Here is a 56,872-nt window from a genome sequence, read left to right as displayed (position 1 = left end):
TGGCGTCGCTTGCATCAAAGGTTACCTATCTGGACTAGTCCAGCCCCAGAACAGGGCAGTTGGAGCGTAGTGCAAGCCTAGGCACAGCCGATGAACATCCTGTGACAAAGCCCTGCGCGAGCCCCTGCCAGAACCGGGCCAAGCCTTGCGGTTCAGGGCCTGCGATCTGGTCTACGCTGTATCCCCAGAGCCGCCAGGCAGGCATGCCGGGCGCCTTCCTACATCAAACTGTCACGCAAGCCGCCTAACTTGGCGCAAGGTTTGCTGACCTAGACCACCCACGTCGGCACGCACGGTTCGCGCGACACCACTCGATTGCAAGGCATCCCCCACCCAAGGAGCTTCGGATGAAAAAGTTCTTCATGGCGTCACTGCTGGGCTCGGCCATCGCACTGTGTACCTCGGCCATGGCCGCGGACGATCTCAAGGCACTGGAAGACGCCGCCCGCAAGGAAGGCGCGGTCAACAGCGTGGGCATGCCGGATGCCTGGGCCAACTGGAAAGGCACCTGGGAAGACCTGGCCAGCAAGTACGGCCTCAAGCACATGGACACCGACATGAGTTCGGCCCAGGAAATCGCCAAGTTCGACGCCGAAAAAGACAACGCCAGCGCCGATATCGGTGACGTCGGCGCGGCGTTCGGCCCGATTGCCGTGAGCAAGGGCGTCAGCCAGCCGTACAAACCGAGCACCTGGGAGCAGGTGCCGGCATGGGCCAAGGACCAGGACGGCCACTGGGCGCTGGCCTATACCGGCACCATCGCCTTCATCATCAACAAGGACCTGGTCAAGGAAGGCGAGCGGCCGAAAACCTGGCACGACCTGGAAAAGGGCAAGTACAAGGTTGCCATCGGTGACGTCGGCACCGCCGCCCAGGCCGCCAATGGCGTGCTCGCCGCCGCCATCGCCTACAAGGGTGACGAGAGCAACATCGAGCCGGGCCTGCAGCTGTTCACCAAGCTGGCCCAGCAGAAGCGCCTGTCGCTGGCCAACCCGACCATCCAGACCCTCGAGAAGGGTGAGGTGGAAGTCGGCGTGGTGTGGGACTTCAACGGCTTGAGCTATCGCGACCAGATCGACCCCAAGCGCTTCGAAGTGCTGATCCCGGCGGACGGTTCGATCACCTCCGGCTACACCACCATCATCAACAAATACGCGAAAAACCCCAACGCGGCGAAGCTGACGCGTGAGTACATCTTCAGCGATGCCGGCCAGGTCAACCTGGCCAAGGGGCATGCCCGGCCGATCCGCGCCGAGCACCTGAAGCTGCCGGCGGACGTGCAGGCCAAGCTGCTGCCCAACGAGCAGTACGCACCGGCCCAGCCCATCAAGAACGCCGACGCCTGGGAGAAGACCTCCAAGGCCCTGCCGCAGAAGTGGCAGGAGCAGGTGATCATCGAGATGGAGTAAGGCCAAGGCGCTTCGGCGCCTGAACCGGCCCTTTCGCGGGTAAACCCGCTCCCACAGGCTCCGTGGTGATCCTGGTGGGAGCGGGTTTACCCGCGAAGAGGACCACACCGCAGTGACTGACCCACCTCCCGCGGAGCTCACATGCAACACAACGTCATCCTGGTCCTGCTCGACGGCCTCAACTACCAGGTCGCCCACCACGCGATGGGCCACCTGCACGCCTATGTCGAGGCCGACCGCGCCGCGCTGTACCGGGTCGAATGCGAGCTGCCGTCGCTGTCGCGGCCGCTGTACGAGTGCATCCTCACCGGCGTGCCGCCGATCGACAGCGGCATCGTCCATAACAACGTCAACCGCCTGTCCAACCAGCGCAGCGTGTTCCACTACGCCCGCGAGGCTGGCCTGGGCACCGCCGCAGCGGCCTATCACTGGATGAGCGAGCTGTACAACCGCTCGCCGTTCGACCCGCTGCGCGACCGCCACACCCATGCACCCAAGCTGCCGATCCAGCACGGCCTGTTCTACTACGCCGACCACTACCCCGACTCCCACCTGCTGGCCGACGCCGAATACCTGCGCCGCCGGCATGCACCGAACTTTCTCCTGGTGCACCCGATGAACATCGACGATGCCGGCCACCGCCACGGCCTCGACAGCAGCCAGTACCGCAACACCGCGCGCGGCGCCGACATCCTCCTCGCCGACTACCTGCCGCGCTGGCTCGAAGAGGGTTACCAGGTGCTGGTCACCGCCGACCACGGCATGAACCACGACCGCTCGCACAACGGCCTGCTGGCCGAGGAACGCGAGGTGCCGCTGTTCGTCTTCGGCAGTGCGTTCAGCCTCGACCCGGCCGCCAAGCCGCTGCAGACCGAGCTGTGCGGGACGATCTGTGAACTGCTCGGCGCCCGCCACGACAAGAGCGTGTGCCGGGAGCTGCTCAAGTGAGGGGCCGCTACCTGGCCCTGCTGTGCCTGCTGCCGTTCGCGGTGTTCTTCATCATCTTCCAGATCGCCCCGCTGACCTGGGTCGCGGTGCACAGCCTGCAAGGCGATGGCGGCTGGGGCCTGGACAACTTCAGCAAGGTGTTCGCCTCGAAGTTCTACCTGCAGGCCGTGCAGCGCAGCCTGGAGATCAGCTTCTGGTCGAGCCTGTTCGGCATCCTCATCGCCACCGTGGGCGCCTATTCGCTGCACCAGGTCGACTCGCGCCTGCGCGACTTCGTCGCCGCCTTCGCCAACATGACCAGCAACTTCTCCGGGGTGCCGCTGGCGTTCGCCTTCATCATCCTGCTCGGGTTCAACGGCGCCCTGACTCTGCTGCTCAAGCAGGTCGGCCTGCTCGAAGACTTCAGCATCTACTCCAAGAGCGGGTTGATCCTGGTCTACACCTACTTCCAGATCCCCTTGGCCGTGCTGCTGCTCTACCCGGCCTTCGACGCCCTGCGCGAAGACTGGCGCGAGTCGGCCGCGCTGCTCGGCGCCAATGCCTGGCAATACTGGCGGCACATCGGCCTGCCGGTGCTGACCCCGGCGCTGCTGGGCACCTTCGTCATCCTCCTGGCCAACGCCCTCGGCGCCTACGCCACGGTCTACGCGCTGACCACCGGCAACTTCAACGTGCTGCCGATCCGCATCGCGGCGCTGGTGTCTGGCGACATCACCCTTGACCCCAACCTCGCCAGTGCCCTGGCCATGCTGCTGGTCGGGCTGATGACCCTGGTCACCGTGGTCCATCAATGGCTGTTGAAGAGGAGCTACCATGCGCGCTGAACCTGGCAAGGGTGGCCTGTACCACCGGCTGGTGGTGTACCTGCTGTTCCTGATTCTGCTGCTGCCGCTGGCCGGCACCCTGCTCTACTCGATCTCCACCAGCTGGTCGGCGAGCCTGCTGCCCAGCGGCCTGACCTTGAAGTGGTACGTGGCGCTGTGGAGCGAGCCGCGCTTTCTCGCCGCGTTCGGCCAGTCGCTGCTGGTGTGCGTGGGCGCGTTGATACTGTCGGTGGTGCTGATCCTGCCGCTGCTGTTCGTCGTGCACTACCACTTCCCGCGGCTCGACGCGCTGATGAACGTCCTCATCCTGCTGCCCTTCGCGGTGCCGCCGGTGGTGTCCTCGGTGGGCCTGCTGCAGCTGTATGGCAGCGGGCCGATGGCGATGGTCGGCACGCCGTGGATCCTGATCGGCTGCTACTTCACGGTAGCCTTGCCGTTCATGTACCGGGCGATCACCAACAACCTGCAGGCGATCAACCTGCGTGACCTGATGGACGCCGCCCAGCTGCTTGGCGCGAGCACCTGGCAAGCGGCGATCCTGGTGGTCCTGCCGAACCTGCGCAAGGGCCTGATGGTGGCGCTGCTGCTGTCGTTCTCGTTCCTGTTCGGCGAGTTCGTGTTCGCCAACCTGCTGGTCGGTACCCGCTACGAGACCCTGCAGGTGTACCTGAACAACATGCGCAACAGCAGCGGCCACTTCAACAGCGCGCTGGTGATCTCGTACTTCGCCTTCGTGCTGCTGCTGACCTGGGTCGCCAACCGCCTGAACAAGGACAAAACCTGAGATGAGCTTCGTCAGCGTGCAGAAACTGCACAAGAGCTACGCCGGCAGCCCGGTGTTCCATGACATCGAGTGCCAGGTCGAACGTGGCGAGTTCGTTACCCTGCTCGGCCCTTCGGGCTGCGGCAAGTCGACCCTGCTGCGCTGTATTGCCGGGCTGACGCCGGTGGACAGCGGGCGGATCCTCCTCGACGGCCACGACCTGGTGCCGCTGAGCCCGCAGAAGCGCGGCATCGGCATGGTGTTCCAGAGCTATGCGCTGTTCCCCAACATGACCGTGCAACAGAACGTCGCCTTTGGCCTGCGCATGCAGAAGACCCCCGCCGACGAGAGCCTGGCGCGTGTGTGCGAAGTGCTCGACCTGGTCGAGCTGGGCAGCTTTGCCGGGCGTTACCCGCACCAGCTGTCGGGCGGCCAGTGCCAGCGTGTGGCGCTGGCCCGCTCGCTGGTGACGCGCCCACGCCTGCTGCTGCTCGACGAGCCGCTGTCGGCGCTGGATGCGCGTATCCGCAAGCACCTGCGCGAGCAGATTCGGGCGATTCAGCGTGAGCTGGGGCTGACCACCATCTTCGTCACCCACGACCAGGAAGAGGCGCTGACCATGTCGGACCGGATCTTCCTGATGAACCAGGGCCGGATCGTCCAGAGCGGCGACGCCGAAACCCTCTACACCGCACCGGTGGACCTGTTTGCCGCCGGCTTTATCGGCAACTACAACCTGCTCGACGCCGACAGCGCCAGCCGCCTGCTGCAGCGCCCGGTGAGCAGCCGCCTGGCGATCCGCCCGGAGTCGATCAGCCTGAGCCTGAACGGCGAGCTGGACGGCCAGGTGCGCAGCCACAGCCTGCTGGGCAACGTCATCCGCTACCGGGTCGAGGTGCGGGGGGTGGAGCTGGTGGTGGATGTGCTCAACCGCTCATCTGCCGATCTGCATCCGGACGGACAACGGGTATCCTTGTCGATCGACCCCTCGGCGCTACGCGAAGTGGCTTAGGAGATATGCGCAATGGCTTTGGCAATATTCGATCTGGACGAAACCCTGATTCACGGTGACTGCTCGTCGTTGTGGTGCGAGCAGATGGCACGGCTTGGCTGGGTCGATGGCAAGGCGTTCGTGCGCCGCGACCATGAGCTGATGGAGGCCTACGGCAAGGGCCATCTGCGCATGGAAGAGTACATGGCGTTCAGCCTCGAGCCGGTCGCCGGGCGTACCCTGGAAGAGGTCGAGCACCTGGTCGAGCCGTGGGTCGAGGAGGTGATCGAGCCGATCATTCTCGGTGACGCGTGCCGCTGTATTGCCGAGCACCGCAAGCAGGGGGACCGGATCCTGATCATCTCGGCGTCTGGCACGCACCTGGTGGGGCCGATTGCCGCGCGCTTGGGCGTGGATGAGTACCTGGCGATCGAGCTGGAGGCGGTGAACGGGGTGTACACCGGCAACACCCATGGCGTGCTGACCTACCGTGAAGGCAAGATCACGCGCTTGCTGGAATGGCTGGATCAGGAGCAGGAGAACCTGGAGGGGGCGAGTTTCTATTCGGACTCGCGCAATGACCTGCCGCTGTTGTTGAAGGTGGATCATCCGAAGGTGGTGAACCCGGATGCGGTGCTGCGCGAGCATGCGCAGACCAATGGCTGGCCGATCCTGAGCTGGTCTTGAGATCCTTGGGGCCGCTGCGCAGCCCTTTCGCGACACAAGGCCGCTCCCACAAGGGGTTGCGCCGCAATTGGATCTGACAGGGCACCTGTGGGAGCGGCCTTGTGTCGCGAAAGGGCCGCAAAGCGGCCCCGGGGATTTACGATCAGACCAGGGTGTCGTCGATCACCAGCACCAGCTTGCCCGACACCTGATTAGTCTCGAGCTCGGCATACGCCGCCTCGGCAAACGCCACCGGGTAGGTATCGACCAGCTGCGGCTTGAGCCGGCCTTCGCTGAACAGCGGCCAGACCTGCTGCCCCAACTCCTGCAACAGCTCAGCCTTGAACCCGTCATCGCGGTTGCGCAAGGTCGAACCCGTCACCTGCAAGCGCTTGCCCAGCACCAGGGCCAGGTCCAGCTCGACCTTGCGCCCGCCCATCAAACCGATGATCACCCACCGGCCATCGCGCGCCAGCAGCGTGAGGTTGAGCTGCGCGTAACTGGCGCCAACCGGGTCGAGGATGACATCGAACGGCCCCAGGCCATCCAGGTCGTCGAGGTTCTGGTTACGCACCACGCCACCCTCTGCCCCCAGGCCCTGGCAATAGCTCAGGCGCTCCGGCGAACCGACACTGACCCACACCGGGTTGCCGAACGCCTTGCACAGTTGGATCGCCGCCGAGCCCACGCCGCTGGCGCCCGCATGCACCAGGACCTTTTCACCGACCTTCAGGCCACCGAGCTGGAAGAGGTTTAGCCAGGCCGTGGCATACACCTCGGGGATCGCCGCCGCTTCGTGCAGGCTGAGGCCTTCGGGCACCGGCAGCACGTGCCGGGCATCCACCACCACTTCTTCAGCCATGCCGCCACCGGCCAGCAGCGCGCACACCCGATCACCCACGCGCCAGTCGGCACCGGGGCCGACCTCTTCGATCACCCCGGCGCATTCCAGGCCCAGGTAGGGGCTGGCACCGGGCGGCGGCGGGTACAGCCCCGCGCGCTGGAGCAGGTCAGCGCGGTTGAGTCCCGCGGCGGCCACGCGAATGCGTACCTGGCCGGCGTCACAGGTCGGGCGCTCGGCCTCGACCCACTCCACATGTCCTTCAACGCCTTGCAATGCCTTCACAGTGCCTCCATAGTTGAGTCATGACTGAGCCCGGGATCGCTGTGTCCCGGGCTTTTTGCAGTATTTTTCCGGCTCCTCGGAACCGGCGAACGGAATAGACGGCCTACTATGCGTGATCAATTGCCTTTACGTCGAATCAGCATGAAGCATTTCCTGCCCAGCACTGCCCTCGCCCTGCTCATCGGCGTCGGCAGCCTGACCCTGGGCGGCAATGCGACGGCCGCGAACAAGTGGGAGAGCCTGCAGCCCGACCGCGACGAGGTGGTTGCCAGCCTCAATGTGGTCGAGTTGCTCAAGCGCCACCACTACAGCAAGCCGCCGCTGGACGATGCCCGCTCGGTCATCATCTATGACAGCTACCTGAAGCTGCTGGACCCGTCGCGCAGTTACTTCACCGCCTCCGACATCGCCGAATTCGACAAGTGGAAGACCCAGTTCGACGACTTCCTCAAAAGTGGCAACCTCGACCCTGGCTTCACCATCTACAAGCGCTACCTGAACCGCGTCAAGTCGCGCCTGGACTTCGCCCTGGCCGAGCTGGGCAAGGGCGTCGACAAGATCGACTTCACCAGCAACGAGTCGCTGCTGGTCGACCGCAAGGACGCGCCATGGCTGAAGAACGAGGCCGAGCTCGACGACCTGTGGCGCAAACGCGTCAAGGATGAAGTGCTGCGCCAGAAGATCGCCGGCAAGGATCCCAAGCAGATCCAGGAAACCCTGACCAAGCGCTACAAGAACCAACTGTCGCGCTTGAACCAGACCCGTGCCGAAGACATCTTCCAGGCCTACATCAATACCTTTGCGCAGTCCTACGACCCGCACACCAACTACCTGTCGCCCGACAGCGCCGAAAACTTCGACATCAACATGAGCCTGTCGCTCGAAGGCATCGGTGCGGTGCTGCAAAGCGACAACGACCAGGTCAAGATCGTCCGCCTGGTGCCGGCAGGCCCTGCGGCCAAGACCAAGCAGGTCGCCCCGGCCGACAAGATCATCGGCGTCGCCCAGGGCAACGCGGAGATGGTCGACGTGGTCGGCTGGCGCCTGGACGAAGTGGTCAAGCTGATCCGTGGCAAGAAGGGTTCGGTGGTGCGCCTGGAGGTCATCCCGGCGAGCAACGCGCCAAACGACCAGACCAGCAAGATCGTCTCGATCACGCGCGAAGCGGTCAAGCTCGAGGAGCAGGCGGCGAAGAAGTCGGTGCTCAAGCTCAAGCAGGACGGCCGTGACTACAAGCTGGGGATCATCGAGATCCCGGCCTTCTACCTGGACTTCAAGGCCTACCGTGCCGGCGATCCGGAGTACAAGAGCACCACCCGCGACGTGAAGAAACTGCTCACCGAGCTGCAGAAAGAGAAAGTCGACGGCGTGGTCATCGACCTGCGCAACAACGGCGGCGGCTCGCTGCAGGAAGCCACCGAGCTGACCAGCCTGTTCATCGACAAGGGCCCGACCGTGCTGGTGCGCAACGCCGACGGCCGTGTCGACGTGCTTGAAGACGAGAACGTCGGTGCCTTCTACAAGGGCCCGATGGCGCTGTTGGTCAACCGCCTCTCGGCCTCTGCGTCGGAGATCTTCGCCGGTGCCATGCAGGATTACCACCGGGCGCTGATCATCGGTGGCCAGACCTTCGGCAAGGGCACCGTGCAGACCATCCAGCCGCTCAACCATGGCGAGCTGAAGCTGACCCTGGCGAAGTTCTACCGGGTTTCCGGGCAGAGCACCCAGCACCAGGGCGTGCTGCCGGACATCGACTACCCGTCGATCATCGACACCAAGGAAATTGGCGAAAGCGCGCTGCCCGAGGCCATGCCGTGGGACACCATCCGTGCGGTGATCAAGCCGGCGGCGGATCCGTTCAAGCCGTACCTGGCGGAGCTCAAGGCCCGGCATGACGCGCGCAGCGCCAAGGACGCGGAGTTTGCCTATATCCGTGACCGCCTGGCGTTGACCCAGAAGCTGATGAACGAGAAGACCGTCAGCCTCAACGAGCAGGAGCGCCGCGCCCGCCACGATGACATCGAGGGCAAGCAACTGGCCCTGGAGAACATCCGTCGCAAGGCCAAGGGTGAAGAGCCGCTCAAGGAGCTGAAGAAAGAAGACGAAGACGCGCTGCCGGTCGAGGATGAAGACACCAAGCCGGAAGATGACGCGTACCTGTCGGAAACCGGGCGTATCCTGCTCGACTACCTGAGCCTGGATTCGCGGGTGGCCAAGCACTAATCCGCGCGGTATGAAAAAGGGCTGATCGCGTAAGCGGTCAGCCCTTTTTTTTGCGGTGTCTGTACTGACACCTCACGCCTCTTCGGGATACCGGTACTCAAACACCCGCACCACCTCCGAAGCATGCCACGAAGCCGCCTCCATCCCATCCACCGGCCCCGAAAACCGCCCAAGCCGCTCCACACACTCAAAAAACCCCGTCCGCGGAAGACGACTCGCCCCCTGACTGATCACCAAAGAACTGCGCAGTGGCTGCTCAGCCCGCGCATCGAGCACCGCCAGGTACTCCAGCGCCGCAGTCAGCGTCTGCATCGCCGGCGTAGGGAACTGCAACCGCTCCAGCAACGCACGATACGTCAGCAGGTGACGCTGCCGCCGGGCCAGATCAAGCTCGTCAAGCAGGCCTTGCCATTGCTGACGGCTGATCCTCACCTGGCTCATGATGGCTCGCTCCAGCCTTTGATCCCCAGATGCCAGGCAAGGCTGCGCAATATCGGCGCACCCGGCTCGCGCTCGCCGGATTCGATCATGGCCAGGTACGCCGGGCTGATGCCCACGTTACGGGCCAGCACCTCAGGTGCCAGGCCCTTGGCTTCACGCAATTGCGCCAGCTCACTCAACGCCGGCAAGCTGACACTGGCGGCGGCGCTGTCGCTGGCGCCGGGCTCCACCTCGGCGGTGACGCTGGCAGGTGGCTGGCCCGCTGCCTTGAGCAGCGCCTGGTATTGCTCCCAGGGGACGACAGCGTATTCGGGCTGACCGTCCCGGCTGATGACCTGAATTCCCATCACTACCCCCTCACGTAGGACTACTGCATGTAATCCCTCGGCATAACCCTTATGCCAATTATATGACCAAGCGCGGGAGTCTGTGCAGGTCATCCACCCATCAAGGCGTGCGACGCTCCAGGCGCAAGGCTTCCGGGGTGTCTGGCAAGCGCTCGACCACCCGCAGGCGCTCGGGCGCCTGGCCATCGCGCCAGGCCTTGAAGCGGCCCAGCTCATCGGCCACGGTCTTCAACACCCAACCCAGCACGGCGATATCATCGAGAAAACCCACCCCCAGCAACCAGTCGGGGATGGCATCAAGCGGGCTGACGAAATACAGCAGGCCGGCGACGATGGTGACCAGCGCCCTGGGGCTGATGGCACGGTACTCGCCGCGCCACCAGGCCAGGCACAGCGCCTGCAGCAGACGCACGTCCTCACGCAGTTGGCCAAGCCGCGGGCCTTTGCGGGCCACGGCAAACAGCAGGGCCGGCAAGCGGCCACGGCTGAGCAAGCGCTCGGCCAGGGGCAGGAAGCGGGCGAAGTTCCAGGGTGCGCTCATGGGGCCTCCAGATCGGCTGAGGTTATCCACATTTATTGTGGATAACCTTGTGAACAGGGCTCAGTTTCCGTCGCGGGGTGCCCAGTGGGCAAGGGTCCCGCTCAGATCGGGCGTTTTTTACACAGTGGTTACCGTTGCGCAAACGTTTTGCGTCAGTCGCGGCCGCGCGGCGGGCTGTCCTTGTGCGACCGTGCGCACCGGCCGAGGTTCGCCCCGGCCGACCGCCGAATACGACAGCGCCCCGTCGAGACGGGGCGCTGGGCACAGCCTTGGCCTTACTGGGCCGGGGCTTCGGCTTGCGGCGCGTCGCCTTCGGCCTTGCTCGGATCCTTGATCGCCAGCAGCTCGAGGTCGAACACCAGGACCGAGTTGGCCGGGATCAGCGGGCTCGGGCTCTGAGCGCCGTAGGCCAGCTCAGCCGGGATGTACAGCTTGTACTTCTCGCCGACGTGCATCAGTTGCAGGCCTTCGACCCAACCTGGGATCACGCCGCTGACCGGCAGGTCGATCGGGCTGCCGCGCTCGACCGAGCTGTCGAACACCTTGCCATCGATCAGCTTGCCTTCGTAGTGAACGGTCACCACGTCGGAGGCTTTAGGCTGCGGGCCATCGGCCTTCTTCACGACTTCGTACTGCAGGCCCGAAGGGGTGGTGACCACGCCTTGTTTCTTGGCGTTTTCTTCCAGGAACTTCTTGCCAGCCGAAGCGGCTTCTTCGCTGGCCTTGGTCAGACGCTCCTCGGCACGCTTCTGCAGCGCGGTGAAGGCCTCGACCAGCTCTTCATCCTTCAGGCGTGGCTCTTTCTTGCTGACGGCGTCTTCGATGCCGAGGGCCACTGCTTTCGAATCAAGGTCTTCCATGCCTTCCTGAGCCAGGCTCTTGCCCATGTTCAGGCCGATACCGTAGGAAGCTTTCTGTGCCGGAGTTTTCAGCTCGGGGCTGCTGGCTTGTTGATCACAGCCAGCCAGTACCAGGCTTACCAGGGCAACCGCAGCCGCCAAACGATGTTGTTTCATGCTAGTTCCTTGTTCATGCGCCATAAGGGCAAATCAGGGTAAAGCCGCGAGCTTATCAGGCGGCCATTACCAATGGCTACCGGCATAAGAGCGGCTTGCAGGCCGGAAGTTCAGTGGGTGAAAGCTTCTTCATGCGTGCTTTACAGCCATTGGCCAGTATTGACCTGATAGCGCGGGTTTGCCCGGGTTTTGTGGCTAATTATTTCCAATCGGTTTTAGCGCCGCGATTCACGGATAAACGCCGTCCCGATACTGCCCCGCCACCTCGCGCAACACTTCGCACATCCACTGCGCTGGCAGGCTCTGCGGCAGCGCCGCGTTACGGCAGATGCCCACCGAGCCACCCGGCTCGCGCACGCCCAGGTCGAGCTCGACCACCTCGTCGCGGCCGAGGTCGATCAACACCGCATCGCGCGGCGCCACCCACACCGCATCGCTGCCCAGCAGGTAGCGCCGGCTGAGGGCCAGCGACAGGGTTTCCAGGCGCTGCGCCGGCATCTGGATGCCGCACTGCACGAACAGGCTGTCGGCATGCTGGCGAATGGTCGTACCGGGCGGCGGCAGCACCAGCGGATAGTCGCCGACGCGCCCACGCTCGACCGGCTGGCGGGCCAGCAGCGGATGCCCCGGGCGCACCACCAGGCTCATCGACTCGCTGTACAGGTGCTCGAACGACAAGCCCTGGATCTGCGGGCTGTCGGTCATGCGGCCGACCACCAGTTCGAGCTCGCCCAGGTGCAGTTGGCCGAGCAGTTGCGCGCTGACCCCGGTCGCCACGCTGATCACCAGCGCCTGGTGGCGCTGGTGCAGGCGGCAGAGCACCTCGGGCATGAGCAGGCCTTCGACCGTCGACAGCACGCCGATGCGCACCTGCGACGGCGCGCGGGCCTCGCCGCGCAAGGTGCTGACGCCGTCGCGCAGGGCCTGCACGCTGGGCCCGGCATAGCGCATGAACCGGGTGCCGGCCGGGGTCAGCTCGACGCCCAGGCGGGTGCGCTCGAACAGGCGGGTTTCGAGCAGTGCCTCGAGCTCCTTGAGGGTCTTGGAGATCGCCGGCTGGCTGATCGCCAGGACATCTGCGGCCCGGGCCAGGCTGCCCTGGCGGGCGATCTCGAGAAAGCACAGGAGGTGGCGGTACTTGATTCGGGTGTCGAGGTTCATGCGTCCAGAAGCGGCTTGGCCCGCGCTCAGCGTGGTTCAACCATCTTATAGCATCGCCACTTGCGGTGCGTCCGGATCACGCTGCTGGCGGCGGAACTGCCCCGGTGGCACGCCGTGGATCTGCCGGAAGCGCCGCGAGAAGTAGGCTTCGTCGGCGAAGCCACACAGCCGCGCCACCTCTCCCACCGGCCGGCTGCCATTGAGCAGGAAGTTGCGCGCCGCATGCATCCGGCGCTCGAGCACCAGTTCGCTGAAGCTCTTGCCGACCTCCTTGCGCAGCCAGTGGGTGAGGTAGCTGGGTGACAGGTAGGTGGCGGCCGCGACCTTTTGCAGGTTCAGGTCCGGGTCGTCGATGTGCCGGCGCAGGTAATCGCTCATGCGCCCCAGCGCGGCGCGCCGGCTGACCTGCGCCGCGTTGCTCTCGGCCAGCTCGCGCAGCGGTTCGGCATAGAGCCCGCAGACCTGGCCGATCAGTTGCAGCAGCAGGCCCTTGAGGATTTCACGGCTGCCGAAACGGCGATTGGCATCGAGCGTGCGCATCTGCTCGAGCAGGCCGCGGATCGCGCCGAACTCGACGTCGTCCAGGCAGAAGTCCAGGTGCTCCTGAAAGCGAAACGGCGACAGCTCGGGGGCCTGCAGGATGGACACTTCTTCCAGGTCCATCGGGTCGCAGGCCAGGTGCGGCAGGAGAAAGGTCTGGGAGAAATTGATCACCACGAAATCGCTGTCGGGCGGGTGCGGGATCACATGCACCCGGTGCGGCAGGATGAACGCCAGGGTGTTGCGGGCAAACGGCCGCTCGACGCTGCCGATGTGCTGCACCGTCTCGCCGCCCAGGTTGATCTGGATCTGGAAGTACTCATGGCGATGCGGCGCGGTCTCGGCCGGGCGACCGCGCGGGTCGCGGATGTGGAAGTCCATCAGTTCGCTACGTTGCTGCATGACGTAGGTGGGGACGTCGCGCTTGGGCGGCATGGGTGTGCTCCTCGGTCTACGCTGCCGATTCTGACGGGCGACGGGCAGCGCCTGCAAGCAGTTGTACGATGTCGAAGGTCTTGGTTTTTTCCCCCTCTGCAAAAAACGCAAATGATCCCCCGCCAACAAACCCCTCTAGCGTAGGTATTTCAGCCAGATGGCAGGGCAAAGCCCGGTGCCCGAGATTTTTTGGACACTGCAGCAACATCCCCTCACAACTACAAAAAACGGTCTAAAACCGCCGTTGCATTTCAGCAGTCGTACGACCACTTTAGAAACAGGACTGCAGCCCAACCTCCCCAACAACAATAAACGAGGTCGACTCATGTCGAGCACGCCCACCTCCCGTTCCGCGTCGGCGGCCATTGCCCTTGATGCGGCCCCCGCGCACCGCCTGCCCACCCGACGGCGCTGGTTCATGCTGTCGCTGCTGCTGATCGCGACCATCATCAACTATGTCGACCGGGTCAACATCTCCATCGCCGCGCCGTTCATGGCCAAGGACCTGGGCCTGGACAAGGTCGAAATGGGCCTGATCTTCTCGGCCTTCGCCTGGACCTACGCTCTTGCCCTGGTACCCGCTGGGTTCATCGCCGACCGCTTCGGCTCGCGGCTGACCTACGGCGTCTCGCTGATCAGCTGGTCGGCGGTCACCGTGGCCCAGGGCCTGGCCACCGGCTTCAGCTCGCTGTTCGGCCTGCGCCTGGCGGTCGGGGCCATGGAAGCACCGGCCTTTCCGGCCAACAGCCGCGCGGTCACCGTGTGGTTCCCGGCACGCGAACGCGGCCTGGCCAGCAGCATCTATGTCTGCGGTCAGTACCTGGGCACCGCCCTGTTCACCGGCGCGCTGCTGTGGCTGGCGACCACCTACGACTGGCGCCACGTGTTCTACAGCACCGGCATCGTCGGCATCCTGTTCGGCGTGGTCTGGCTGTTCCTGTACCGCGACCCGCTGAACTGCAAGAAAGTCAGCAAGGAGGAACTGGCCTACATCGAAGACGGCGGCGGCCTGGTCAAAAGCAGCCAGCAACGCACCCGTTTCGACTGGCGGCAGGTCGCCGAGCTGTTCCGCTATCGCCAGGTCTGGGCGATCTGCCTGGGCAAGTTCGCCAGCACCTCGGCGCTGTACTTCTTCCTGACGTGGTTCCCGACCTACCTGATCGAGGAGCGTCAGCTGACGTTGATCAAGGTGGGCATCTTTGCCGTGCTGCCGTTCATTGGCGCAACGGTCGGCATCCTCCTGGCCGGGATCGTCTCCGACTTGCTGATCCGCCGCGGCTACTCGCTGTCGTTTGCCCGCAAGCTGCCGCTGGTGGTCGGCTCGATGCTCGGCATGTCGATCGTGCTGGTCAACTTCACCGACTCCAACGTGCTGTGCATCGCCGTGCTGACCCTGGCGTTCTTTGCCCAGGGCATCGCCTCTGCCTCGTGGGCGGCGGTGTCGGAGATCGCCCCCAAGCAGCTGATCGGCCTGACCGGCGGCGTTACCAGCCTGGCGGCGAACATCGGTGGGATCGTCACGCCGATCGTCATCGGCGCCATCGTGCAGGCCAGCGGCTCGTTCGCCCTGGCGTTCTGGTTCATCGGTGGGGTGGCGTTGATGGGCACCCTGTCCTACTCGCTGCTGCTCGGCAAGCTCTACCGGATCGAGCTAAAGACCGGCGCTTGAGCGCGCCAGCAAGCGCACCGATTTGTCCAATGCGTTCGCCCATTCGTCCAACTTTGCCAGCGCAGCGCTCGCTACGCTGGCCACTCCCGAACGGAGGATCCACCCATGACGTACCTGTTCACCCCCCCGGCCATCGTCAGCCTGCCGGTCCACGGCAGCGACGCCCGCTTCCCTGTCGGCCGGGTGTTCTGCCTGGGCCGCAACTACCCCTGGCCGCAGGCGGCGGGCCCGGCACCGAGCGAACCGGTGTTTTTCATGAAGCCGGCGAGCACGGTGGTCGGCGCCGACGGCGAGCTGCCCTTCCCGCCGCGCACCGAAGAGTTCTGCCATGAGATCGAACTGGTCGTGGCCATCGGCACCGGCGGTGTCGACATCGACCCGCGGCACGCCCTGGAGCATGTATTCGGCTATGCCGCCGGCCTCGACCTGACCCTGCGCGACCGCCAACGCCAGGCCAAGCAGGAGGGCCTGCCGTGGGAAGGCGCCAAGGTCTTCGACGCCGCCGCGCCGATGACCGCGATCGTTCCGGCGGCAGGGCTCGGCTGGCCGCTGGACGCCGAGCTGTGGCTGCAGGTCAACGGTGAAGAGCGCCAGCGCGCGCACCTCGCCGACCAGACCTGGCCGCTGGCCGAGGTGATCAGCCGCTTGTCCCAGCAACTGGCGCTGCAGCCTGGCGACCTGATCATGACCGGCAGCCCACCCGGCGTGGCGCCGCTGCAGCCTGGCGATGTGATCACCGCCGGCGTCGACGGCATCGGCCAACTGCACCTGCGTGTCGGCCCCCGTGCCTCGCGCCAAGCCGCCTGACTTTTTCTGGAGCCCAGCATGACCCAAACCCCTACCCGTAAAATCGCCCTGGTCACCGGTGCCGGCAGCGGCATCGGCCGCGCCGTGGCCCTGGCCCTGCTCGCCGACGGCTTCAGCCTGGTGCTCGCCGGGCGTCGCGCCGAACCCTTGCAGCAACTCGCCGAACAGGCCCAGGCCGCCGGTGGCCAGGCCCTCGCAGTGCCCACCGATGTGCGCGACGAAGCCAGCGTGGCGCAGCTGTTCGCCACCATCGAGGAGGTGCATGGTCGCCTCGACCTGATCTTCAACAACGCCGGGGTCAACGCCCCCGCCGTGCCGATCGACGAACTGCCCCTGGAAAACTGGCGCAACGTCATCGCCACCAACGTCGATGGCGTGTTCCTGTGTGCCCGCGCCGCGTTCGGCCTGATGCGCCGCCAGCAGCCCCAGGGCGGGCGGATCATCAACAACGGCTCGATTTCGGCCCACACCCCGCGCCCGTTCACGGCGCCGTACACCGCCAGCAAGCACGCGGTGCTCGGCCTGACCAAGGCGCTGGCGCTGGACGGCCGCCCGTACAACATCGTCTGCAGCCAGATCGACATCGGCAATGCGCTGACCGAGTTGTCCGAACGGATGACCCGCGGCGTGCGTCAGGCCAATGGCGAAATCGCCGCCGAACCGATGGTCGACGTCCGCCATGTGGCCGACGCGGTGCGCTACATCGCCGCCCTGCCGCTGGACGCCAACGTCCTCAACATGACCGTGATGGCCAGCAACATGCCCTTCGTCGGTCGCGGCTGAGCCGCCGCGCCCTTGCGCACACCTGGAGTGACAGATGAAACCTGAAGTCCTGCAACTGAGCCCGATCCTCATCCCGCACATCCGCGAACGGCTGGAGCAGCTGTTCAACGTCCACCGCTACTACGAGCAGGCCGACAAGGACGCCTACATCGCCGAGCACGGCGGCAAGTTCCGCGGCGTGATCACCGGCGGCCACACCGGTATCAGCCAGGCGCTGATGGCCCGGCTGCCCAAGCTGGAAGTGATCGCGGTGAATGGCGTCGGCACCGATGCGGTAGACCTGGCCTATGCCCGCGACCGCGGCATCCAGGTCACGGCGACCCTTGGCGCGCTGACCGAAGACGTCGCCGACCTGGCGATCGGCCTGTTGATCAGCGTCTGCCGCGGCCTGTGCACCGGCGACCGCTTTGTGCGCAGTGGCCAGTGGGCGACCAGCGCCACGCCACTGGCGCCGCTGCCGTTGGCCCGGCAAGTGTCGGGCATGCGCATCGGCATCGTCGGCATGGGCCGGGTCGGCCGCGCCGTGGCCCAGCGAGCGGCGGCCTTTGGCTGCCCGATCCGCTACACCGACTTGCACGCGCTGGACGTGCCCTACCCGTTCGAAGCGGACCTGGCGCAGCTGGCGCGTGACAGTGATGCGTTGATCCTGGCGGCCGCGGCCGACCAAGGTGAGGCGCTGGTCAACCGCAAGATCCTCCAGGCGCTCGGCAGTGAGGGCTACCTGATCAATATCGCCCGCGGCAAGCTGGTGGACGAGCCGGCTTTGCTTGCAGCCTTGCAGGCGGGTGAGATTGCCGGCGCGGCGCTGGACGTGTTTGCCGATGAACCGCGCGTGCCAGAGGCGCTGTTTGGCCGTGAGGAGGTGGTGCTGCAACCGCACCGCGCCAGCGCCACGGTGCAGACCCGGACGCGCATGGGCGAGATGGTGGTGGCAAGCCTGGTGGACGTGTTTGCCGGGCGTACGCCACAGGGTTTGGTCCGCTAAGGCACCTGCGGCCCTATTCGCGCGGGGCACCTTGCAGCGGCGCAGCGCCGCGGCAAGGTGCCCCGCGCGTTGCTTAGCTCAACGCCACTTCGATCGCCTTGCCCTGGATCCGCACCGGCCACACCCGTAGCGCCTGCTGCGGGTCTTCCAGGCAACGCCCGTTCTCCAGGCTGAAGTGCTGCTTGTACAACGGCGCAGCCACGGTCAGCTCGCCGCCGACACTGCCGATCAAGCCACGGCCGATGATGTTCGCCCCCGACCGCGGGTCCCGGTTATCCACGGCATACAACGCCTGTGCCTGCCCCGGCAGGTAGAACAGCGCTACCTGCTCGCCCTCCAGCCAGACCACCACGCCCGAATCGGCGACCAGGTCCTCGACCTGGCACACCGCCTGCCAGTGGGGTTGTTGCGCAACAGCAGCAGCAGTAGACGGATTCATCAGACAGCCTCCTCGACAGTAGGGATCAGGTGCAGCGGTGCAGCAGGCCGGCGCTGTTCGCGCTCGCGGACGAAGTGCACGTCCGGGTCGGCGCGCCGGTCATTGACGAAGGTGCGGAAGCGCTTGAGCTTCTCGGGGTCATTGAGGGCGTTGGCCCATTCACATTCATACTGGTCGACCACATGCTGCATCTGCGCTTCCAGCTCGGCGCCCAGTTGCAGGCTGTCGTCGAGGATCACCGCCTTGAGGTAATCCAGGCCACCTTCCAGGCCCTCGCGCCAGACCGAGGTGCGCTGCAGCTTGTCGGCGGTGCGGATGTAGAACATCAGCACGCGGTCGATGATGCGCACCAGGCTTTCGTCGTCGAGGTCAGTGGCGAACAGCTCGGCGTGGCGCGGGCGCATGCCGCCGTTGCCGCAGACGTAGAGGTTCCAGCCCTTGTCGGTAGCGATCACGCCGATGTCCTTGCTCTGCGCCTCGGCGCATTCGCGGGTGCAGCCAGACACCGCGAACTTGAGCTTGTGCGGCGAACGCAGGCCTTTGTAGCGGTCTTCCAGGCGCAGGGCCATGGCGACGCTGTCCTGCACGCCGTAACGGCACCAGGTGCTGCCCACGCACGACTTCACCGTGCGGGTCGACTTGCCGTAGGCATGCCCGGTCTCGAAACCGGCCTCGATCAGCTCGCCCCAGATCAGCGGCAGCTCGTGCAACTGCGCGCCGAACAGGTCGATGCGCTGGCCGCCGGTGATCTTGGTGTAGAGGTCGTATTTCTTCGCCACCTGGCCGATCACGATCAGCTTGTCCGGGGTGATCTCGCCACCAGGGATGCGCGGCACCACCGAGTAGGTGCCGTTTTTCTGCATGTTGGCCATGAAGGTGTCGTTGGTGTCCTGCAGCGGCACCAGGGCGGCGTCCATGATCGGCTGGTTCCAGCACGAGGCGAGGATCGAGCCCACCGCCGGCTTGCAGATGTCGCAGCCGACATGGCCTTTGCCGTGACGCTCGAGGAGGTCGTCGAAGGTGCGGATGCCCTCGACCCGGACCAGGCCGTAGAGCTCCTGGCGGGTGTAGGCGAAGTGCTCGCAGAGGCTCTTGTCGACGGTCACGCCACGGGCGGTCAGCTCGTGCTCGAAGACCTGCTTGAGCAGCGCCGCGCAGCCGCCGCAACCGCTGGCGGCCTTGGTGCAGCTCTTCACGGACGCGAGGTCGGCGCAGCCGCTGTCGATGGCGGCGCAGACGGCGCCCTTGCTGACGTTGTGGCACGAGCAGATGGTCGCCGTGTCGGGCAGTGCATCGGCGCCCAGGGCCGGCGCGCCGCCGCCCTGGGGCAGGATCAGCGCGGCCGGGTCGGCCGGCAGGGCAATGCCGTTCTGGCAGTACTGCAGCAGGGTGTCGTAATAGCTGTTGTCGCCGACCAGCACCGCGCCGAGCACGTGCTTGCCGCTGGCGTCCACCACCAGGCGGCGGTAGGCCGCGTTGGCCTCGTCGATGAAGCGGTAGCTGCGGGCGCCGGGCGTGGCGCCATGGGCGTCGCCGATCGAGCCGACATCGACGCCGAGCAGCTTGAGCTTGGTCGACATGTCGGCACCGGTGAACGGGCTCGAGGCCTCGCCGAGCAGCAGCGCGGCAAGGTTGCGCGCCATGCTGTAGCCGGGGGCGACCAGGCCGAACACGCTGCCGTTCCACGAGGCGCATTCGCCGATGGCGAAGATCCGCGGGTCGCTGCTGCGGCAGTGGTTGTCGATCACCACCCCGCCGCGCGGCGCGACGTCCAGGCCGCAGGCGCGGCCGAGGGCATCCTGCGGGCGGATGCCGGCCGAGAACACGATCAGGTCGGTTTCCAGCGACTCGCCACCGTCGAAGTTCATCCGGTAGCGGTACGCCTCACCGGCACTGATCGACTGGGTCGCGCGCGACAGGTGCACGCCGACGCCCAGGGCTTCGATCTGCGCCTTGAGCGCCGCGCCGCCCTCGTCGTCCAGCTGCACCGGCATCAAGCGTGGGGCAAATTCCACCACATGCGCTTCGAGCCCCAGCGACTTCAGGGCGTTGGCCGCTTCCAGCCCCAGCAGGCCGCCACCGACCACCACGCCACGCCGCGCATCGGCGGCGGCAGCGCGTATCGCGTCGAGGTCGTCGAGGGTGCGGTAGACCAGGCGAGCGGTGCCGCTGGAGCCTTCGATCGGCGGCACGAAGGGGTACGAGCCGGTGGCCAGGACCAACTGGTCGTAGCCGTAGCGGCCCTCGGCGGTGACCACTTCGCAGCGTTCGCGGTCGATCTCGAGGACCGCCTCGCCCAGGTGCAGGTGGACGCCATGGCAGTCGTAGAAACCGCCCTCGCACATGGCCAGGGCTTCGGCGTCGCTGCCGCCGAAGTATTCCGACAGGTGCACGCGGTCGTAGGCGCGCTGGCGCTCTTCGCCGAACACCCGCACCTCGAAGCGCGCCAGGGCGCCGCGTTCGACCAGTTGTTCGACGCAATGGTGGCCGACCATGCCGTTGCCGACGATGACCAGTCGCTCTCGTTGCCCGCCGTTCGCTGTTGCCTTCATAGCCGATCCTCGATCACGGTTGGCGGGGTGACCCGCCGCAAAGACAAAAAAAAACGCCTGGAGCGTAAGCTCCAGGCGCCTTTGCCTGTTCTCATCAGTGTGCGGCCCCTTGCTGATCGCCGTTGATCAATGGGGCATGTTGTAAAACGTTAAAAGCAGGGAGCGTGCCAACCTGAATAACCGGTCGTTTTGGGTTGATCTGGCGGGCCTCTTCGCGGGGCAAGCCCGCTCCCACAGGATCTCCGCGAGGCCCGAATTCCGTGGTGTCCACACAACCCTGTGGGAGCGGGCTTGCCCCGCGAAGAGGCCCGACCAGGCAACGAAACTACTGGATAAAACGCACAACAGCGGTGCGCCGCTCACCATCCTGGGGCGCTTAATACACATCCCGGCAATAACGCTTGTCGCGGCCCAGCGCGTCGACGTAGGCATCCGCCGCCGCCGCACTCATCGCGCCCTGCTCGGCCACCAGCTGACGCAGCGCCGCATCGACGTCCTTGGCCATGCGCTGGGCATCGCCACAGATGTACAGGTAGGCACCCTGCTGCAGCCAGCGCCAGACCTCGGCGCCCTGCTCGAGCAGGCGTTGCTGGACGTAGATCTTCTGCGCCTGATCACGGGAGAACGCGGTGTCCAGGCGCAGGTGCCCACTGGCCTGCCAGGCCAGCAACTGATCGCGGTAATAGAAGTCGCAGGCCTCGTGCTGCTCACCGAAGAACAGCCAGTTCGGCCCGCTCGCCCGCTGCACCTCGCGCTCTTCGAGAAACGCCCGAAACGGCGCGATGCCGGTACCGGGGCCAATCATGATGATCGGCGTTTGCGGGTCTTGCGGCAGGCGGAAGTGCTTCGACACCTGCGGGAAGATCGCCACCTTGAGCGCTGCCGCGCGGTCGGCGAGAAACGCCGAGCAAACGCCCTTGCGCTGGCCGTGGCGCACCGTCGAAACGGTCAGGTGCACCTGGCCGGGATGCGCCGACGGACCTGAGCTGATCGAGTACAGGCGCGGCTGCAGCGGCTTGAGCAGGTCGAGCCAGGTCGCCAGCGGCAATCGCTGGGGGAATTCGCGCAACACATCGGCCAGCTGCCGGCCCCACAGCCAGTCCTTGAGTTCGGCTTTTTGCGCCGGCTGGAGCAGGCGACGCAGGTCCTCGGCCGTTTCAGCGAAAACCTGCAACTGCGCAGGGGTGACCTTGGCGATTTCCAGGTGCTCTTCAAGTGCTGTCGCCAGCGCCATTGCCGGGTGGCCCTTGAGCTCGACCCGGGTCTGGCCGTCCATCTGCATCAGCGTCAGCAGTTCCTCGACCAGTTGCGGGCAATTGCGCGGCCAGACGCCCAGGGCATCGCCGGCTTGATAACTGAAGGTGCTGCCGGAAAGGTCGAACACCAACTGGCGGGTCTCCTTGGTCGCGCCGGGGCCATTCAACAGGGTGTTCTCAAGGAGCGCCGCCTGCCACGGCTGGGCCTTGCTGTAGGTCGCCAACGGCGCAGGCTCGGCAACTGTTACCGGGCTCGCAGTGGTGCCCAGCTCCGGCAACAACGCGTCGAGCCAGGCGCTGAACGCTGCGTCGAAATCCGGCTCGCAGTCGACCCGCGCCAGCAACCGCCGGCCACCCAGTTCAGCCAGCCGCGCATCGAGCTTGCGGCCGAATCCGCAGAACTCGCCGTAGCTGGAGTCGCCCAGGGCCAGCACTGCATAGGGCAACTCGGCGCACTGACCCGCCTGCTCGCCGTGCAGCGCCTGCCAGAAGGCGCTGCCGCTGTCGGGTGCCTCGCCGTCGCCGAAGGTACTGGCGATCAGCACGACGCTGGCGGCGCCCTGCAGCTGGCTGGGGCTGACCGCCTCCATGCAACTGAGCTCGACCGCCAGGCCAGCCTCGCGCAGGCGCTGTGCGCAACGTTCGGCCAAGGCCTCGCCGTTGCCGGTCTGCGAGGCCCACAGCACACGATGACGCGGCGCCTCGGGCACGGCGCTCGGCGCCAGCGCTGGCTGGGCGAACAGGCCGGCCAGCAGGCCATCGACAAACAACCGCCGCGCGGTCGACAGCGGTGCATTGGCCGGCAGGCTCGGCACCCCTTCGGCCCGCGCCTGGGCCAGGCCGAGCACAAAGCCTTGCAGGTAATGACGCTCGTCTTCGGCCAGCGCCGGTGCGGGCACCTGCTCCAGGCCAAGCAGTCGAGAAAGGGCGGCGATCGGCATGCTGGCAGGCTCCGAGGGAATGACAGTGGTCAGGTCAAGGGCCTCGATCCGCTCGCCCGCAATCCGTTCGAGGGCTACGGCGCAATGCTTGAAGGCCGGTTGCAGCGAGATCGGGTCGACCGCATCGCAGGTCACGGCATTGATTGCCAGTTGCTCGCCGTACAGGTCGTTCCAGTGAAACGGTGCGAAGCAGCCGCCGACCAGCACCCGATCGCTGACCCGCGCCGGCAGCACCGCCTGACCGCGGCGTGAGCGGATCGCCACCTGGTCCTTGTCGGCGATCCCCAGGCGGCGGGCGTCTTCGGGGTTGATCTCGACGAAGGGGCCGGGTTCGAGCTTGTTCAGGCTCGGCACCTTGCCGGTCTTGGTCAGGGTGTGCCACTGGTGCTGGACGCGGCCGGTGTTGAGCACGAAGGGGAAGTCGTCGTCGGGCAACTCCGGCGCCGGCAACCAGGGCCGGGCATAAAAGCGCGCCTTGCCGCTGGGGGTCGGAAACGCCAGGGCCGGGGGGTTGCCCTGGGCGTCCAGCAGCAGCGTCTGGCTGCTGCCGTCATTGAGGTAGCGCAGTGGGCTGCGCGGGTCTTCGCGCCCTGGCGCGCAGGGCCACTGGCGCGGCGTCTGGCGCAGCTCGGCATAGCCGATACCGCGCAGGTCGTAGCCGGTCGCCGGATTGTAGAAGCGCCGGATCTCGTCGTACACCGCTTCGGCATCGGCGTAATCGAAGGCTTCGCCATAGCCCATGGCGCAGGCGATGCGGGCGATCAGGCGCCAGTCTTCCTGGCTCTCGCCGGGCGCCTCGACGGCACGTGGCATCAGGGTCAGGTTGCGCTCGCTGTTGATCATCACGCCCTCGCCTTCGGCCCACAGCGCGGCGGGCAGGAGGATATCGGCGTAGCGGTTGGTTTCGCTGTCGAGAAAAGCGTCCTGGCTGATCACCAGTTGCGCCTGGCGCAGGCCGTCGATCACCTGCTGGCGGTTGGCGACGCTGGCCACCGGGTTGCTGCAGATGATCCAGCAGGCCTTGACCTCACCGCTGCGCAGTTGCTCGAACAGCGCCACAGTGCCTTCGCCGCCCTCGCTGCGCAGGCTGCCCGGCGGCAACTGCCACTGCTGCTCGACGAGCGCCCGGTCGGCCTCGACCAGGGCCGAGCGCTGGCCGGGCAGGCCGGGGCCCATGTAGCCCATCTCGCGGCCGCCCATGGCGTTGGGCTGGCCGGTCAGCGAAAACGGCCCGCTGCCCGGGCGGCACAGGGCGCCGGTGGCCAGGTGCAGGTTGCACAGCGCGTTGCTGTGCCAGGTGCCGTGGATGCTCTGGTTGAGGCCCATGGTCCAACAGCTCATCCAGTTGCGCGCCGTGCCGATCAGCTCGGCGGCCTGGCGGATATCGGCCTCGGCCAGGCCCGTGAGGGTCGCGACCCGCTCGGGTCGGTAGTCTTCGAGAAACGTCGGCAGGTCGCTCCAGCCCTCGGTATGCCGGGCGATGAAGTCGGCGTCGGTCTGGCCGTTGAGGTGCAGCAAATACAGCAGGCCATTGAGCAGGGCCAGGTCGCTGCCCGGGCGCACCTGCAGGAACAGGTCGGCCTTGTCGGCGGTGGCGCTGCGCCGCGGGTCGACGACGATCAGCTTGGCCCCGGCCTTGAGCCGGTCGAGCAAACGCAGGAAGAGGATCGGGTGGCAGTCGGCCATGTTCGCGCCGATCACCAGGAACACCTCGGCGTGCTCGAAATCCTGGTAGCTGCCGGGCGGACCATCGGCGCCCAGCGACAGCTTGTAGCCGCTGCCAGCGCTGGCCATGCACAAGCGCGAATTGGACTCGATGTGACGGGTGCGGATAAAGCCCTTGGCCAGTTTGTTGGCGAGGTACTGCGCCTCCAGCGACATCTGCCCGGACACGTACAGCGCCACCGCATCCGGGCCATGGCTGTCGATGATCGCGCGCAGGCGCGTGGCAGCCTGCTCGATGGCGCTGTCCAGGCTGCTGCGCACCGGCTCCTGGGCACGCTGCTGGCGCACGTAGGCATTGCCCATGCGCCCGGCGGCGGTCAGCGGCAGGTGCGCGGTGAGGCCTTTGGTGCAGAGCCGGCCGAAGTTGGCCGGGTGCTGCTTGTCGCCGGTGATCTTCTGCACCTGGCCGCCTTGCACCGACATGACGATGCCGCACCCTACCCCGCAATAGGGGCACACGCTGCGCACTTCGCTGCTGGCCATCGGCTTCTCCTGCTCAAACGAAAAAAGGCGCCGGCTGCCCTCGGCTTGCGCAAGCAAGCGGGGCAACACGGCGCCTTTGTCGTGAAGGGTGGGCCATCGGCATTGACGACCCTTGATGGTGGGTAATGAGCAAAACCCGGGCCAGCCCGGCCGAAAACCTCCCAGGCCAGGCGGGGCATGCGTAGCAGCGGGCTTGGCCCGCGGTTCGCCAGCGCTGACAACGCACCATGCTGGTGATCCACGCACCAACCGGTGGCACCGCTCGCCAGCCTGGGGATATGCTGTAAGCGCCCCTCCAGACGAGATTTCCACAGCCCCAATGTCCGAAGTGATCCTCAAGACGCCCGCGCAACTCGACCTGATGCGCCGCGCCGGCCAGTTGCTGGCGCAGGTGTTCGCCGAGCTCGACGGCTTCATCCGCCCCGGCGTGACGACGATGCAGATCAACGACCACGCCGAGGCGTTCATCGTCCAGACCCTGCGCGCGCGGCCGGCCAGCAAAGGCCAGTACGGTTTCCCCTACTCGCTGAATACCTCGGTCGACCAGGTGGTCTGCCATGGCATCCCCAAGGCCGACGAGGTGCTCGCCGAAGGCTCGATCATCAACGTCGACATCACCCTGGAACAGGGCGGCTACATCGCCGACTCGTCGAAGATGTACCGCATCGGCGCGATCAGTGAAGACGCCCGGCGCCTGGTCGACACCACCTACGAAGCGCTGTGGAAGGGCATCGCCCAGGTGCGCCCGGGCGCGACCCTCGGCGATATCGGCCATGCCATCCAGCGCCACGCCGAGGCGGCCGGCTACAGCGTGGTGCGCGAGTATTGCGGGCACGGCATCGGCCAGCAGATGCACGAAGGGCCGGAAGTGCTGCACTTCGGCGAGCGCGGCATGGGCCTGAAACTCAAGCCGGGCATGGTGTTCACCATCGAGCCGATGCTCAACCAGGGCGGGCGTGGCACGCGCACGCTGAAGGATGGCTGGACGGTGATCACCCGTGATGGCGGGTTGTCGGCGCAGTGGGAGCACACCGTGGCGGTGACGGCCGATGGCGTCGAAGTGCTGACCTTGCGCAACGAAGAGCGTGCACTGTAGTCAGATCGTGCTAGACCCCTTCGCGGGTAAACCCGCTCCCACAGGGTCCGCGTCGATTATCGACAGGGCGATCGACGCAAAACCCTGTGGGAGCGGGTTCACCCGCGAAGCAGCCAGCACATTTGCCCCTGCCCTGCCCGCTCACTACAATCTGCCCCCAATCAAGGCCGGCCACCTCTTCTGATCTGGGCCGGCTCAGGAGCCCGTCTCATGGAAGAAACCGCGCAGCACTGGCTGCATGCCCTGTCTGCACCGATGGCCGCCCTCAATGGCGCCAGCTACACCGCCGCGGAGTACTTCGAAGGCGATGACCAGAGCGACCTCGAGCGCTGGTGGGGCATCAGCAACCGCGCCCAGTTGCTGGACATGCTCGGCATGGCCGATAACGGCCACGCCACCGAACTCTCCGAAGCCTACTGGCAGTTCCAGCGTTGCCTGCCCAGCGAATGGCAGGCCCTGCTCGCCCGCCTGCCCGCGCGCGAACGGATCAAGCACGAGTACGCCGCGCGGACCTTCGCCGACTGCGGCCCCGGCGGCACCCGCGCCTGGGACCTGGGGCGGATGAGCTTTCTGCTCCGCGCCGGCCTGAAAAAGGCCTACATCACCGTCGACGAGAGCCTCTACCTGCACTACCGCCTGGCCCTGCGCGCACGCCACTACTACAACCGCTGGGACACCTACCTGGCCGGCTACGTGTTCGGCAAGGCGCTGTGGAACGCCTCGGGCAACAGCGACGAGGCGCTCGCCGCCGAGCTCGAACGCCAGGGCAACGAACACTGGAACCGCTGCATCCAGCTCAACCTGCGGCTCGGCGCCAGCGAGCTGCTGGCCAGCCTGCCCTGGGACATGGAGCTGCCCGAAGCGCAACGCCCCGAATCGCTGGAAGAGGACTGCTGGTCATGAGTTGCTGGATCCGCCTGGGCCTGGAACCCACCCAGGACCTCGACACCATTCGCCAGGCCTACCGCGGCCTGCTCCCCGCGCACCATCCGGAAACCGACCCGCAAGGCTTCCAGGCCCTGCGCCAGGCCTACGAAGAAGCCCTGCGCCTGGCCCGTGAAGAGGCGCCCAGCGCTGAGCCCGAAGCGCAGGCCGAAGCCGACAGCCAGTCGCCGGCGCTGCGCGGGTTCTACCGCCTGCTCGAAGAGCCCACCCTGCGCTTCGACCCGCTCGCCTGGCAGGCTTATATCGCCGAGCTCGACGAGCTGCCGCTGGACGAACTGGACGCGCTCAACTGGCGCCTGCTGCACGAGCTGCGCAGTTGCGGGCCGATCTCCCACGTGTGTGCCGGCCTGCTGGCCACGCGCCTGGGCTGGGCCGAGCAGCTGCTCCGGCTGGAGAATCCGCAGGAAGCGGAGGCGTTCCTGCAGCGCATCGAGGAGCCGGACCCGTTCGACACCCGGCTGATGAACGACTGGCCGCCGTCGGCCCAGCTCGAGTCGCTGTGGTACTTCCGCAGCCTGGAATACTGCTTCCGTCAGCGCCCGCTGTTCGAGTACGAGCAGTTTCTCGACCAGCACACCTGCCTGGCCTTCCCTGACGACGACGCGCTGATCCAGCGCCTGCTGGTGCAGTTCAGCCAGGCCGGGATCGGCAGCCACAGTTTGTATGCACGCCTGCTGGAGCAGGTCGAGCGGGCGCCGGATGACCCGGACCTGCTGTTCCTCCTGGCCCGCCAGGCCGATGCCCTGGGCGCCGAGCAACAGGCGCTGGACTGCTGGCTGCGGCTGTGGCGCGAACACCGTCACCCGCAGGCCGAACGCTGGCTGATCAACCTCTGCGCCCGCCATCAACCGCAGCGGCTGCCGCTGCTGATCCAGGCACTGGACCTGCAGACCAGCCCCAGCGCCTGGCCGGACAACCTGCTCGACCCGGCCCAGGCCTGGGGCAGCCCGGCGCAGAGCCCGCAAACCCTGACGCGCTGGCTGGAGGCCGCGCGCCAGGAGCCCGGTGGCATTGCCGCGACCTTCATCGACTGGCGCCTGGACGGCGACGACGAACTGCCGCTGCTGGCCTGGCTGCTGCAGGACCAGCCAGAGCGCGACCTGCAGCGCCTGTACTGGCTGGCCTGGGCCCTGCAACGCGGCGAGGCCGAACTGCTGCGCCTGGTGCTGGCCGAACAGCCCGGCGAAGACGCCCTCGATGCGCTGATCGTCGAAGGCTTCCAGCGCCAGGCCGCGCAACAGTTGCACTGGCTGGAACAGTCGCCGGTGGTGCAGTCGCTGGTGCAGTTCTGCGCCGCCGACGACCCGGCCGCAGAACTGCCCGAAGCCCTGGCCGAGGAGCACAACCGCCCGGTCTGCCGCGAATGGTTGCGGCGCATGCGGGTATATCCGACCCACGCCCTGCATGAGCTCAACTGCCATTTCGACATACGTCGCATGTTTACCCGGCCGTTCGCCCTGCTCGTGCAGGAGGCGCTGGCCGAGCACGGCGCGCAGCGGCCTGCGCCCACCGAGGGTGACGCGCTGTGGGCCTGGCACCGGCAGCAGCTGTTCATGCTGGCGCTGTTCGACCAGCCGGCGCGTTGGCTGGCGATGATCGACCCGCAGCTGGCGGGGCAGATCGACTACCCCGCCGAGCACCCCTACGCGCCGCTGCATGGCCTGCTGCGCCAGGTGCTGCAAGGTGCCGACGGCAGCAGCGGCCTGCTCGGCAGCCTGGACAACGGCGACCCACTGCAGGCGGTGCTGGCCAGCCGCCTGTTGACCCTGCGCACCGCGATCGACAGCAGCCGCCTGCCCACGGCCGCACAGCTGCTGGCCTGCCTGGACAGCGAGCCGGCCGTGCTCGACGACTACCCGCTGGGCAAGCTGCTGTTCTGTGCGGTGCTCTACCACGACCGCAGCCTCGACGAGGCCCAGCGCACGCGCCTGCGTGACCGCATCGAAGCGCTGTACATCGACGATTACTGGTACGAGCCGCTGCGCCGCGGCCTGGTCGAAGGCAAGGCCAAGCACCCGAGTGCCCAGCTGTTGCAAAAGCAGGGCATCGCCAGCCGGCCGTTCAACGATGCGCTGGATGCCCTCGACAGCCTGCTCAACCACTGCGCGCCGCCCAAGACCCGGGTGCTGCGTGCGCTGCAAAAAGCCAAGGACGATGTCGAACTCGACCCCGGCCTGCGCTGCGCGATCATGGCGTTGCTGTCGTGGACCGAGCGCATGCTGGGCAATGACCTGAAGCAGGCACCGGCGCCGTTCTGGGCGGTGTGGAAGCTCAAGACCCGGCTCAACCGGACCGGCTTCGCCTTGCACCTGGCCGCGGTGGCTGCGTGCGGTAGCTTGCTGCTGGCGGTGCCGGGGATCATCGTGGTGATGGGGCTGCTATTGGTCAGCGGCTCGCTCAGGCGCCTGCGCGACATGGGCCAGGGCGTGCCGACGTTGCTGATGGTGCTGGTGGTCAGCCGGGTAATCCCGGTGCTGCCACTGCTGCTGTTGGGTTTGCCGGGGGACAAGCTGCCCAACCGGTATGGCCCCGCGCCGGGCAAGGGTGATCAACTGGAGGGTGGGTTACAGGCTACCTTGCGGCGGATGAACAGCTGATTTGCGCTGTCAGTCCTGGCCTCTTCGCGGGTGAAGCCCGCTCCCACAGGATCCCCGCTAATTTCGGAAGCGGCGCTGTACCTGTGGGAGCGGGCTTCACCCGCGAAGAGTCCGGCACTGACACGACATAGCCCGTTCAGCTACTAAGGTTCAGTAACGCAACTCATCCAGCGCCTGGCTCAACTGCTGGCGCTGGCGACTGATATCCCCCGCCTGCTGCGCCGCGAGCACGCTGTTGAACGCATCCAGCCAGCTGCCGATCAACTCCCGCTCCTCCCCCAGGCTCTGCATCCAGGCCCTCTCCAGCCGCGCCAGCAAAGTTCGGTTAGGCAGCGCATCGCGCGGATGAATCTTCAACCGAGACAAGCGCTCATGACTGGCCAGGCGCGCCTGCTCGTCGAGCCCGGTAGGGCTGCGGTCGATGCTGTGGCTGTGCTTGTGGCCGGTTTCGATGAAGGTCACGTCGACCTCCAGCAAGCCATTGATGTCGTAGCTGAAGCGCACATCGAGCGACTGGATCTGCCCGGTCGGCTGCAGCTCGATCTCAAAGCTGTCGACCAGAATGTTGTCACGCACCCAAGGTCGCTCGCCCTGGTACACGGCGATGCGCACCATCTTCTGCTCGGCGTGGGTGCTGTAGAAGCGCTCGACCCGCGAGGTCGGGATCACCGTGTTGCGCTCGATGATCGGCGAAAACGCCCCGCTGTTCTCCTCGCCGCGCTGGGCGGCGATGCCCAGGGTGTACGGGCAGACATCGGTCAGGATCAGCTCGTCGATGGCCGCGTCCCGCGCCTTGCAGGCCGCCTGGCTGGCCGCGCCGAGGGCAACGATGGTGTCCGGGTCGAGGTGCCGGTACGGCAGCCGGCCGAACAGCTTGGCCACCAGTTGCTGGATCTGCGGCATGCGCGTGGCCCCGCCGACCAGCACCAGGCTGTCGAGCTCCTTGGGGCTCAGCCGCGCATCGCGCAGGGCCTGTTCGATCGGCGCGCGCACCCGCGCCAGCAACGGCGCCCAGATGCCTTGCAGCTTGAGCTCGTCGAGCACCCACTCACGGGCCTGGCCGTCACCGTTCCAGGTCAGCGTCCACTTGCCGTCGCCGAGGTCGTGCTTGAACTGCTCGATGGCGTCATGCAGGCTCGCCAGGGCTTGGGCTTCGAGGCTGTCGAGGGTCAGTTGCCAGTCACGCAGGCACGCCAGCAACAGGGCGTCGGTGAAGTCTTCGCCGCCCAGGTAGTTGTCGCCCGTCGAGGCATGCACCTCGATCAGCGGCAGGGCGTACTCGAGCACGGTGACGTCAAAGGTGCCGCCGCCGAGGTCGAACACCAGCGTGCGCTCGAACTTCTGCTCGTGCAGCCCATAGGCCATCGCCGCCGCGGTCGGTTCGTTGATCAGCCGCTGCACCTTCAGCCCCGCCAGCTCGGCGGCGAACACCGTGCGTTTGCGCTGCTCGTCGCTGAAGTACGCCGGCACCGAGATCACCGCCTCGCTGACCGGGTAGCCGAGGTAGGCTTCGGCGTCCTGCTTGAGCGCACCGAGCACCAGCGCCGAGAGTTCTTCAGGGCTGAAGCGGTGTTCGCCGAGCTCGAAGCGCTTGTCGCTGCCCATGAACCGCTTGAATGCGGCGGCGGTGCGTAGCGGGTGGGTGGTCAGGCGCGCGCGGGCGGCCTTGCCGACCAAGATGCTGCCATCCTCGTCGACACTGACCACCGACGGCGTCAGCACCTCGCCCAGGGCGTTGGCGATCAACTGCGCCTTGCCCTCCTGCCACACGGCAATCAGGCTGTTGGTGGTGCCCAGGTCGATACCGAGCAACGGCGTGGGCTGTGCGGGTGATGAAGAGTTGCTGGCATCCTGCATGGTCGGTCTCTTGCTTGCGATGAAGAGCCGGAGCAGAGCCTGCAGGCCGCTTCCGGCGGACAAGGGGCATTCTGACGCAATAGCAGAAACAAAAAAAGCGACCCTAAGGTCGCTTTCTCTGTCGTTTCAAGGTGTTCAGTGGGCCTTGAAACTCAATATGGCGCAGCGGACGGGACTCGAACCCGCGACCCCCGGCGTGACAGGCCGGTATTCTAACCGACTGAACTACCGCTGCGCTATACATCGAGTGGTGGGTGATGACGGGATCGAACCGCCGACCCTCTGCTTGTAAGGCAGATGCTCTCCCGGCTGAGCTAATCACCCTTCGTCTCGGTGTGGCGCGCATTCTACGGAGGACGTACCACCCTGGCAAGCACTTTTTTCAAATTTTTTTGCAGGGCTTTCAAGGACCTAGCGTAACCGTGCTTTTCTCTCTTAATAAGTCGCTGATGGCCCTCTGACAGGGTTGGCCGCGTGGCACCAACCGGAGAATAATGCCCGCCTTATGCATTAAGGAGAGATCTATCCCCATGTGGTTCAAGAACCTGCTGACCTACCGCCTGACCCAGGAAGTCCCATTCGAGCCTGAGGCACTGGAAGCCGCCCTGGCCAGCAAGCCGGCCCGCCCCTGCGCCAGCCAGGAGCTGACCACCTACGGTTTCGTCGCGCCATTCGGCAAGGGCGAAGATGCTCCCCTGGTGCACGTCAGCGGTGACTTCCTGCTGATCGCCGCGCGCAAGGAAGAACGCATCCTGCCGAGCAGCGTGGTCAATGACGCGGTCAAGGAGAAGATCGAAGAGATCGAGACCGAGCAGATGCGCAAGGTCTACAAGAAGGAACGCGACCAGATCAAGGACGAGATCATCCAGGCGTTCCTGCCGCGCGCCTTTATCCGCCGCTCGATGATCTTCGCCGCGATCGCCCCGCGCCTGGGCCTGATCCTGGTCAACTCGGCCAGCGCCAAGCGCGCCGAAGACCTGCTGTCGACCCTGCGTGAAGTACTGGGCTCGCTGCCGGTGCGCCCGGTCACGGTGAAGACCGCGCCAAGCGCGACCATGACCGAGTGGGTCTCGCAAGCCGCCGCGCAAGACTTCTATGTCCTGGACGAATGCGAGCTGCGTGACACCCACGAAGACGGCGGCATCGTCCGCTGCAAGCGCCAGGACCTGAAGAGCGACGAGATCCAGCTGCACCTGGGCACCGGCAAGGTGGTCACCCAGTTGGCCCTGGCCTGGCAGGACAAGCTGTCGTTCGTGCTCGACGACAAGACCGTGATCAAACGCCTGAAGTTCGAGGAGCTGCTGCAGGAGCAGGCCGAACAGGACGGTGGTGAAGAAGCGCAGCAGCAGTTCGATGCGAGCTTCCTGTTGATGATGATGACCTTTACCGAGTTCTTGCCGGCGCTGTTCGAAGCGCTGGGTGGCGAAGAGATCCCGCAGGGCGTCTGAGCCTCGCAGCAGCAACAACATCGCGGGGCAAGCCCGCTCCCACGTGATTTTCGTGAGAGCGGGCTTGCCCCGCGATGGCGTCAGCCCCCCTACCCTGAACATCGCAACCTGCCAACGCCAACTATAAAGAAGGACCTGCCCCATGCGTGCCCTCGCCGCCCTCAGCCGCTTCGTCGGCAACACCTTTGCCCTCTGGGTGCTGGTGTTCGCCTGCCTGGCCTTCCTCCAGCCGCAGTGGTTCATCGCCTTGAAAGTGGCCATCGTGCCGCTGCTGGGCCTGGTCATGTTCGGCATGGGCCTGACCCTCAAGCTCGACGACTTCGCCGCCCTCGCCCGCCAACCCTGGCGGGTTGCACTCGGCGTGGTCGCGCACTTCGTGATCATGCCGGGCATGGCCTGGCTGCTGTGCCAGGTGTTCCACCTGCCCGCAGAAATCGCTGTGGGGGTGATCCTGGTCGGCTGCTGCCCGAGCGGCACGGCGTCCAACGTGATGGTCTGGCTGTCCAAGGGTGACCTGGCCCTGGCCGTGGCGATCGCTGCGGTCACCACGCTGCTGGCACCGCTGCTGACGCCGACGCTGATCTGGTTCCTGGCGTCGGCCTGGTTGCCGGTGTCCTTCATGGACATGTTCTGGTCGATCCTGCAGTTGGTGATGCTGCCGATCGTGCTGGGCGTGCTGGCGCAGAAGCTGTTGGGCGCGCGGGTGCAGACGGCGGTGCAGGTGCTGCCGCTGGTGTCGGTGGTGAGTATCGTGATGATCGTCTGCGCGGTGGTCGCGGCGAGCCAGGCGAAGATCGCCGAGTCGGGTCTGCTGATCATGGCGGTGGTGATCCTGCACAACAGCTTTGGCTACCTGCTGGGCTACATGACCGGCAAGTTGTGCAAGCTGCCGCTGGCCCAGCGCAAGTCGCTGGCGCTGGAGGTCGGCATGCAGAACTCCGGGCTCGGCGCGGCGCTGGCGGCGGCGCACTTCTCGCCGCTGGCAGCGGTGCCGAGTGCGTTGTTCAGCGTCTGGCACAACATCTCCGGGGCTTTGCTGTCGACCTGGTTCCGGCGGATGGAAGAGCCTGCTGGGGTTGAGGCAGAGGGCAAGCCGGTTAGCCAGTGATCGGATGCCTTCTGGTTCTTCACTGATTATCCGGGAGTCGGGGCGGGTTTTGGGGCGAGTGGGTTGTGGGCTTATCCATTCGATTTGTTGCCGCTTATGGCCCCTTCCGCCCTTACGGCGGGTCACTTTTTTTCTTGGAAAAAAGTAACCAAAAACCGCTGGCTCCCACATCCGGCCCTCCGCTGCGCTTCGGGTTCCCTCACTCCGGCCTTGCTCCCGCGTCCACCGGGCTGTAGGGGCCTTCCTGGCCCCCAGCCCTTGCCGGCCTTCCTGGCCGTCACCCCGCTCCGCAAGACCTCCGTTCGGCCTCCTGAGGTCGCCAAGTTACGGGTGGCGCCTGGGCTGGCGTTATCTTCTATAGTGGCAATGGTGGTGGATAGCTTGACCTCTTCGCGGGTAAACCCGCTCCCACAGGGACCGCAGTGGCCTTACAGTCAGCAGATAACCTGTGGGAGCGGGTTTACCCGCGAAGAGGCCGGGACTGCCACTGCAAATTCTGGCACTGACGCGCTGTACCGCCCTTATAAACCCGCGAGAGCGCAGCGATTCGCCAGCCGTTGCCCTGGCCCTTGATCTTGATCTGGCTCGTGACCTTGATCTACCGCGACTTCAGGAGGCCGAACGGAGGTCTTGCGAAGCGAGGTGACGGCCAGGAAGGCCGGCAAGGGCTGCGGGCCAGGAAGGCCCGTACAGCCCGGTCCTCGCGGGAGCAAGACCGGAGTGAGGGAACCCGTAGCGCAGCGAAGGGCCGTATGTAGGAGCAAGCGGTTTTTGGTTACTTTTTTCCAAGAAAAAAAGTGACCCGCCGTAAGGGCGGAAGGGGCCGGCAGCCGCGCCACAACGAACGGATATGCTCACCCCCCCAACCGCCCCAACTGTATGGACACCACAAATCAAAATGTGCACTATAGTGCGCACTGTGAGGACGACCTCACGACGCCACGCGTGACCAACCAGGGGACGGCCCCATCCTTCACACGATGGAGACTCACACATGTCCTGGATCATCCTGTTCTTCGCCGGCCTGTTCGAAGTGGGCTGGGCGGTAGGCCTGAAATACACCGACGGCTTTACCCGGCCCTTGCCCACCGTGCTCACGGTCGGCGCCATGGTCATCAGCCTCGGCCTGCTCGGCCTGGCCATGAAGGAGCTGCCGCTGGGCACCGCCTATGCCATCTGGACCGGCGTCGGCGCAGTCGGCACGGTCATCGCCGGGATCATCCTGTTCGGCGAATCGATGGCCCTGATCCGCCTGCTCAGCGTCGCCCTGATCATCACCGGCCTGGTCGGCCTCAAGGTCAGCGCCAGCTGATCCTTCCCCCCGTTCGAACAGCGACTGCCGCGCAGGCCAACACCCTGCGCGCGCATCGCTGCGGGAACCGTTTCAACCTGCCCTGCAAACCTCTGAGCGCCTAGCGTGTGCCACGGCAGCGCAGCGCACTGCCGTCCGACATTCGACAGTCAACAGGAGCAGTGCAATGGATGATTCCAACCTCGACACCTCAAGATCCTTTATCGCCGATGTCTACCTGGAGGTCGATGATGCGCGCCATCCCCTGCGCATCAACGACAGCGGCTGGCTACAGATTCTCAAGCCGCAGATCAACGGCCACCCGATCCTGCCGACGACCTTGTGGTTCGGTTGTTACGAGGTCGACGGCGAGGCGTTCTATGTCATCAAGGAGTACACCAAGGGCGGCAGCAAGAACGGCGACACGCTCGGCATCAGTGACGATGGCCAGCTGGGTTTCTACGCCTCGTCATCACCTCGCCAATGGCACATCGGCAGGCGTGACGGAGAAGCCCTGGTACCCCGGTCCACGCCCGAAGCGCCCTTCACGGTAGCGACCAAGGGCGGCCGGCGATGGACGGCACACGGCAAGGACTGCATGGCCGCCAAAGGCACCGACAGCGCCTTCCTGGTGCATATCCACAAGATAGGGGTCTACCGTTTCTGACGGCGCCCCCCTACCCTGATCGCACCTAACGCCGCTCGCCGCGCAGGGCACCGACCTGCGCACGCAAGACGTCCGGCTGCGCCGCCTCCACCGGGATGGCGGCGCCCGCGACGATCGTCACCCGCGACCACAGGCGCTTGAACAGGCCCTTGCCCGGGTCACGGCTGAAGAAGCTCCCCCACAAACCCTGCAACGCCAGCGGAATCACCGGCACCGGGGTTTCCTGGAGAATCCGTTTGACGCCCCCTTTGAACTCATCGATCTCGCCATCGGCGGTCAGCTTGCCCTCGGGGAAGATGCACACCACCTCGCCCGCCGCGAGGGCCTCGGCGATGCGCGCGAAGGCCCGCTCGTAGATGGCTTCATCCTCGCTGCGCCCGGCAATCGGGATCGCTCCGGCGGTGCGGAAGACGAAGTTGAGCACCGGCAGGTTGTAGATTTTGTAGTACATGACGAAACGGATCGGCCGGCGGATCGCCCCACCGATCAGCAGCGCGTCGACGAACGACACGTGGTTGCACACCAGCAGCGCTGCCCCTTCATCCGGAATGCGCTGTAGGTCACGGTGCTCGACGCGGTACATCGAGTGGCTGAGCAGCCAGATCAGGAAGCGCATGGTGAACTCGGGCACGATGCGGAAGATGTACGCGTTGACCGCGATATTGAGCAACGACACCACCAGGAACAGCTGCGGGATGCTCAGCTCGGCAACACTCAACAAGACAATGGTGACGATCGCCGACACCACCATGAACAGTGCATTGAGGATGTTGTTGGCGGCAATCACCCGCGCCCGCTCGCCCTCGGCGGTGCGCGCCTGGATCAGCGCATACAGCGGCACGATATAGAAGCCGCCGAACACCCCCAGGCCAACGATCGACAGCAGGATCCACCACGCCTGGTGCATGCCCAGCAGGGCCAGCCAGTCATGCGCCACGGCAGCGGCCGGCACGTCGCCGGAATGCCACCACCAGAGCAGGCCGAACAGGGTCAGGCCGAACGAGCCGAACGGCACCAGGCCGATCTCCACCTTGCGCCCGCTGAGCCGCTCGCAGAGCAGCGAGCCGATCGCGATGCCCACCGAGAACAGCGTCAGCACCAGGGTCACCACGGTTTCGTCGCCGTGCAGCCAGTCTTTGGCATAGGCCGGGATCTGCGTCAGGTAGATGGCCCCGACAAACCAGAACCACGAGTTGCCGACGATCGAGCGCGACACCGCCGGGGTCTGCCCGAGGCCCAGGCGCAGGGTCAGCCAGGACTGCTTGAAGATGTTCCAGTCGAGCTTCATCTGCGGTGCGACGGCGGCCGCGCGGGGGATCCAGCGGCTGGCCAGGTAGCCCAGGACCGCGGTGCCGACGATGCCACCGGCGACCACCGTGGCGTAGCTGGACGACGACATCATCACCCCGGCGCCAATGGTCCCGGCGAGGATCGCCAGAAAGGTGCCCATCTCCACCAGGCCGTTGCCGCCCACCAGCTCCTCTTCCCGCAGGGCCTGCGGCAGGATCGAGTACTTGACCGGCCCGAACAGCGCCGAATGGGTGCCCATGGCGAACAGCGTCAGCAGCATCAGCTCGAGGTGATTGCTGACAAAGCCCACCGCGCCAATGGCCATGATGACCACCTCGGCCAGCTTGATCGCGCGGATCAGCGCGTCCTTGGCGAACTTTTCGCCGAACTGCCCGGCCAGCGCCGAAAACAGGAAGAACGGCAGGATGAACAGCAGTGCACAGAGGTTGACCCAGATCGACCGATCACCTTCCAGGCTCAGCTTGTACAGGATCGCCAGGATCAACGACTGCTTGAACAGGTTGTCGTTGAACGCGCCCAGCGACTGGGTAATGAAGAACGGCAGAAAGCGCCGCTTGCCGAGCAGGCTGAATTGCGAGGGGTGGCTCATCGTCCGTGCACCTGAAAATCACCTAGGGGGCTTTGTCATTGGAGGCACGCCAGGCGCGCCAGGCCACAAATCTGCACGCTAAGGGCGGCTGCTGGCAAGTCGGGCGACACATGCCGCAGTAGTTGATGGCTAACTGACATTGTTTTCATGAAGGGCGCTGTTCAGATTCCCGTGCACTGGCCGATAATTCATATAGATGACTATCTGACAGCAAGGAACAGACCTCCGGTCTGCGCTCAACGCACAACGAAAGGAGCACACCCGCACATGTTCACCTGGTTCGACGATCTGAAGATCGCGCATAAACTCGCCCTCGGTTTCGGCCTGGTCCTCAGCCTGGCACTGACCCAGTCGCTGATCAGCTGGGACGGGCTGACCAGCCTGGTCCGGCGCAGCGAAGTGGTCAGCGATGTGTCCAAGCTCAACGACGCCCTCGGCGACCTGCGCGAAGCCCGTCTGCGCCACGCCATGGCCAACGGCGACGACAGCCAGGCGAGCGCGTTGCAGGCCGCCCTGGAGGCGTTCAAGACGCCACTCGGCAAACTGCGCCAAAGCTTGCGCATGCCGGCCAACCTGGCCTTGCTGGAGAACGCCGACCAGGCCCTGCAGGCCTATTCGCGCAACCAGGCGCTGAGCTTCCAGTCGTATCAGAAGATGCGCGCGGCGCAAAAGGACATGGGCGTGCTCGCCACCAGCGCGTTCGCCAGCATCGAGCAGATCCGCCAGCAGGTGCGGGCCCTGCCCGATGCCGAGCAGCGCTGGGTGCGCAGCGAGGCGATCAACCAGATTCGCGAGAACCTGATCCTGCTGCGCTACCACGTGCGCGGCTACACCGGTAATACCAACGCCGACACCGAGAAGGCGATGAACGCGCAGATCGCCAGCACCGTGCGTGACCTGCCAGGGCTGATCGCCCGCTTCAACGGCCAGTTCGCCGCGCAGTTCACCCAGCTCGACGACCAGGTCCGCGACTATGCCCAGGCGGTCGAGGCCTTCCGTGGTGAAGTCAGCAAGCTGATGGACTACCGCACGGCGATGGGCAGCGACATCGATACGCTGAACCGCCTGATCGGCCAACTGCTCGACGCCCAGGCGGTTGCGGTGGTCGACGACAGCCATTTCGCCAAGACCCTGCAACTGGTCACCACCCTCCTCGCCCTGCTGCTTGGTGCCTTGGCCGCGGTGCTGATCGCCCGGCAGATCGCCCAGCCGCTGCAACGGGTGCTGCGGGCCATGGAGCAAGTGGCCGCAGGCGACCTCAGCGAGCAACCGGCCAGCCGCCGCCGCGACGAGCTGGGGCACTTGCAGAACAGCCTGCAAGGCATGACCGGCAACCTGCGCCAGCTGATCACCCAGGTGCGCGACGGCATCAGCCAGATCGCCAGCGCCACCGAGGAGCTGTCGGCGATCACCGAGCAGACCAGCGCCGGCGCCAACAGTCAAAAGGTCGAGACCGACCAGGTGGCCACTGCCATGCAGGAAATGGCCGCCACCGTGCATGAAGTGGCGCGCAACGCCGGCGAAGCCTCGCAGGCCGCCAGCGCCACCGATGAAGAAGCCCGCGAAGGCGACAGCGTGGTCAACCGCGCCGTGGCGCAGATCGGCCGCCTGGCCAGCCAGGTCGATGCCACCGGCGAGGCGATGGGCGCGCTGCGCACTGACAGCCAGCGGATCGGCAAGGTCATGGACGTGATCAAGGCCGTGGCCGAGCAGACCAACCTGCTGGCGCTCAACGCGGCGATCGAAGCGGCGCGGGCCGGTGAGGCCGGGCGTGGCTTTGCCGTGGTGGCCGACGAGGTGCGCAGCCTGGCGCAACGCACCCAGGCCTCGACGGCGGAAATCGAGTCGGCGATCAGCAGCCTGGAACAGGGCACGCGCTCGGTCAGTGACCTGATGGAAGAGAGCCAGAGCCTGACCCAGAGCAGCGTGGCGCTGGTGCGTGAGGCGGGGGTGGCACTGGAGGGGATTACCCAGCGGGTGTCGGGGATCCAGCTGATGAATCAGCAGATTGCCGCCGCGTCCGAACAGCAGAGCGCGGTGGCCGAGGAGATCAGCCGCAGCGTGGTGACGGTGAGGGATATTTCCGAGCAGACCGCTGAAGCCAGCCAGCAGACCTCGGCGTCCAGCGTGGAGCTGGCGAGCCTGGGTGGGCAGTTGCAGGCGATGATCAGCCGCTTCCGCTTCTGATCAGCGGGGCCGTTTGCGGCCCTTCGCGGGCAAGCCCGCTCCTACAGAGATCCTGTATGCCCTGGATGTGTGGGTAGACGAGAATCCTGTAGGAGCGGGCTTGCCCGCGAAGGGGCGCGAAGCGGCCCCAGGGTCTCAGGCAAAAAGCTAGCTAGAAGCCGAACAACGCCTGCGCGGTCTCCACCAACAGCGCCCGACGCAACGGCGCCGAACACTCCAGCGCCGCGAACTGCTCCAGCGCCCCGGCAAAGCTCAGCGCCGCTTCATGCTGGGTATGCGGCCAATCACTCCCCCACATCAGCCGCCCCGCCCCGTAATGCTCCTCGAACCCACGCAACGCCTCACGGGCAAACGCCAGGTTCTGCTCGGGCGAACCCTCCAGCCGATAGATGCCCGACACCTTGACCCAGACATTGCCCTGCGCGCCCAGCGCCAGCAGCTCGCGCATGCCGGGCTGATCCAGCCCCAGGCGTGCATCCGGCCGGCCAAAATGGTCGACCACGATATCCAGCCCGAACGGCTGCAACGCGCGCACCAAGGCCGGCACATCGGCCACCTGGCGATGCAGCTCGAGGTGCCAGCCCTGCTCTCCGATACGTTCCAGCAACGGCCGCCACTCGGCCGCACGCAGGTCCGGCAGGCCAGCCTGGCCCATCAGGTTCAGGCGCACCCCGCGCACCCCCAGGCGGGCCATCTCGTCGAGGGTCTCGCGCTCGACCTGCGGGTCGAGCATCACCACCCCGCGCAGTTGCCCAGGCACGCTCCGCAGCGCGCTGAGCAGGTAGCCGTTGTCGGTGCCGAGAAAACTCGGCTGGACCAGCACGCCATGGCTGAAGCCATGCTGTTGCAACTGGGCCAGGTAATCGCCCAGCGGCGCATCATAGGCCGGCGCGTAACGGCGCTCGGCCGCCAGCTCAAGGCCACGGCTGAAGACGTGGGCGTGGCTGTCGATGGCGCTGGGAGTAGAAGCAGGAACGTCGAGCATGGTTCTCATCAGGATCTGTAAGGGTTACTTGGCCAGGGCAGCAGCAGGCTGCGCCGCGGGTTCGGCCTCGAGGCTGCGGCCGCGGGTTTCCGGCAGGCACAGCGCGGCGATCACGGCCACGCCGTAGGCGATCCCGGCATCGATGCCGATGGCACTGCCCAGCGACATCGACTCGCTCATGTGGCCCACCAGGAACGGGAACACCGCCGACAGCACGCGACCGAAGTTGTAGCAGAAACCCACCCCGGCGCCACGCACATCGGCCGGGTACAGCTCATTGAAGAACGCCCCGAGGCTGGCCGGAATACCGGCGGCGAAGAAGCCCAGCGGGAAGCCGAGGAAGAGCATCTGGGTGTTGCTCAGCGGGAAGAACACATACGCCTGCACGGTCACCACGCAGCACACGGCGAACAGCAGGATGTTCTTGCGCCGGCCGATGCGGTCGATCAGCAGGCCGCTGACCACGCAGCCGCACCAGAAGGCCAGGATGATCACCGCCAGGTAGCCACCGGAGTTGAGCACCGAGAGGTTGCGCTCGGTCTTGAGGAATGTCGGCAACCAGGTCATCACCGCGTGGTAGCCGCCGTGGGCGCCGAGGCCCAGCAGGCCGCCAAGCAGGGTCACGCGCAGCAGCTCGGGGCGAAAGATCCCCGACATCGACTTGAAGAAGCTGACCGGGGCGGCCTTTTCCTTCTGCATCCGCTGGAAGCTGTCCGGCTCCGGCACATTGCGCCGTACCCAGATGATCATCAGCGACGGCAGCAGGCCGACGAAGAACATCACTCGCCAGGCGAACTCCTGCGGCACCAGCGAGTAGATCAGGGTGAACAGCGCCACCGCCAGGCCCCAGCCGACCGCCCAGGCGCTCTGCACCGTGCCCATCACCTTGCCGCGGTATTTCGGGTTGATGGTCTCGGCCATCAGGACCGCGCCGGCCGCCCACTCACCGCCGATGCCGAAGCCTTGCATGGCCTTGACGAACAGCAGCGGGTAGAAGCCGGTGACAAAGGCCGAGAGGAAGGTAAAGAAGGAGAACCAGAGGATCATCCACTGCAGGGTGCGCACCCGCCCATAGCGGTCGGAGAGCGTGCCGCCGACCCAGCCGCCGATAGCCGAGGTGACCAGGGTCAGGCCGCTGATCAGGCCGGCATCGCCCTTGGTCAGGGCAAAGGCGGCGATCAGCGCGGGGATGGCCAGGCCGAACATCTGCACTTCGAGGGCGTCGAGCGACCAGCCACCGAAACAGGCCCAGAACGTCTTGCGTTCCCGTGAGGTGATCTGGCGATACCAGCTGAACATGGTTGTTATCCTTCTAGTCGAGTGTGTATCAGCCGGGCGCGCCAAGGTGCTTGGCACGCGTCGACCGGGCAGGCGGCGCCACAGCGGCGTGCGAGCACGGCGCTGGGCATCACAAGGCAGAACGTGCGGTCAGCGAATATCGATGCGGTAACGGAAGTGCTGGGCATGCCCACGCGAACGTCGCCATTCCAGCGGCTTGCCGGCGTAATCGCGGGCCAGCCGCTCGATCACCACCACCGGGCTGGCCTCGGGCAACTGCAGCAAGCGGCCGTGCACGGCATCGACCGCCTCGGCGGTGAGGCTTTCTTCGGCGCTGGCGACGACCTGGGCGCAGAGCTCTTCGTAGATCGGATAGAGCAGCGGGCCCTTGCGATCGAGGTCGACCTCGAGCAGCGGCTGGAACAGCTGGCGTGGCAGCCAGATGTCTTCGGCCAGTACCGGCTGGGCGCCGAGCAAACGCAGGCGGACGATGCGGATGACCTCGGCGTGTGGCGCCAGGCCCAGCGCCTCGGCGACCGCCGAGGGCGCTGGCAGTGGCTCGATGGAGAGAATGCGGCTCTCGGGCAATACGCGCTCGCCGTTAACGCTCTCGAAACGGAAGAAGCGGAACAGCGAAGACTGGAATTGCGGACGGCGGATGAAGGTGCCGCGGCCCTGTTGGCGCTCCAGCACGCCTTCGGCCACCAGGGCGTCGACCGCCTTGCGCACGGTGCCTACCGACAGGTCGAACTCGGTCGCCAGCGCGGCCTCGGTGGGGATCGCCTCACCTGGGCGCCAGCGGTTGTTGGCGATCTGTTCGAGCAGGTGATCGCGCAGTTGCTGGTAACGGGGCAGACGCGCATCGGCGGACAGCAGGGTCATGGCGGCTTCTCTTGTTATATAAACATCTATATGAATTTTTCGAGATTATTCGCCTTGGCTGAAAGCCTGTCAATCCTCCGCCTGTCTGTTGCCTGGAGCTGGACAGCAAACCGCTATCGCGGGGCAAACCCTGCGACCTCCTGCCACTGCTACCATCGTCGGCGCTGACGAAGCCCGGGCCACGTGCCAGACTGGTTGATCGGGACCGCGTTTCATCTTTTTTGCTCCGGAGTTTCCATGTCGTTGTCCAGCGGGCTGATCGCCGTGGTCGCCCTGGCCTATATGGCCGTCATGTTCGCCATCGCCTTTTATGGCGACCGCCGCAGCACGCCCCTGCCGCCACGCCTGCGCGCCTGGGTGTACAGCCTGTCGCTGGCCGTCTACTGCACCAGCTGGACCTTCTTCGGCGCGGTCGGCCAGGCCGCCGAGCAGCTGTGGGCGTTCTTGCCGATCTACCTGGGGCCGGTGCTGCTGCTGATCTTCGCGCCGCAGGTGGTGCAGAAGATGGTGCTGATCAGCAAGCAACAGAACATCACCTCGATCGCCGACTTCATCGCCGCCCGCTACGGCAAGTCGCAGAGCCTGGCGGTGGTGGTGGCGCTGATCTGCCTGGTCGGGGTATTGCCGTACATCGCCCTGCAGCTGAAAGGCATCGTGCTCGGCGTCAATCTGCTGATCGGCGCCAACGCCGATGCCACCGGCACCCGCGTGCAAGACACCGCACTGGTGGTGTCGCTGGTCCTGGCGCTGTTCTCGATCGTGTTCGGCACGCGCAGCCTGGACGTTACCGAGCACCACCGCGGCATGGTCCTGGCGATCGCCTTCGAGGCGCTGGTCAAGCTGCTGGCGTTTCTCGCCGTGGGCGTGTTCGTGGTGTTCAACCTGTATGACGGCTTCGACGACCTGTTCACCCAAGCGCGGCAGTCGGTGCACCTGGAAAGCTATTGGCAGGAGACCATCAATTGGCCGTCGATGGTGGTGCAGACCGGCGTCGCGATGATGGCGATCATCTGCCTGCCGCGGCAGTTCCACGTCACCGTGGTGGAGAACATCGAGCCGCAGGACCTGCGCATGGCGCGCTGGGTGTTCCCGATGTACCTGGTGCTGGCCGCGCTGTTCGTGGTGCCAATCGCCCTGGCCGGGCAGATGCTGCTGCCCGGCACGGTGATCTCCGACTCGTTCGTGATCAGCCTGCCGCTGGCCGAAGCGCACCCGAGCCTGGCCTTGCTGGCGTTTATCGGCGGGGCCTCGGCAGCCACCGGCATGGTCATCGTCGAAGCCGTGGCGCTGTCGACCATGGTCTCCAACGACATGCTGCTGCCCTGGCTGCTGCGGCGCAAGAACGCCGAGCGGCCGTTCGAGGCGTTCCGCCACTGGATGCTTTCGGTACGCCGGGTGACCATCGTGGTCATTCTCCTGCTGGCCTACGTCAGCTACCGCCTGCTGGGCTCCACGGCCAGCCTGGCGACCATCGGCCAGATCGCCTTTGCCGCCGTCACCCAGCTGACCCCGGCGATGCTCGGCGCGCTGTACTGGAAGCAGGCCAACCGGCGCGGCGTGTTCGCCGGCCTGGCGGCGGGGATCTTCCTCTGGTTCTACACCCTGGTGCTGCCGATCACCGCGCACAGCCTGGGCTGGTCGCTGGAGCTGTTCCCGGGGCTGGCGTGGCTGCACGGCAACCCCCTGAACCTGCCGATCACCCCACTCACGCAAGGCGTGGTGCTGTCGCTGGCGGGCAACTTCACGCTGTTCGCCTGGGTCTCGATCCTGTCCCGCACGCGGGTCTCGGAGCACTGGCAGGCGGGCCGCTTCATCGGCCAGCAGACCAGCGCCCGGCCCAACAGCCGCTCGCTGCTGGCGGTACAGATCGACGACCTGCTCAACCTCGCCGCGCGCTTCGTCGGCGAGGAGCGCGCGCGGCAGAGCTTCATTCGCTTCGCCTACCGCCAGGGCAAGGGCTTCAACCCCAACCAGAACGCCGATGGCGACTGGATCGAACACACCGAGCGGCTGCTCGCCGGCGTGCTCGGCACCTCCTCGACGCGCGCGGTGGTCAAGGCCGCCATCGAAGGCCGCGACATGCAGCTCGAAGACGTCGTGCGCATCGCCGACGAGGCCAGCGAGGTGCTGCAGTTCAACCGCGCGCTGCTGCAAGGGGCGATCGAGAACATCAACCAAGGCATCAGCGTGGTCGACCAGAACCTGCACCTGGTGGCCTGGAACCGCCGCTACCTGGAGCTGTTCAACTACCCCGACGGCCTGATCAGCGTGGGCCGGCCGATCGCCGACATCATTCGCTACAACGCCGAGCGCGGCCTCTGCGGCCCGGGCGAGGCCCAGGTGCACGTGGCGCGGCGCCTGCACTGGATGCGCCAGGGCCGGGCGCACACCTCCGAGCGGCTGTTCCCCAATGGCCGGGTGATCGAGCTGATCGGCAACCCCATGCCCGGCGGCGGTTTTGTCATGAGCTTTACCGACATCACGCCGTTCCGCGAGGCGGAGCAGGCCCTCAAGGACGCCAACGAGGGCCTTGAGCAGCGGGTCGCCGAACGTACCCACGAACTGTCCCAGCTGAACCAGGCACTGACCGAAGCGAAGAGCCGCGCAGAGGCCGTCAGCCAGTCGAAAACGCGCTTCCTGGCGGCAGTCAGCCACGACCTGATGCAGCCGCTGAATGCCGCGCGGCTGTTCTCCGCAGCGCTCTCGCAACAGGCCGAGGGCTTGTCCGACGAGACCCAGCAACTGGTCCAGCACATGGACAGCTCGCTGCGCTCGGCCGAGGAGCTGATCAGCGACTTGCTGGACATCTCGCGCCTGGAAAACGGCAAGATCACCCCCGACATCAAGCCGTTCGCCCTCAGCGACCTGTTCGACACCCTGGGTGCCGAGTTCAAGGTGCTGGCGGCGGAAAAGGGCCTGGAGTTCCGCCTGCGCGGCAGCCGCCTGCGGGTCGACAGCGACATCAAGCTGCTGCGCCGGGTGCTGCAGAACTTCCTCACCAACGCCCTGCGCTACGGCAAGAGCCCGATCCTGTTCGGCGTGCGCCGCCAGGCTGGCAAGCTGTGGCTGGAAGTGTGGGACCGCGGCCCGGGGATCACCGACGACAAGCTGCAGGTGATCTTCCAGGAGTTCAAGCGCCTCGACAGCCACCAGACCCGCGCCGAAAAAGGCCTGGGCCTGGGCCTGGCGATCGCCGACGGCCTGTGCCGGGTGCTCGGCCACTCACTGGAGGTGCGCTCGACGCCAGGCAAGGGCAGCGTGTTCCGCGTCAGCGTGCCGATCGCCAGCGGCGCCGCAGCGCCCAGCGCGCCGGTCGAGCAACAGCCGGGGCAACCGCTGGCCGGCCTGCAGGTGCTGTGCATCGACAACGAAGACAGCATCCTGATCGGCATGAACAGCCTGCTCAGCCGCTGGGGCTGCCAGGTCTGGACCGCGCGCAATCGGCAGGAGTGCGAGGCGCTGCTGGCCCAGGGTGTGCGCCCGCACCTGGCGCTGGTCGACTATCACCTGGACGAAGGCGACACCGGCACCGAACTGATGGCCTGGCTACGCACCCGCCTGGGTGAGCCAGTGCCGGGCGTGGTGATCAGCGCCGACGGGCGCAACGAGACCCTCGCCAAGGTCCACGCCGCGGGCCTCGACTACCTGGCCAAGCCGCTCAAGCCGGCTGCCTTGCGGGCCCTGCTCAATCGGCATCTGAGCCTGGTGCAGTAAGCGCTTCGTCGCTCAGCGCGCGCTCCAGCAGGTCGGCCGGCAGGCTCTTGCTGGCCCGCGCGCCGAGCAGCTTGAGCTGCTCGCTGCGGCTGATCAGGTTGCCGCGCCCTTCGCAGAGCTTGTTGCGCGCGGCGGCGTAGGCCTTGTCGACCTGCTGCAGGCGCGCGCCGAGCTCGTCGAGGTCCTGGATGAACAGCACGAACTTGTCGTACAGCCAGCCGGCGCGCTCGGCGATCTCGCGGGCGTTCTGGCCCTGGCGCTCCTGCTTCCAGAGGCTGTCGATGACCCGCAGGGTGGCCAGCAGGGTGGTCGGGCTGACGATCACGATCTGCTTGTCGAAGGCCTCCTGGAACAGGTTCGGCTCGGCTTGCAGGGCCGCCGAGAACGCGGCTTCGATGGGCACGAAGAGCAGCACGAAGTCGAGGCTGTGGAGGCCTTCGAGGCGGCTGTAATCCTTGCCGGAGAGGCCTTTGACGTGGCTGCGCAGCGACTGCACGTGCTGCTTGAGCGCGGCCTCGTCGTTGCCGCTGACGTACTGCTGATAGGCGGTGAGGCTGACCTTGGCGTCGACCACCACCTGTTTGTCGCCGGGCAGCATGATCAGCACATCCGGCTGGAAGCGCTCGCCGTCGGCGCTCTTCAGGCTGACCTGGGTCTGGTACTCGCGACCCTTCTCCAGGCCGGCGTGCTCGAGCACCCGTTCGAGAATCAGCTCGCCCCAGTTGCCCTGGGTCTTCTGCCCCTTCAGTGCCTGGGTAAGGTTGGTGGCTTCGTCGGACAGGCGCAGGTTGAGCTGCTGCAGGCGCTCGAGCTCCTTGCCCAGCGAGAAGCGCTCGCGGGCCTCCTGCTGATAGCTCTCTTCGACGCGCTTTTCAAAGGCCTGGATGCGCTCCTTGAGTGGGTCGAGGAGTTGCCCCAGGTGCTGCTGGCTGGTTTGCGCGAAGCGTTGTTCGCGCTCGTCGAAGATTTTCGTGGCCATTTCGGCGAACTGCGCGCGCAGGGTGTCACGGGCTTGCTGGAGGTCTTCGAGGCGCTGCTGGTGGCTTTCCTGCTGTTCGCTGAGCTCGGCTTGCAGGCGTGCAGCCTGGGCCTCCAGGCGGCGCAGCTCGGCTTCGCGGCTGGTGCGTTCAAGCTGCCAGGCGTGGGCGGCGTCGCGGGCGTTGTCGCGGTCGATCTGCAGCAGCTCGAGCTCGCGGCTCTGGGCGGCGAGGTTGGCCTGCTTGCTGCTGTTGGCTTCGCTGAGGTCGCTGATCTCGTCGCGACTGGCCTCGAGCTGTGCTTGCAGGCCGTCCTGGGCCAGCAACGCGGCGCCGAGACGCTCTTCGCGCAGGGCATGCTCGCCTTGCGCCGAGGCCTGCCGACGCTGGATTTGCAGTACCCAGGCCAGGGCGGGAATAGCCGCTGCCACGATGCCCAGCAGAATGCTGGCCAGATCCACTGCCATAACTACCCCGATATGCTGTTGATCATGCTGCGCGCAGCTTACAGCAAGGCGCCCTTGAGGTCCTCGGGGGCCGCTGCGCAGCCCATCGCTGCGGTTCGGCGCCCCGACAAGCCCGCTCCTACAGGCATCGCGCTGTCCTTGTAGGCGCTGGCTTGCCCGCGATGGGTCGCGAAGCGGCCCCAGGATCTCAGCCGAGGCTACCTTGCTTGAGCAACCGCCCGGCCTCCTGCGAGCCCTGCGCCGCCGCCAGTTCGAGCCAGTAGCGGGCCTGCTCCGGCGCGCTGCGCTGGCACAACCGGCCAAACTCCAACTGCGCCCGGCGATCACCGGCACGCGCCGCCTGGCGCAGCAGCTCATGGCCAATGCGCCGGTCACGGGCATTGCCGCAATCACGGCAGAGCATCTGCCCCAGTCGGCTCTGCGCCACCACCACACCCTGGCGCGCCGGTTGTTTGAGCAGGCGCCCGGCCAGATGCTTGACGCTGTGCTTGTCGCCCAGGCGCGGGCTGTCGAGCAGCCACAGGGCAACTTTCAGGGAAAAGCGCTTGGGGGCGGGCACGGGGACAGGTGCAGGGGCTTGTGCGAGGTTTTTACCGCGAAAATTCATGACCAACAGCGATGGCAATTCGTGAGGCGCGCCACTCTACCCCATTTGCGCGGCGATGGCCTGCGGGTTTTTTGATGAAATTTTAAGTAAATCCGATGATCTTTTCTTGACGTTTTCGCCACGACCTTTGACGCCAGGTCGATTCGCGACGATTGTCCGACAGTCGCTGAAACTGCTGGCACGCCCGTCCTAGAGCAAGCGCTCGGGACAATCCACAGATCCTGTGGATAACTCGGTGGACAACCACTTCATGATGCCTTCAAACCCCCGTGAAATGGGGCCTACAGTCAAACTGTCGATTTTTTCACCAGCTGAAATTAGTGTTTTTTTTCATTGACTTAAGACTTCAGTCAAGGCATTGGCGAGCCGAGCCACGGCTGTTGCGACGCTGTTACAGGCTGCGCGCCAAATGTGTACAAGTGCACCGAAAGCCCTCATCTGCCTGCACGAAATTGGCCCACCAAGCCGTTTGCCGCCCCCGCACCCCCACTTCACATCGCGGCAAAGCTGAGCCATAATGGTCGGCTCAGCTGATCAGCAACAAATAAATTTGCCATCCTTGGATTCTTCCTGTAGGGTGACCCTCGTTAGTACCCAGCTGAAAGTCAATTCTGGCCAGTAAGGTCCCTGCAGCGCCAAGCTCTCCCCAAAGAGCGGCCCCTGCTGAAACAGGACCGGCCCTTTCGATGATTCCCTCGGCAGCCAAACGCTGCTCCAGCAAGAATCACCTCGCAGATTGATCGGGATCTTTACCCAAGGCCATGAACCATAGCCTCGGTGTGCCTGCCCGCCTTTTGACGTACCTACCAGTCAGCCCAGCGCCTACCTATTGAATGCGCCAACTCTGGCTGCCCTGTTCCAGTCAGGTTCAGCGCCTCCTTAATAAAGGCGTCACTGGAACGTTTCTAAGATGTACGGATCATAGTCCGTGTCCTAAGCAGGAACCTCCATATAATGACAAATCATCATCAGTTTCACAGTGCCGTTGGCACGCTCTCTCAGGCCTTCGCACCACTGAAGTGCCTTATCGTTGCCCCACGTAAGGGCAGCTTCAGCTTTACCCTGGTCGACGAACACGGCGTGGCATGCCACAGCGAACGTCTCTACCCAGAGCAGTACAACCGTGCCGGCCCGCTGCAGGCGGTGATCGACCGGACCCGTCAATCGCTGACGGCGTGAGCGCTGAATACCCGCCCATTCAGCGGCTGAATTCAGGCTCACAGCAGCTGCCTGTTGGTTCTTGGCCTAATTGCCTTAGGGCATATGGCTAGCGACCTCAGGCAGCAATCGATTTAAAAACAGGCCTTTACACCGTGGTTATCACACTACACTTCAAGTCGAGCGATGCGAATCGCTTCCGGCGGGCCTGATCCTTCACCAGCTGCCAAGCTCCAGCGCCCGTCGGCCCTTAATAGAATGAGGGCATCATGGGTATCGCTGCGAATGAATTGTGTCGGTATGTGATTCGTCCCACCCTGGTCTACCTGAACCGTCATTGCGCCAGCGCCGAGGCCCTTTTACTGGGTACGGCGGCCTGCCAATCGGCACTCGGTTCGGCGCTGCACGACCGCCGTGGGCATGGCCTCTACCGGATCGGCGAGAGCCGCCACCAGGCGCTCTGGGACGATTTCCTGGCACTTGATCCGGACCTCGCCAGCCTGGTCCGTGGGCTCGCCAGCCAGCATGCCTTCTTGCGTGGGCCGCACCTCGAGCTGACGGTCAACCTGCGTTATTCCACCGCCATCGCCTGGCTGCTGATCGAACAGCAGCGCACTCCCCTGCCCGCCGCCGACGACCTGCTCGGCCTCGCGCGCATCTGGCGTCAGACCTTCCAGCCGCAGGGTCGCCTGCGTGACTTTACGGCCGCCTGGCACACCTGCGTCGAGCCAGTCCTGTCCAGTGCAACTTAGGAAGCGTCCTACAATAAACCGGAAAAAACGGAAGTTTGGTCGGATTGTCCTACAAAACCGCTCTATCTCGCGTGATTGAGCCTATAGCGCGATGCGTGATTTGTTGGTAGCTTTTCGCCCCGGAGATCCCAAGGAGTTTCACAATAATGAAAAAAGTAATGCTCAAAACCTCCCTCGGCGTTGCTATCGCTCTTGCTTCCGGCCAACTGCTGGCGAGCGGTTTTGCCCTTAACGAGCAGAGCATCAGCGGTATGGGGACAGGTTTCGCGGGTCGTTCTTCTTCTGCCGATGACGCCAGCACCGTGTTTGGCAACCCTGCGGGCATGTCCCGCCTCAAGCGCGAGCAGATCACCGTGGGTGGCGCCGCCATCATCGCCAAGTCCAAAATCTCGGGCCCGGGTAGCAGTATCAATGGCGAAACCGACGGCGACATGGTGCCGGTGGTTGGCGTCCCGATGGGGTACTACGTCAAACCGATCGACGACCACTGGAGCGTCGGTTTCGGTGTGTACGTACCGTTTGGCTTGGTCACCGACTACGGCAGCGACGATGCCGCTCGCTTCTGGGGCAAGAAGAGCCACGTTGAAGTGGTGACCTTCCAGCCGACGGTCAGCTACGCGTTCAACGACAAGGTCTCGATCGGCTTTGGCCCGACCTTCAACCGTATCGAAGGTGAGCTGGGTTCGAACCTGTACAACCCGTTCCCTGGCGGCACGCAAGGTGAAGTCAAGATCAAGGGCGACGACACCGCTGTCGGTTATAACGTCGGCCTGATGGTTCAGGCGACTGATCGCACGCGCCTGGGCCTGACCTATCACTCGATGGTCGACTACAAGCTCGAAGGCAAGACCAAGGTCAGCTATCAGCCGCTGGGCCTGGATGCCAACAAGTTCGACGCGACCCTGAAGATCAAAACGCCGGAGTCGGTCGACTTTTCCGTCACTCACGAGCTGGATGACCAATGGACGCTCTACGCGGGGAGCACCTGGACGCGCTGGAGCCGCCTGGAAAACATCACGGTCAAAAACGAATTGCCGGCTGGCACCAACCCGATTGTGGGTGGCGCCTTCGGCAGCATCGTAGAAGAGCAGAACTGGCACGACACCTGGGCTCACGCCATCGGCGCATCCTACAAGGTGAACAAGCAGTGGACGCTGCGTACCGGCTTCTCGGTTGACCAGTCGCCGACCAACAACCATGACCGTTCGCCACGCATCCCAACAGGCGATCGCCGGATCTTCAGCCTTGGCGCTGGCTGGAGCCCTACCGAGGACATGACCATCGACGTGGCCTACTCCTACCTGTGGGAAGAGGACACCAAGGTCAACAACAGCACTGAGGGCCTGGCCGCTAACTTGAAGGGCACCTACCAAGCGAAGTACGAGAACAGCGCTCACGGTGTCGGTGCGTCCCTCACCTACCGCTTCTGAGTCACTGCCTTGTATGAAAAAACCGCCCTCGTGGCGGTTTTTTCATTCTGACACCCTCCACTCCGACCCCAACTGTTCCTGCAGGTAGTCCATGAAGGCCCGCACCTTGGCCGTCATGGCGAAACGATCGGCCAGGCACAGGTAGACGTCCATCGGCTCGGTCTGCGCATACGCATCACCCCCAGCGCCATATTCAAACAACGGCACCAACGCCCCCGAGGCCAGATACGGCCGGGCGATGAACTCGGCCAGCCGCGTAATGCCCCCATCGTTCAAGGCCATTTGAGTCAGGGCATCGATGTCGTCGCTGATCAGCACCTGACCGAACTCCGCCTCGAAGCGCAGCTCATCGCGCACGAACCCCCAGCGCAGGAAGCGCCCATCCACCGGAAAACGAAACACCAGGCAACGATGCTCACGCAGCGACTCAGGCGTGCTCGGCAAACCCGCACTCGCCAGGTAACCCGGCGATGCACAGCAGATGAACGGAATCCGCGCGAGGTGCCGGGCCAGCAGGTGGTCTTCCAACTGCGGCGTGATACGCAGGCTGACGTCGACGTCTTCGCGAAGGTGGTCGACACGCCGGTCAGTCGTTAGCAACTCTATCGAAAGCCGCGGGTAGCGGGCACTGAACGCCGGGATCAACGGCGCCAGCACATGCCGGCCAAACGCCGAGGTCGAGGCGATGCACAGACGGCCGTGCGGTTCGCTGTCGGGTGTGGTGACGGCCTGCTCGGCCAGGGCCAGGTCTCGCTCGATGAGCCTGACCCGCGCGTAGTACTGGCTGCCCGCCGACGTCAGCGCCATGCGCCGGGTGGTCCGCGAGAGCAGGCGCACGTGCAGGTGTTCCTCGAGCCGAGCGAGGTTCTGGCTGACTGCGGCGGGGCTGATGCCCAGCGCCCGCGCGCCACCGGCAATGCTGCCCGCCTCGACGACCTTGATGAAGCTTCGGATGGTGTTGAGCAGGTCCACGGCGAGCCCTTCGGATTCGTAAGAATCTCTTTATAAAGAACTCACCGGCAGGGGTCTACAGACCCGGCATACATCATTGCTAACCTTGAGGCCGCATTGCGCTTCCACAGACAGAGAGGTCCTTCATGAGCGAACAGTCCCACAGCATCCCCCGGCGCAAGCTGCGCCCTGCCGCCACCCCGTACGTCTTCGCCCTGTACATGTCGGCGATCATGGCCTTGCTGATGTGCTTCGTGATCACCGCCGCCAACGCCGGCATCAACCCCGACTACCTGGCCAACGTGCTCAAGGCCTATCAGCTGGCCATGCCGGTCGCGTTCGTCTGCGTGCTGGTGGTGCGCCCAGTGGTCATCCGCCTGGTCGCGCTCACCGTCCACCCGCACTGAGGCTCACGGCTGCGAGGCGATGGCCTTGTCGATCGCGGCCTTGAACTCGGCATCGTCAGGTTTGGTCAGGCTGGAGAAGCTGGCGACCACCTTGCCCTGGCGATCGACCACGTACTTGTAGAAGTTCCACTTCGGCGCGCTGCTCTGCCTGGCCAGCTCGCTGAACAGTGGCACGGCATCGTTGCCGCGCACATGTTGTGCCTTGGTCATGGAGAAGGTCACGCCGTAATTGGCGTAGCACACCTTGGCGGTCTTCTCGCTGTCGCTGTCCTCCTGCTTGAAGTCGTTGGACGGCACACCGAGCATCTCCAGGCCTTGCCCGTGATACTGCTTGTACAGCGCCTCCAGCCCCTCGAACTGCGGGGCGAAGCCGCAGTAGCTGGCGGTGTTGACCACCACCAGCGGCTTGCCGGCAAAGCGCTCGCACAGATCGATCTGCTGCTTGCCACTGAGCTCGGGCAGCGTGCCCTGCAACAGCGCCGGGCACTCAGCGGCCCAGCTGGAGGCTGCGGCGGCGAGGGACAGCAGCGGTATCGCTAACCAGCGTGCATGAATCATTGTTGGCCACTCCTGCAAAACGGTCCTTGAGCTTGCAGGGTAGCGCCTAACAAACGCCCATGCCCAGTTGCATCAACGCCAGCCCACCCTTTTGCCAACCCCACCAGGCCAGCACCAGCAGCGACAAACCAGCTGCCACCAACAGCGCACGGGCCACCGCGCGGTTCATGTGGCTTGCGCCTGCAAGCGCGCCACCGGCCGTTCGCGCACCGGCCAGTTGAGCGCGGCGGCGAGCAGGCTGAGGAGGATGGAAATCTGCCAGACCAGGTCGTAATTACCGGTCCGGTCGTAGACCACGCCCCCCAGCCAGCCACCCAGGAAGGCGCCCAGCTGGTGGAACAGGAAGACGATGCCGCCGAGCATGGACAGGTTGCGCACGCCGAACAGGGTCGCCACGGTGCCGTTGGTCAGTGGCACCGTCGACAACCACAGCAGGCCCATGGCAATGCCGAACAGGTAGGCGCTGATCTGCGTCACCGGCGCCCACAGGAACAGCCCGATGACCACCGCCCGCAGCAGGTACAACGCGGTCAGCAGGCGCGGCTTGGACATGCGCCCGCCCAGCCAGCCAGCGGTGTAGGTGCCGACGATATTGAACAACCCGACCAGCGCCAGCACGCTGGTGCCGATGGTCGCCGGCAGGTGCTGGTCGACCAGGTAGGCCGGCAGGTGCACGCCGATGAACACCACCTGGAAGCCGCAGACGAAGAAGCCCAGCGCCAGCAGCCAGAAGCCGGAGTGCGAGCAGGCCTCGTGCAGTGCCTGGCCGAGTGTCTGTTCGACACCGTGGCTGGGCAGCGGGCGGTCCTTGAGCAAGGACACGAACGGCACGATCAGCGCCACCAGCAGGCCCAGCACGAGCAAGGCGGTGGACCAGCCCAACCACTCGATCAGGCCCAGCGTACCCGGCAGCATGGCGAACTGGCCGAACGAGCCGGCGGCGCTGGCGATGCCCATGGCCATGCTGCGTTTCTCGGCCGGTACCGCGCGACCGACCACGCCGAGGATCACCGAGAACGAGGTCCCGGACAGGCCGATGCCGATCAGCAGGCCGGCGCTGAGTGACAGCGACCAGGCCGAGTCGGCCATGCCCATCATGATCAGGCCGACGGTGTAGAGGATCCCGCCGACGATCACCACCTTGGCCGCGCCCAGGCGGTCCGCCAGGGCGCCGGCAAACGGCTGGGCGAGGCCCCAGATCAGGTTCTGCAGGGCGATGGCGAAGGCGAACACCTCACGCCCCCAGCCAAAATCCGCGCTCATCGGCGCCAGGAACAGCCCAAAGCCGTGGCGCACGCCCAGTGACAACGCCAAGATCAGCGCCGCACCGACAAGCACCCAACCGCTGGTTCGCCATACCGAAGTCATTGTTGTTCTCTCCAGCTCATCGCAAGGTTAAAACGGGTATATACCCGTTTAAAGTCGGACTCAATCAGGCCAAACGCTCCAGCAAGCGCACCAGTTCGTCGCGCTGCCCTTCACCGAGTTGCTCGATCAAGCCGAGCTGGGCCTGCTCCCAGGCCGGCCAGGCCTGCGCTACCCGCGCCTGGCCCGCTGCGGTCAGCAGCACCACGCGGTTGCGCTGGTCGGCACCGTCGGCCAGGGCGACCAGGCCGTCGGCCTCGAGCACCTTGAGGTTGCGCCCCAAGGTGCTGCGGTCCAGGCCCATGGCCTCGGCCAGGCTGGTAATACTCGGTCGGTCGAGCCGCTGCAGATGACGCAGCAGGGAAAACTGGGCGACATTGATGCCAAAGCCGGCAAGGGCCTCGTCGTAGTGTCGGCTCACCCCACGGGCGGCGCGACGCAGGTGGGTGCAGATGCATTCACTGGTCAGCATGAATACGTGTATATACCCGCACCTGCCCTGTTGCAAGACATTTCAGAGTGGCCTAAGGGCTGTCACCTCGCTCCGCAAGACCTCCGTTCGGCCTCCTGAGGTCGCCAACATATGCGTTGCGCCTGGGCTGGCGTTATCTTCGATAGGGGCAATGGTGGTGGATAGCCTGGCCTCTTCGCGGGTAAACCCGCTCCCACAGGGACCGTGGTGGCCTTACGGTCAGCAGTGAACCTGTGGGAGCGGGTTTACCCGCGAAGAGGCCGGCACTGCCAATGCACATTCTGGCGCTGCCGCGCTGTAACGCCCTTATAAACCCGCGAGAGCGCAGCGATTCGCCAGCCGTTGCCCTGGCCCTTGATCTTGATCTTGATCTTGATCTTGCCGTTGATCTGGCTTGTGATCTTGATCTACCGCGACTTCAGGAGGCCGAACGGAGGTCTTGCGGAGTGAGGTGACGGCCATGGATGGCCGGCAAGCGCCGCGGGCCAGGAAGGCCCGTCCGGCGCGGTCCTCACGGGAGCAAGGCCGGAGTGAGGGAACCCGTAGCGCAGCGAAGGGCCGGATGCAGGAGCCAAGACCTTTTGGTTACTTTTGGGGCGTTTGCCAAAAGTGACCCGCCGTAAGGGCGGAAGGGGCCAGTAGCCGCACCCCACCCAATGGATAAGCCCCCTACCCAACCGGCATCAACGCCAGCCCCAGCAC

Annotated in this window: 47 protein-coding genes, 2 tRNA genes and 1 pseudogene (1 of these 50 cut by a window edge); 25 read left to right on the top strand and 25 right to left on the bottom strand. The window is 65.5% G+C overall.

Going from position 1 to position 56,872, the window contains the following annotated elements; all coding sequences use genetic code 11:
- On the bottom strand, positions 1-15 hold the 5' end (the start) of the coding sequence (locus tag CCOS865_RS08225; RefSeq protein ID WP_119139646.1) for a UTRA domain-containing protein. The gene continues 699 nt to the left of window position 1, outside the view; the window shows 15 of its 714 coding nt (coding positions 1-15); its start codon is at positions 13-15; the stop codon falls past the left edge of the window.
- A 332-nt stretch (positions 16-347) separates the two neighbouring features.
- Here CCOS865_RS08225 and CCOS865_RS08220 point away from each other — a divergent pair, with 332 nt between their 5' ends.
- The 6 genes from CCOS865_RS08220 to CCOS865_RS08195 all read left to right on the top strand — a co-directional run bounded on the left by CCOS865_RS08220 (position 348) and on the right by CCOS865_RS08195 (position 5,622).
- Positions 348-1,409: an ABC transporter substrate-binding protein gene (locus tag CCOS865_RS08220; protein ID WP_119139644.1), complete on the top strand. Its 1,062-nt coding sequence runs from the start codon at positions 348-350 to the stop codon at positions 1,407-1,409.
- 141 nt (positions 1,410-1,550) lie between these two features.
- The gene (locus tag CCOS865_RS08215) at positions 1,551-2,357 is read left to right on the top strand and encodes an alkaline phosphatase family protein (RefSeq protein ID WP_119139642.1); all 807 of its coding nucleotides are present in this window, start codon (positions 1,551-1,553) and stop codon (positions 2,355-2,357) included.
- Entirely contained in the window at positions 2,354-3,181 is an 828-nt protein-coding gene (locus tag CCOS865_RS08210; RefSeq protein ID WP_119139640.1) for an ABC transporter permease, read from the top strand. Before CCOS865_RS08215 ends, CCOS865_RS08210 begins: the two co-directional genes overlap by 4 nt.
- Positions 3,171-3,965, top strand: a complete 795-nt coding sequence (locus CCOS865_RS08205) for an ABC transporter permease (RefSeq protein ID WP_119139638.1) — start codon at positions 3,171-3,173, stop codon at positions 3,963-3,965. Before CCOS865_RS08210 ends, CCOS865_RS08205 begins: the two co-directional genes overlap by 11 nt.
- 1 nt (position 3,966) lies before the next feature.
- Entirely contained in the window at positions 3,967-4,956 is a 990-nt protein-coding gene (locus CCOS865_RS08200; RefSeq protein WP_119139636.1) for an ABC transporter ATP-binding protein, read from the top strand.
- A gap of 12 nt (positions 4,957-4,968) precedes the next feature.
- Complete coding sequence (locus CCOS865_RS08195) at positions 4,969-5,622, top strand: HAD family hydrolase (RefSeq protein WP_119139635.1); 654 nt, start codon at positions 4,969-4,971, stop codon at positions 5,620-5,622.
- Between the two features lie 142 nt (positions 5,623-5,764).
- On the opposite strand, the gene CCOS865_RS08190 is transcribed toward CCOS865_RS08195, so the two are convergent.
- Positions 5,765-6,727, bottom strand: coding sequence for an NAD(P)H-quinone oxidoreductase (locus tag CCOS865_RS08190; RefSeq protein ID WP_119139633.1), 963 nt, complete (start codon positions 6,725-6,727; stop codon positions 5,765-5,767).
- A gap of 141 nt (positions 6,728-6,868) precedes the next feature.
- On the opposite strand from CCOS865_RS08190, the gene CCOS865_RS08185 reads away from it, so the two are divergent.
- Complete coding sequence (locus tag CCOS865_RS08185) at positions 6,869-8,950, top strand: carboxy terminal-processing peptidase (protein WP_167469031.1); 2,082 nt, start codon at positions 6,869-6,871, stop codon at positions 8,948-8,950.
- 72 nt (positions 8,951-9,022) lie between these two features.
- On the opposite strand, the gene CCOS865_RS08180 is transcribed toward CCOS865_RS08185, so the two are convergent.
- From CCOS865_RS08180 to CCOS865_RS08155, 6 genes are all read right to left on the bottom strand, one after another.
- The gene (locus CCOS865_RS08180) at positions 9,023-9,391 is read right to left on the bottom strand and encodes a hypothetical protein (RefSeq protein ID WP_119139629.1); all 369 of its coding nucleotides are present in this window, start codon (positions 9,389-9,391) and stop codon (positions 9,023-9,025) included.
- The gene (locus CCOS865_RS08175) at positions 9,388-9,738 is read right to left on the bottom strand and encodes a helix-turn-helix domain-containing protein (protein WP_119139627.1); all 351 of its coding nucleotides are present in this window, start codon (positions 9,736-9,738) and stop codon (positions 9,388-9,390) included. The genes CCOS865_RS08180 and CCOS865_RS08175 overlap by 4 nt, the downstream gene beginning before the upstream one ends.
- Before the next feature lie 100 nt (positions 9,739-9,838).
- Positions 9,839-10,279, bottom strand: coding sequence for a YkvA family protein (locus CCOS865_RS08170; RefSeq protein WP_119139625.1), 441 nt, complete (start codon positions 10,277-10,279; stop codon positions 9,839-9,841).
- A gap of 275 nt (positions 10,280-10,554) precedes the next feature.
- The gene (bamJ, locus tag CCOS865_RS08165; protein WP_119139623.1) at positions 10,555-11,295 is read right to left on the bottom strand and encodes a BamJ family beta-barrel-assembly machinery protein; all 741 of its coding nucleotides are present in this window, start codon (positions 11,293-11,295) and stop codon (positions 10,555-10,557) included.
- A 228-nt stretch (positions 11,296-11,523) separates the two neighbouring features.
- The gene (gene pcaQ, locus CCOS865_RS08160) at positions 11,524-12,456 is read right to left on the bottom strand and encodes a pca operon transcription factor PcaQ (RefSeq protein ID WP_119139621.1); all 933 of its coding nucleotides are present in this window, start codon (positions 12,454-12,456) and stop codon (positions 11,524-11,526) included.
- A 45-nt stretch (positions 12,457-12,501) separates the two neighbouring features.
- The gene (locus CCOS865_RS08155; RefSeq protein ID WP_119139619.1) at positions 12,502-13,431 is read right to left on the bottom strand and encodes a helix-turn-helix transcriptional regulator; all 930 of its coding nucleotides are present in this window, start codon (positions 13,429-13,431) and stop codon (positions 12,502-12,504) included.
- A 325-nt stretch (positions 13,432-13,756) separates the two neighbouring features.
- Between CCOS865_RS08155 and CCOS865_RS08150 the strand changes: the two genes are divergently transcribed.
- From CCOS865_RS08150 to CCOS865_RS08135, 4 genes are all read left to right on the top strand, one after another.
- On the top strand, positions 13,757-15,100 hold the full coding sequence (locus tag CCOS865_RS08150) for an MFS transporter (RefSeq protein WP_119139617.1): 1,344 nt from the start codon (positions 13,757-13,759) through the stop codon (positions 15,098-15,100).
- 105 nt (positions 15,101-15,205) lie between these two features.
- Complete coding sequence (locus CCOS865_RS08145; RefSeq protein ID WP_119139615.1) at positions 15,206-15,907, top strand: fumarylacetoacetate hydrolase family protein; 702 nt, start codon at positions 15,206-15,208, stop codon at positions 15,905-15,907.
- An 18-nt stretch (positions 15,908-15,925) separates the two neighbouring features.
- Entirely contained in the window at positions 15,926-16,690 is a 765-nt protein-coding gene (locus CCOS865_RS08140; protein WP_119139613.1) for an SDR family oxidoreductase, read from the top strand.
- 34 nt (positions 16,691-16,724) lie between these two features.
- Positions 16,725-17,675 carry a 2-hydroxyacid dehydrogenase gene (locus CCOS865_RS08135; RefSeq protein ID WP_119139612.1) on the top strand — a complete coding sequence of 317 codons (951 nt, stop codon included), beginning with the start codon at positions 16,725-16,727 and terminating at the stop codon, positions 17,673-17,675.
- A gap of 73 nt (positions 17,676-17,748) precedes the next feature.
- On the opposite strand, the gene nirD is transcribed toward CCOS865_RS08135, so the two are convergent.
- The 3 genes from nirD to CCOS865_RS08120 form a co-directional block, all read right to left on the bottom strand.
- Positions 17,749-18,114, bottom strand: coding sequence for a nitrite reductase small subunit NirD (nirD, locus tag CCOS865_RS08130; protein ID WP_119139610.1), 366 nt, complete (start codon positions 18,112-18,114; stop codon positions 17,749-17,751).
- On the bottom strand, positions 18,114-20,666 hold the full coding sequence (gene nirB, locus CCOS865_RS08125) for a nitrite reductase large subunit NirB (RefSeq protein WP_119139608.1): 2,553 nt from the start codon (positions 20,664-20,666) through the stop codon (positions 18,114-18,116). The genes nirD and nirB overlap by 1 nt, the downstream gene beginning before the upstream one ends.
- Before the next feature lie 376 nt (positions 20,667-21,042).
- Positions 21,043-25,071 (bottom strand): bifunctional nitrate reductase/sulfite reductase flavoprotein subunit alpha, encoded by a 4,029-nt coding sequence (locus CCOS865_RS08120; RefSeq protein ID WP_119139606.1) that lies wholly within the window; start codon positions 25,069-25,071, stop codon positions 21,043-21,045.
- Between the two features lie 319 nt (positions 25,072-25,390).
- Here CCOS865_RS08120 and map point away from each other — a divergent pair, with 319 nt between their 5' ends.
- From map to CCOS865_RS08105, 3 genes are all read left to right on the top strand, one after another.
- Positions 25,391-26,167 carry a type I methionyl aminopeptidase gene (gene map, locus CCOS865_RS08115; RefSeq protein WP_119139604.1) on the top strand — a complete coding sequence of 259 codons (777 nt, stop codon included), beginning with the start codon at positions 25,391-25,393 and terminating at the stop codon, positions 26,165-26,167.
- A gap of 210 nt (positions 26,168-26,377) precedes the next feature.
- A complete protein-coding gene (locus tag CCOS865_RS08110; RefSeq protein WP_119139603.1) occupies positions 26,378-27,070 on the top strand; it encodes a DUF1266 domain-containing protein in 693 nt (230 codons plus the stop codon).
- The gene (locus tag CCOS865_RS08105; protein WP_119139601.1) at positions 27,067-29,709 is read left to right on the top strand and encodes a J domain-containing protein; all 2,643 of its coding nucleotides are present in this window, start codon (positions 27,067-27,069) and stop codon (positions 29,707-29,709) included. Before CCOS865_RS08110 ends, CCOS865_RS08105 begins: the two co-directional genes overlap by 4 nt.
- A gap of 150 nt (positions 29,710-29,859) precedes the next feature.
- Here CCOS865_RS08105 and CCOS865_RS08100 read toward each other — a convergent pair whose 3' ends face one another.
- The 3 genes from CCOS865_RS08100 to CCOS865_RS08090 form a co-directional block, all read right to left on the bottom strand.
- Complete coding sequence (locus CCOS865_RS08100) at positions 29,860-31,566, bottom strand: molecular chaperone HscC (RefSeq protein ID WP_119139599.1); 1,707 nt, start codon at positions 31,564-31,566, stop codon at positions 29,860-29,862.
- Between the two features lie 158 nt (positions 31,567-31,724).
- Positions 31,725-31,801: transfer RNA gene (locus CCOS865_RS08095), tRNA-Asp, on the bottom strand.
- A 13-nt stretch (positions 31,802-31,814) separates the two neighbouring features.
- Positions 31,815-31,890: transfer RNA gene (locus CCOS865_RS08090), tRNA-Val, on the bottom strand.
- Positions 31,891-32,096: 206 nt separating this feature from the next.
- On the opposite strand from CCOS865_RS08090, the gene rdgC reads away from it, so the two are divergent.
- From rdgC to CCOS865_RS08070, 4 genes are all read left to right on the top strand, one after another.
- The gene (gene rdgC, locus CCOS865_RS08085) at positions 32,097-33,014 is read left to right on the top strand and encodes a recombination-associated protein RdgC (protein WP_119139597.1); all 918 of its coding nucleotides are present in this window, start codon (positions 32,097-32,099) and stop codon (positions 33,012-33,014) included.
- Positions 33,015-33,156: 142 nt separating this feature from the next.
- The gene (locus CCOS865_RS08080) at positions 33,157-34,122 is read left to right on the top strand and encodes a bile acid:sodium symporter family protein (RefSeq protein ID WP_119139596.1); all 966 of its coding nucleotides are present in this window, start codon (positions 33,157-33,159) and stop codon (positions 34,120-34,122) included.
- A 994-nt stretch (positions 34,123-35,116) separates the two neighbouring features.
- A complete protein-coding gene (gene sugE, locus CCOS865_RS08075) occupies positions 35,117-35,434 on the top strand; it encodes a quaternary ammonium compound efflux SMR transporter SugE (RefSeq protein ID WP_101321713.1) in 318 nt (105 codons plus the stop codon).
- Positions 35,435-35,600: 166 nt separating this feature from the next.
- Positions 35,601-36,080 (top strand): hypothetical protein, encoded by a 480-nt coding sequence (locus tag CCOS865_RS08070; RefSeq protein ID WP_119139594.1) that lies wholly within the window; start codon positions 35,601-35,603, stop codon positions 36,078-36,080.
- Positions 36,081-36,105: 25 nt separating this feature from the next.
- On the opposite strand, the gene CCOS865_RS08065 is transcribed toward CCOS865_RS08070, so the two are convergent.
- The gene (locus CCOS865_RS08065) at positions 36,106-37,980 is read right to left on the bottom strand and encodes an MFS transporter (protein WP_119139593.1); all 1,875 of its coding nucleotides are present in this window, start codon (positions 37,978-37,980) and stop codon (positions 36,106-36,108) included.
- A 147-nt stretch (positions 37,981-38,127) separates the two neighbouring features.
- Here CCOS865_RS08065 and CCOS865_RS28675 point away from each other — a divergent pair.
- Together CCOS865_RS28675 and CCOS865_RS28670 are read left to right on the top strand one after the other, a co-directional pair.
- A pseudogene (locus tag CCOS865_RS28675) lies at positions 38,128-39,312 on the top strand (methyl-accepting chemotaxis protein); the annotation flags it as partial.
- Positions 39,304-40,167 (top strand): methyl-accepting chemotaxis protein, encoded by an 864-nt coding sequence (locus CCOS865_RS28670; RefSeq protein WP_415842719.1) that lies wholly within the window; start codon positions 39,304-39,306, stop codon positions 40,165-40,167. The pseudogene CCOS865_RS28675 and the gene CCOS865_RS28670, both read left to right, overlap by 9 nt.
- Before the next feature lie 151 nt (positions 40,168-40,318).
- On the opposite strand, the gene CCOS865_RS08055 is transcribed toward CCOS865_RS28670, so the two are convergent.
- The 3 genes from CCOS865_RS08055 to CCOS865_RS08045 form a co-directional block, all read right to left on the bottom strand.
- Positions 40,319-41,152 carry an amidohydrolase family protein gene (locus CCOS865_RS08055; RefSeq protein WP_167469030.1) on the bottom strand — a complete coding sequence of 278 codons (834 nt, stop codon included), beginning with the start codon at positions 41,150-41,152 and terminating at the stop codon, positions 40,319-40,321.
- Between the two features lie 24 nt (positions 41,153-41,176).
- Complete coding sequence (locus CCOS865_RS08050; RefSeq protein ID WP_119139588.1) at positions 41,177-42,451, bottom strand: MFS transporter; 1,275 nt, start codon at positions 42,449-42,451, stop codon at positions 41,177-41,179.
- A gap of 129 nt (positions 42,452-42,580) precedes the next feature.
- The gene (locus tag CCOS865_RS08045) at positions 42,581-43,312 is read right to left on the bottom strand and encodes a GntR family transcriptional regulator (protein WP_119139587.1); all 732 of its coding nucleotides are present in this window, start codon (positions 43,310-43,312) and stop codon (positions 42,581-42,583) included.
- Positions 43,313-43,549: 237 nt separating this feature from the next.
- Between CCOS865_RS08045 and CCOS865_RS08040 the strand changes: the two genes are divergently transcribed.
- Positions 43,550-47,026: a hybrid sensor histidine kinase/response regulator gene (locus CCOS865_RS08040; protein WP_119139586.1), complete on the top strand. Its 3,477-nt coding sequence runs from the start codon at positions 43,550-43,552 to the stop codon at positions 47,024-47,026.
- Here CCOS865_RS08040 and CCOS865_RS08035 read toward each other — a convergent pair.
- Entirely contained in the window at positions 46,998-48,470 is a 1,473-nt protein-coding gene (locus CCOS865_RS08035; RefSeq protein ID WP_119139585.1) for a DNA recombination protein RmuC, read from the bottom strand. The genes CCOS865_RS08040 and CCOS865_RS08035 overlap by 29 nt on opposite strands.
- 187 nt (positions 48,471-48,657) lie before the next feature.
- Positions 48,658-49,077, bottom strand: a complete 420-nt coding sequence (locus tag CCOS865_RS08030; RefSeq protein WP_119139584.1) for a tetratricopeptide repeat protein — start codon at positions 49,075-49,077, stop codon at positions 48,658-48,660.
- 954 nt (positions 49,078-50,031) lie between these two features.
- Here CCOS865_RS08030 and CCOS865_RS08025 point away from each other — a divergent pair.
- From CCOS865_RS08025 to CCOS865_RS08015, 3 genes are all read left to right on the top strand, one after another.
- Positions 50,032-50,256, top strand: a complete 225-nt coding sequence (locus tag CCOS865_RS08025; protein ID WP_119139583.1) for a hypothetical protein — start codon at positions 50,032-50,034, stop codon at positions 50,254-50,256.
- A gap of 248 nt (positions 50,257-50,504) precedes the next feature.
- Entirely contained in the window at positions 50,505-50,987 is a 483-nt protein-coding gene (locus CCOS865_RS08020; RefSeq protein WP_119139582.1) for a hypothetical protein, read from the top strand.
- Between the two features lie 146 nt (positions 50,988-51,133).
- Positions 51,134-52,417, top strand: coding sequence for an OmpP1/FadL family transporter (locus tag CCOS865_RS08015; RefSeq protein ID WP_119139581.1), 1,284 nt, complete (start codon positions 51,134-51,136; stop codon positions 52,415-52,417).
- Between the two features lie 42 nt (positions 52,418-52,459).
- Here the strand turns inward: CCOS865_RS08015 and CCOS865_RS08010 are convergent, their stop codons facing one another.
- Complete coding sequence (locus CCOS865_RS08010) at positions 52,460-53,389, bottom strand: LysR family transcriptional regulator (protein ID WP_119139580.1); 930 nt, start codon at positions 53,387-53,389, stop codon at positions 52,460-52,462.
- Positions 53,390-53,514: 125 nt separating this feature from the next.
- Between CCOS865_RS08010 and CCOS865_RS08005 the strand changes: the two genes are divergently transcribed.
- On the top strand, positions 53,515-53,775 hold the full coding sequence (locus tag CCOS865_RS08005) for a DUF2798 domain-containing protein (RefSeq protein WP_119139579.1): 261 nt from the start codon (positions 53,515-53,517) through the stop codon (positions 53,773-53,775).
- A 3-nt stretch (positions 53,776-53,778) separates the two neighbouring features.
- On the opposite strand, the gene CCOS865_RS08000 is transcribed toward CCOS865_RS08005, so the two are convergent.
- The 4 genes from CCOS865_RS08000 to CCOS865_RS07990 all read right to left on the bottom strand — a co-directional run bounded on the left by CCOS865_RS08000 (position 53,779) and on the right by CCOS865_RS07990 (position 56,170).
- On the bottom strand, positions 53,779-54,330 hold the full coding sequence (locus tag CCOS865_RS08000) for a glutathione peroxidase (RefSeq protein WP_119140953.1): 552 nt from the start codon (positions 54,328-54,330) through the stop codon (positions 53,779-53,781).
- Positions 54,331-54,379: 49 nt separating this feature from the next.
- The gene (locus CCOS865_RS28540) at positions 54,380-54,502 is read right to left on the bottom strand and encodes a hypothetical protein (protein ID WP_279630118.1); all 123 of its coding nucleotides are present in this window, start codon (positions 54,500-54,502) and stop codon (positions 54,380-54,382) included.
- Positions 54,499-55,701 (bottom strand): MFS transporter, encoded by a 1,203-nt coding sequence (locus CCOS865_RS07995; protein WP_119139578.1) that lies wholly within the window; start codon positions 55,699-55,701, stop codon positions 54,499-54,501. The genes CCOS865_RS28540 and CCOS865_RS07995 overlap by 4 nt, the downstream gene beginning before the upstream one ends.
- Before the next feature lie 64 nt (positions 55,702-55,765).
- Positions 55,766-56,170, bottom strand: a complete 405-nt coding sequence (locus tag CCOS865_RS07990; protein WP_119139577.1) for a MarR family winged helix-turn-helix transcriptional regulator — start codon at positions 56,168-56,170, stop codon at positions 55,766-55,768.
- Between the last annotated feature and the right edge of the window lie 702 nt (positions 56,171-56,872).

It is taken from the genome of Pseudomonas reidholzensis (genome assembly GCF_900536025.1).
GTDB classification, from domain to species: domain Bacteria; phylum Pseudomonadota; class Gammaproteobacteria; order Pseudomonadales; family Pseudomonadaceae; genus Aquipseudomonas; species Aquipseudomonas reidholzensis.
This window is presented reverse-complemented; position numbering and strand designations above follow the sequence as displayed.

Bases quoted from the DNA above. Each gene is read 5' to 3' on its own strand.
- CCOS865_RS08220 (WP_119139644.1), top strand. From the start codon at position 348: ATGAAAAAGTTCTTCATGGCGTCACTGCTGGGCTCGGCCATCGCACTG.
- CCOS865_RS08215 (WP_119139642.1), top strand. From the start codon at position 1,551: ATGCAACACAACGTCATCCTGGTCCTGCTCGACGGCCTCAACTACCAG.
- CCOS865_RS08205 (WP_119139638.1), top strand. From the start codon at position 3,171: ATGCGCGCTGAACCTGGCAAGGGTGGCCTGTACCACCGGCTGGTGGTG.
- CCOS865_RS08200 (WP_119139636.1), top strand. From the start codon at position 3,967: ATGAGCTTCGTCAGCGTGCAGAAACTGCACAAGAGCTACGCCGGCAGC.
- CCOS865_RS08195 (WP_119139635.1), top strand. From the start codon at position 4,969: ATGGCTTTGGCAATATTCGATCTGGACGAAACCCTGATTCACGGTGAC.
- CCOS865_RS08185 (WP_167469031.1), top strand. From the start codon at position 6,869: ATGAAGCATTTCCTGCCCAGCACTGCCCTCGCCCTGCTCATCGGCGTC.
- CCOS865_RS08180 (WP_119139629.1), bottom strand. From the start codon at position 9,391: ATGAGCCAGGTGAGGATCAGCCGTCAGCAATGGCAAGGCCTGCTTGAC.
- CCOS865_RS08175 (WP_119139627.1), bottom strand. From the start codon at position 9,738: ATGGGAATTCAGGTCATCAGCCGGGACGGTCAGCCCGAATACGCTGTC.
- CCOS865_RS08170 (WP_119139625.1), bottom strand. From the start codon at position 10,279: ATGAGCGCACCCTGGAACTTCGCCCGCTTCCTGCCCCTGGCCGAGCGC.
- bamJ (WP_119139623.1), bottom strand. From the start codon at position 11,295: ATGAAACAACATCGTTTGGCGGCTGCGGTTGCCCTGGTAAGCCTGGTA.
- pcaQ (WP_119139621.1), bottom strand. From the start codon at position 12,456: ATGAACCTCGACACCCGAATCAAGTACCGCCACCTCCTGTGCTTTCTC.
- CCOS865_RS08155 (WP_119139619.1), bottom strand. From the start codon at position 13,431: ATGCCGCCCAAGCGCGACGTCCCCACCTACGTCATGCAGCAACGTAGC.
- CCOS865_RS08150 (WP_119139617.1), top strand. From the start codon at position 13,757: ATGTCGAGCACGCCCACCTCCCGTTCCGCGTCGGCGGCCATTGCCCTT.
- CCOS865_RS08145 (WP_119139615.1), top strand. From the start codon at position 15,206: ATGACGTACCTGTTCACCCCCCCGGCCATCGTCAGCCTGCCGGTCCAC.
- CCOS865_RS08140 (WP_119139613.1), top strand. From the start codon at position 15,926: ATGACCCAAACCCCTACCCGTAAAATCGCCCTGGTCACCGGTGCCGGC.
- CCOS865_RS08135 (WP_119139612.1), top strand. From the start codon at position 16,725: ATGAAACCTGAAGTCCTGCAACTGAGCCCGATCCTCATCCCGCACATC.
- nirD (WP_119139610.1), bottom strand. From the start codon at position 18,114: ATGAATCCGTCTACTGCTGCTGCTGTTGCGCAACAACCCCACTGGCAG.
- nirB (WP_119139608.1), bottom strand. From the start codon at position 20,666: ATGAAGGCAACAGCGAACGGCGGGCAACGAGAGCGACTGGTCATCGTC.
- CCOS865_RS08120 (WP_119139606.1), bottom strand. From the start codon at position 25,071: ATGGCCAGCAGCGAAGTGCGCAGCGTGTGCCCCTATTGCGGGGTAGGG.
- map (WP_119139604.1), top strand. From the start codon at position 25,391: ATGTCCGAAGTGATCCTCAAGACGCCCGCGCAACTCGACCTGATGCGC.
- CCOS865_RS08110 (WP_119139603.1), top strand. From the start codon at position 26,378: ATGGAAGAAACCGCGCAGCACTGGCTGCATGCCCTGTCTGCACCGATG.
- CCOS865_RS08105 (WP_119139601.1), top strand. From the start codon at position 27,067: ATGAGTTGCTGGATCCGCCTGGGCCTGGAACCCACCCAGGACCTCGAC.
- CCOS865_RS08100 (WP_119139599.1), bottom strand. From the start codon at position 31,566: ATGCAGGATGCCAGCAACTCTTCATCACCCGCACAGCCCACGCCGTTG.
- rdgC (WP_119139597.1), top strand. From the start codon at position 32,097: ATGTGGTTCAAGAACCTGCTGACCTACCGCCTGACCCAGGAAGTCCCA.
- CCOS865_RS08080 (WP_119139596.1), top strand. From the start codon at position 33,157: ATGCGTGCCCTCGCCGCCCTCAGCCGCTTCGTCGGCAACACCTTTGCC.
- sugE (WP_101321713.1), top strand. From the start codon at position 35,117: ATGTCCTGGATCATCCTGTTCTTCGCCGGCCTGTTCGAAGTGGGCTGG.
- CCOS865_RS08070 (WP_119139594.1), top strand. From the start codon at position 35,601: ATGGATGATTCCAACCTCGACACCTCAAGATCCTTTATCGCCGATGTC.
- CCOS865_RS08065 (WP_119139593.1), bottom strand. From the start codon at position 37,980: ATGAGCCACCCCTCGCAATTCAGCCTGCTCGGCAAGCGGCGCTTTCTG.
- CCOS865_RS28670 (WP_415842719.1), top strand. From the start codon at position 39,304: ATGACCGGCAACCTGCGCCAGCTGATCACCCAGGTGCGCGACGGCATC.
- CCOS865_RS08055 (WP_167469030.1), bottom strand. From the start codon at position 41,152: ATGCTCGACGTTCCTGCTTCTACTCCCAGCGCCATCGACAGCCACGCC.
- CCOS865_RS08050 (WP_119139588.1), bottom strand. From the start codon at position 42,451: ATGTTCAGCTGGTATCGCCAGATCACCTCACGGGAACGCAAGACGTTC.
- CCOS865_RS08045 (WP_119139587.1), bottom strand. From the start codon at position 43,312: ATGACCCTGCTGTCCGCCGATGCGCGTCTGCCCCGTTACCAGCAACTG.
- CCOS865_RS08040 (WP_119139586.1), top strand. From the start codon at position 43,550: ATGTCGTTGTCCAGCGGGCTGATCGCCGTGGTCGCCCTGGCCTATATG.
- CCOS865_RS08035 (WP_119139585.1), bottom strand. From the start codon at position 48,470: ATGGCAGTGGATCTGGCCAGCATTCTGCTGGGCATCGTGGCAGCGGCT.
- CCOS865_RS08030 (WP_119139584.1), bottom strand. From the start codon at position 49,077: ATGAATTTTCGCGGTAAAAACCTCGCACAAGCCCCTGCACCTGTCCCC.
- CCOS865_RS08025 (WP_119139583.1), top strand. From the start codon at position 50,032: ATGACAAATCATCATCAGTTTCACAGTGCCGTTGGCACGCTCTCTCAG.
- CCOS865_RS08020 (WP_119139582.1), top strand. From the start codon at position 50,505: ATGGGTATCGCTGCGAATGAATTGTGTCGGTATGTGATTCGTCCCACC.
- CCOS865_RS08015 (WP_119139581.1), top strand. From the start codon at position 51,134: ATGAAAAAAGTAATGCTCAAAACCTCCCTCGGCGTTGCTATCGCTCTT.
- CCOS865_RS08005 (WP_119139579.1), top strand. From the start codon at position 53,515: ATGAGCGAACAGTCCCACAGCATCCCCCGGCGCAAGCTGCGCCCTGCC.
- CCOS865_RS28540 (WP_279630118.1), bottom strand. From the start codon at position 54,502: ATGAACCGCGCGGTGGCCCGTGCGCTGTTGGTGGCAGCTGGTTTGTCG.
- CCOS865_RS07995 (WP_119139578.1), bottom strand. From the start codon at position 55,701: ATGACTTCGGTATGGCGAACCAGCGGTTGGGTGCTTGTCGGTGCGGCG.
- CCOS865_RS07990 (WP_119139577.1), bottom strand. From the start codon at position 56,170: ATGCTGACCAGTGAATGCATCTGCACCCACCTGCGTCGCGCCGCCCGT.